Consider the following 57671-nt stretch of genomic DNA (forward strand, 5'->3'; position numbering starts at 1 on the left):
ATCCCTTGCCGAACTCAGTCGTGAAACCGTTCCGCGCCGATGGTAGTGTGGGGTCTCCCCATGCGAGAGTAGGTCATCGTCAGGCACCTATTCGAAAAAAAACGCCCCCACGGCCTTGCCGCGGGGGCGTTTTTTTTGTGCCCGGAAAAAATGCGCAATCAAGCCGCTGAGTTCAGCGGCTTGATAAGGCTTTAATTCAGTATGTAGCAGGGCACATAGTCTTGGCCGGCTAACTTCATTCTGCCTTGAATAACAAAAGAGCTCAGTAGAACGTCGAGTCGTTGCATCAGCTCTGGTTCGGCTGTTAATTTAAACGGCCCATATTTATCAATAGCCCGGATCCCTTGTTCTTTCACATTGCCTGCTACGATACCTGAGAAAGCACGCCTCAAATTGGCGGCTAGTTCATGGGTGGGTTGGTTTCGGTGGAGTGCTAAGGTCTCCATCGCCATATGTGTGGGTTCAAAAGGGGATTGAAAATCTCGTGCTATCGTCAAGCGCCAGTTGTAATAAAAAGCGTCCTGGTGAGTTCGTCGAAAATCTGTTACTCCATCGATTCCTTTGCGCATCAATCGGGCTACTTGGGTAGGATCGCCGATTATTATCGTATAATGTTTTCTTACCTTTTCCCCTAACGTATAAACGAGGAATTCATCGATTCTATGAAAATATTCCTCCGAGTTTTTAGGGCCGGTAAATATGAGAGGAAGTTGCATCTCATGATTGTCTGGGTGTAGCAGAATGCCTAAAAGATAAAGAATTTCTTCAGCGGTCCCTACGCCCCCCGGAAAGACAATAATGCCATGCCCTAAACGCACAAATGCCTCAAGTCTCTTTTCTATATCTGGCATTACGACAAGTTCGTTGACAATCGGGTTTGGGGCTTCAGCAGCGATGATGCCTGGCTCCGAGACGCCTAGATAACGACCATCACGGCGCCTTTGTTTTGCATGCGCTATGTTGGCCCCTTTCATGGGTCCTTTCATGGCGCCGGGTCCACAGCCTGTGCAAATATCTAGATCGCGTAATCCTAAGTGATAACCTACGTCTTTGGTGTACTCATACTCTTCCCGGGAAATAGAATGGCCACCCCAGCAAACGACTAGCCTTGGGTCGCGTCCTGGTTTTAAGGTTCCAGCTTTACGTAAAATATGAAAGACGGCGTTCGTGGTACCTTCCGCGGTCGAAAGGTCGAAACGTTTATGATGTTGTATTTCGTTATATACATAAACAATATCCCGAATGACTGCAGATAAATGTTCACGTATGCCGCGAATCATGCGCCCATCGACAAAGGCTTCAGCAGGTGCATTAGTAATTTTTAAGCGTATGCCTCGGTCTTGTTGCAATACTTCAATATCAAAATCTTTGTAAGTTTCAAGTATCGCCAGACTGTCATCGGTTGGGTTCCCACAATTAAGTACCGCCAGCGAACAGCGCCGCAATAGATCATGTAAGCCACTTTTGGAAGTGCGATGCAAGCGGTTTACTTCATGCTGAGAAAGAACTTCCAAGCTTCCTTCCGGGGAAATGATGCTGGAAATGGTGTCAACACCTTGAGAATTTAACATTAGGATGCTCGTAAATAGTGAGATTTTGACTTTCTGCCATGCTATCACGCTCTATGAGTCAGCGCAGCGCTGTGATGTTGGAAGCTAGCTGATAGAATGTTGGATAAGGCAAATTTAAGTGTAGATGAGTTGGCACAGCTTATGTTCAATGCGCAGTATTTTCGTACTTATATCACGCTAGTGGAAACAGGAAGCTTCACTCGCACGGCTCGTCGGTTGGACATGACGCAACCTGGCGTGAGCCAGCATATCCGCAAATTGGAAAGTTACTTGGGGAAAGTGCTGCTGGAGCGGCAAGGGAAAAGTTTTACCCTGACAGAACCCGGTCGAAGAGCTTACGATTATGCACTCAAGCTTTTTGCAGAGCATGAACAGTTTCGCCATGGTCTGGACGATGATTCCCTGGATAGCGGCGAATGTCGTATCGCCTCGCCAGGTAGTGTTGGGCTTATGTTTTACCCTTACATACTAGGGCAGCAACAAATGCATCCAAATCTGACGGTTAATTATAGCTTTGCATTTAACCATGAGATTGTTAACGACCTAGTGGAAGGACGCTATGATATAGGGATTGTCACCGAGCCTGTAAAGCACCCTGAATTGAAATGTAGCGTATGGCATCAAGAACCATTGTGCCTAGTGGTCCCGGCTGATTTTACAGGAAGTACGTTGAGTGACCTCATGGGGCTTGGTTTTATCAATTACTATGACGGCATTAATCAAGCCAGTAATTTCTTCAAAGAAAACTATCCGGGTGAGTTTCGCTCCATGACACATTTTAGGCATCAAGGGTTTACCAATGAGGTAAGCATGGTGTTGGATGCAGTGGCGCGAGGGCTGGGATTTACCGTGGTTTCACGGTTGGTTCTAGAAACATCACCGTGGCAGAGGCAAGTTAAGGAACTCACATTTAATAAAGCGATAAATGAAGTATTGCACGTATTGCAGCGTCGTGATTCGACCTTGCCTAAACGCTACGAAAAACTATTGAAGGGATTTAGGGAGCAAAGGATGCAGTAAAATGACCCACTTACTTTATTTTAAATAAGTGGGTCTTGTTAAGATTAGCTGCGATACTCTTCAATGCTTGGGCATGAGCATATAAGCTGTCTATCCCCGAAAACATTATCTACTCGGTTAACAGAAGGCCAGTATTTTCCCAATTTTACGGCTTCTGATGGGAAGGCTCCCAGCTCTCTTGAATAAGGGCGATTCCACTCTTCGACAAGATCAGCTTGAGTATGAGGAGCATTGACCAAAGGGTTATTGTCTACGGGCCATTGACCGTTTTCAACAGACTCAATTTCCTTCCGAATTGCAATCATGGCATCGCAGAAACGATCTATTTCATAGCGAGACTCTGACTCGGTTGGCTCGATCATCAGAGTGCCGGGTACAGGAAAGGACATTGTGGGAGCATGGAAACCATAATCCATCAAACGCTTGGCAATATCTTCTTCACTGATACCTGACGTGGCTTTAAGTGGACGAATGTCAATAATGCATTCATGTGCGACTGTGCCATTATCGCCTTTATAAAGCACCGGGTAATATTCTTCCAGTCGCTTAGCGATATAATTGGCATTCAAGATGGCAAGTTCAGTCGCTTCTCTGAGTCCCCGGGCGCCCATCATCTTGATATAAGCCCATGAGATAGGCAGTATCGAGGCGCTACCAAATGCAGCCGCTGAAACAGCGCCGCTATCGGGATTAACCCCTTCTATTGGGGTCACCACATGGTTGGATACGAATGGAGCCAGGTGTGCCTTGACACCGATAGGGCCCATGCCGGGGCCGCCGCCGCCATGCGGAATACAAAACGTCTTGTGCAAGTTGAGATGTGAGACATCGCCTCCAAAATCACCAGGGCGTGACAAGCCGACCTGAGCATTCATGTTGGCACCATCAATATACACTTGGCCTCCATGTCCATGCACGATACTACATGCTTCGCGTACGCTGCTTTCGAACACGCCATGAGTGGAAGGGTAAGTCAGCATGATGGCGGAAAGATGGTCGCTGTGCTTTTCCGCCTTGTTGCGCAAGTCATTCAGGTCGATATTACCGTCCTGATCGCACTCAACCACGACGACTTCCATCCGCACCATGGCAGCGGAAGCGGGATTGGTACCATGAGCTGAACTGGGAATCAGACACACATTGCGGTGTGCTTCTCCTTGAGCTGCCTGATAACGACGGATAGCCACCAAGCCTGCGTACTCGCCCTGGGCACCGGAATTGGGCTGCATGGAGATGTGATCATAACCAGTAATTTCAGTTAAGAAAGCTGCCAGCTCATCAATCATCTGTTGATAGCCGACCACCTGATCACGCGGAGCGAAAGGATGCAGCTGGGAAAACGCCGGCCACGAGATGGGAATCATCTCACTGGTAGCGTTGAGTTTCATCGTGCAAGAGCCCAGCGGAATCATTGCATGCGCCAGTGACAGATCCTTGTTTTCCAGGCGCTTCAAATAACGCAGCATTTCCGTTTCACTATGGTAGCGCTGGAAGGTCGGATGAGTCAGGAAATCACTTTGACGACGGCTGTTTTCGGGAATTCCGCTGGTTCCATGAGCCATGATGGCATCGTCAAGTACCGCGACCGACAGGGTATGTTCATCGCCGAGTACTACCTCGAACAGCTGGGTAACGTCATGTGCGGTAGTGGTTTCATCCAGGCTGATACCTACGTCGCCGTTATTGAAGTAACGCAAGTTGATCTCATGAGTCATGGCGCGTCCATGAATCTTGCCTGAATCCACATTGGTCAGACGCAATGTGTCAAACCAACTGTCATGAGCCAGTACAATACCGCTTTGCTTGAGGCCTTCCGCTAGAATCGTGGTGAGACGATGCGTACGATGAGCAATTTTCTTGAGCCCTTCAGCCCCATGGTAGGTGGCATAAAACCCGGCAATATTAGCCAGAAGGGCTTGGGCGGTGCAGATATTGGAAGTAGCCTTTTCGCGCCGAATATGTTGTTCGCGTGTTTGCATTGCCATGCGCAGTGCCGTCTTTCCGCGACTATCCTTGGAAACGCCGATTATGCGACCCGGGATTGAGCGTTTGAGCTTGTCGGAGGTGGCAAAGAAAGCTGCATGTGGGCCACCAAAGCCCATGGGAACGCCGAAACGCTGCGAGTTACCCACGACGATATCCGCCCCCAAGGCACCCGGCTCTTTCAATATCACTAGACTGAGAAGATCAGCGGCCACGCAGGTCATGATATGGTTATCGGTGGCCTTTTTCAGTAAAGGCGCCAGGTCGCCGATTTCCCCGGAATTGCCTGGGTATTGGAGTAGCGCGCCGAATACGTCATGATCGGCAAGTGCTTCTGCCGGGCCGACAATAATCGAGAAACCAAAGAACTCTGCGCGAGTCTTGACGACATCCAGGGTTTGGGGGAAAACATTTTCTGCCACGAAAAATGTCGATGAACGGCTTTTCTTGTTGGCTCTCTTGCATAGCGCCATCGCTTCTGCTGCTGCCGTGGCCTCATCCAACAACGATGCATTGGCCAGGTCCATGCCCGTCAAGTCCATGATGACTTGCTGGAAGTTGAGCAGGCCTTCAAGTCGCCCTTGAGAAATTTCCGGCTGGTAGGGCGTATAAGCTGTATACCAACCGGGATTTTCCAAGACATTGCGTTGAATGACGGCAGGCATGTGGGTGCCGTAGTAGCCTTGGCCTATGTGATTTTTCACAACTCGATTTTGCCGGGCAAGGCGTGCCAGATAGTCGAGCGCTTCGGCTTCGCTACGCGGGTCATCCAGTCGCAGTTCACGCTCCAGGCGTATGTCCGACGGGATTGTCTGTTCTATCAGACTGGCCATGCTCTTGATGCCTAACGTGTCGAGCATTGCAGCGGTATCGTCTGCGTTAGGCCCGTTATGGCGCTTGAGGAAGGCGTCGTGGTCGGCCAGGTCGGCCAAGCGGCGTTGATCAAAAGACATAAGACAATTCCAGGCGTGTAGGCACGACAGCACAATCGAGTTGAAAAACAAGAAGGCTCATTAATGAAAAGCGGGCTACGTATCAGTCTTCAGCGTTGATAGTCGCCTGATACGCTTGTGCATCCAGCAACCCCTCAATGGAGGAGGCTTCATCGAGACGTACCTTCATGATCCAGCCAGCCTCGTACGGTGCTTCGTTGATCGTTTCCGGGGAGTCTTCCAAAATCTCATTGACTTCGATGACTTCCCCTTGAACAGGGGAGTAAAGGTCGGACGCAGCTTTGACTGATTCAATCACGCCAAACTCATCGCCCCTGGCAAGCGCACGGCCGACGTCAGGTAGTTCCACAAAGACCACATCGCCCAACGCCTCTTGAGCATGATCGGTGATACCGACCGTGACGGTGCCGTCCTGATTGTCGAGAACCCATTCATGACTTTTTGCATACCGTAACTCGGCAGGAACGTTGCTCATTTTAATTTCCTTTATGAAATGATTTTTCACGCGGTGAATACTAGCGTTAACAGCACTGTTTGGCGACCCCTTGTCCAGGTTCGGCTACGGCTCTCTCCCAGTGAAATAACGGTTGGGAAGCGTCATACCGGCTTTGCTTGCGACAAGGGCAGCAAGCAACAACCTCGCGAGATATTGACGTATGGTAACGAGTTTCCTATCGGAAACAAGTTTCTAGGCAGCTCCATCGCGGTAAGATGAGGTGGAATGCATTACGTAACGGAAAAAAAACCATGAAATATCAAGTTAGACCATGAAATTATGGCACTTGCCCAACAAGACATGGAAGTATGCCAGCCAAATGGTGTAAAACATGCCAATCGTGCTGGGTGTTTTGCGAGGCCACGATAGGGCTGGCATAGCTGGACATCAGCCATAGCTGGGATTATTGAATCAATACAAATAAGACAATACCAAGGGGAATCAGGTGGATACATTAATTAGCTTTTTTGAAGCAATCAATGGTGTGGTATGGGGGCCGTTGATGCTGATATTGCTGCTGGGCGTTGGTCTCTACTTGCAATTGGGTTTGAAGCTAATCCCTATCAGAAAGCTTGGTATGGGTTTCAAGCTTATGTGGCAAGGCCGCACGCCAAAGACAGCCGCTGGCAAAAAGGCCGAGGCGGAAGGGGAAATTTCTCCATTCAACGCCTTGATGACGGCATTGTCCGCAACGATTGGTACCGGCAATATTGCCGGGGTGGCGACTGCCATCGCGTTGGGTGGCCCTGGTGCCGTGTTCTGGATGTGGATTACGGCTCTGGTGGGTATGGCTACCAAGTTTGCCGAAGCTGTACTGGCAGTGCGTTACCGGGAAACTGATAGCCTCGGCTTCCATATTGGCGGCCCGATGTTCTATATCAAGAACGGCCTTGGCAAAAAATGGCTATGGTTAGGGGGAGCATTTGCTTTCTTTGGCGCCGTAGCCGCTTTTGGTATTGGTAATACCGTTCAGTCCAACTCGGTGGCGGATGCCTTGGACTCCACTTTTGGTATTCCCCATTGGCTGACGGGCATCACCATCATGGTACTCGCCGGGGCGGTAATACTGGGAGGAATCAAGCGCATTGCCAAAGTAGCCGGTAAATTGGTTCCGATTATGGGTATTGCCTATATTGTGGCGGGGTTGGCGGTACTGGTAGTTAACGCCGACCAGATAGGCGAAGCCTTTGGTTTGATTTTCTACTATGCCTTCAATCCCATGGCTGCTGCAGGCGGCTTTGCAGGGGCTGCGGTTATGGCGGCGATTCGTTTTGGTGTGGCTCGTGGGATATTCTCCAATGAAGCCGGGCTTGGTAGCGCCCCGATTGCTCACGCAGCGGCCCAAACTAAAAACCCGGTACGCCAAGGGTTGATTGCGATGCTGGGTACGTTTATCGATACCATCGTCGTGTGCACCATCACCGCCCTGGTCATTCTCACTTCCACTGTATGGATTGGAGGAGAAGCGGGCGCGTCGTTGACGGCATTATCCTTCGACGCAGCGCTGCCTGGTTTTGGTAATCAAATTGTCTCGATAGCACTGGCAGTGTTCGCCTTTACCACTATCTTGGGTTGGTCGTTTTACGGTGAAAAATGTTGCCAGTTCCTGTTTGGAACACGCTCCATCATGGTCTATCGCGTGCTGTTCGTGCTTGCGATCCCGCTTGGCGCAATCGCCCAGTTGGGCTTTATCTGGCTGATGGCAGATACGTTCAATGCCCTGATGGCCATACCCAACCTGATTGCTCTGGCGCTGCTGTCGCCGGTGGTGTTCAAGTTGACCAAAGATTACTTTGATGGAAAAGATGTACTGCCGGGCGAGGAGTTGGAACACGATAAAGCATGAACCCAATGGTGGCATGCGTGATGCCCCGGTAGTATAGAGTGAGAAGGCCTTTGTTGGGCCTTCTCTCTTTTTATGTATCAATATCACTATGTAATAAATACCAATGGCAAGGTAGGAAGCAGATATGAACAATCTCAAGCGTACCCCGCTGCATGCACTACATGAGTCGTTGGGAGCTCGGATGGTGCCATTTGCAGGCTATGAAATGCCCGTGCAATACCCCATGGGAGTGAAGAAGGAGCACGAACATACACGCCAGGCTTGCGGCCTGTTCGATGTGTCGCACATGGGACAAATCAAGTTCTCTGGCAAAAATGCAGCGCAAGCGCTGGAAACGCTGATTCCTTCTGACCTGGTAGGTCTTGAAGTGGGCGCGCAGCGTTATGGGTTATTTACCAGTACTGAAGGAGGGATACTTGACGATCTGATGAGCGTCAACGCTGGCGATCATTTTTATCTGGTGGTCAATGCCGCTTGTAAAGATCAGGATGTGGCTCATTTGCGCACTAACCTGGGCGAAACCCATGAAATTGAAGTGCTTGATCGGGGACTGCTCGCGTTACAAGGCCCACAAGCCTCCGAGGTCATGCAGCGGTTATGTCCAGACGCTTGTGAACTGATCTTCATGCAGCATGGCCGTTTCGAGATTGATGGCAGCGAAGTATGGATCAGCCGCAGTGGTTACACGGGAGAGGATGGCTTTGAAATTTCCGTAGCCTCCGATGATTGCGAAGCCTTGGCCAAGAAGTTGTTGAATGAGCCTGAGGTGGAGGCGATTGGCTTGGGAGCCAGAGACTCGCTGCGCCTGGAGGCGGGATTATGTCTTTACGGGCATGACATGGACACAAATACCACTCCCGTTGAAGCTGGATTGATATGGGCGATTGGCAAGGTGCGTCGTCATGGTGGAGAGCGTGCCGGTGGATTTCCCGGGGCTGATCTAGTGCTACATCAGCTGTATGCCAAGGACCATACTCGAAAGCGTGTCGGCTTGATTGCCGATGGCCGGGCGCCAGTACGCGAAGGTGCGGAATTGTTTGATCAAGATGGCCAGGCTGTCGGCGTGGTCACCTCCGGTGGTTTCGGACCGACAGTAGGTAAACCGATTGCCATGGGGTATGTGAGTGTTGAATTAGCCGAAACCAGTACCCAGGTTTTTGCCAGCGTCAGAGGCAAGCTGTTACCGATGACAGTGACAAAAACTCCCTTCGTTGCACCGGGATATTATCGAGGCTGAGGCATTTGTAGCTTTCCCCTGTTGAGCGATTGCGCCAGGCAGGGAAAAGCAGGGTGATTATTTCAACACTCGGCGTGGATCGATCGGCTTTCCCGCCTGGCGCAAATCAAACAGGAGGTCATAGCGCTGAGACGTCACGCTCTGTCCCACTTCACACAGTGGATCACCACGCGATACCGGGGTGTTCTCCTTTACTAAAAGCTTGTCGCATAACGCATAGACGCTTTGCAAATTGTTGTCATGATGCACAATCACCACCTGTCCGAGTTGGCGCATGGTGCTGGCAAAGCGCACTTCGCCGGGTGCGACCGCAAGCGCCTTGGCCCCTGCCTCGGTGGCCAGCAACATGGGTTGCAGAGAGCCACGGCTGTCGGGGCCGAAACGTCGAACAATCCGATAGTCGTTTAATGGCCAAGACCATTGCCGTACCGAGGCAGGTAAGTCCAGATCGGTGGATGCTGCTGGGGCTTGGCTCGTCGTCGTGCGCCTGTTGGGAAGTGTGCGTGCAGCTGATGTGGTGACTGTCGATGTATCTCTCAAGGGTACGCTTATCACCTGGCCGATACGCAGCTGTGTCGGCGAGATGCCTGAGTTGGCTTGCTGAATGCGGGCTGGCGTGGTGGCGAAATGCCGTGCAATCGCTGAATAGGTATCGCCGGGGCGAACTTGATAGCGATAAGGGCCGCCCGAGGGCGCGCGTTCTTGTTGCGTAGGCATCAACAAACGTTGCCCGACAGCCAGTCGGTGTGAATCGACTCCGGGATTGAAACGCTGTAAGCGTTCAAGTGGCACATTGCCGCGGGAAGCCAGATTGCCCAGCGTATCGCCACGCTGAACCGCCACCCAATGTCCGGTAATGTTATTGCCGGAAAGCTTATTGGACGCTGAAACCGCCGCTCGTTGAGGTGTCTCAGAAGTGCTTGCGCAGCCAGAAAGTAGAGCGATAACAATAAGTACACCGATAAAAGGAGCGCTCATTCGTGACCGATCCGCCCATCCAGCATGGCATCTTTTTCTTGCCAGAGTGCATTGAGCCATGAATGAAAGCGTTCCTTATGCTGCGATTCCTGGTGATAGTCGGTTTCTTTCATCCACGAAGGCATCTCAAGCCGTCGTGCATGAAGGGTGATCGGAGCCTCTTGGCCACATAAGAATTTCCAGAAACTAGGTGAGGGGTTCCGGTAGCTAATCGTCACATCCAATATGCCATCCAAGGTGCCGCCAAGCAGATTAAGCACTTGGGCCACACCGCCTGCCTTGGGGCGCAGCAGGTGGCGATAAGGGCTCTGCTGAGCATCACGTTTGGCAGGAGTGAACCGTGTCCCCTCCACGAAGTTGAAAATCGCGATGGGCATCTCCTGAGCGCGGTTGCACATGCGGCGAGTCGCTTCACGGTCAATATCTGCCAAGTGTGGATTTTTTTGCAGATGTTCACGGCTATAACGCCGCATGAAAGGAAACTCCAGTGCCCAAAATGCCAATCCCACCACAGGAATCCAGATTAGCTGACGCTTTATAAAAAAGCGCGGCATGGGGATACGCCGATGAAGCACCATCAGCAGCATGAAAATATCGATCCAGCTACGATGGTTGGATAATACCAGCCACCATTGCCGGGAGCTCAAATCATCGGGAAACGTGGCTTTCAGGCTGGGCTTGAGCCAGCGACGCATCCACCAAAGATTAAACCCAATCCAGTTAAGTGCGACGCGATCGAGATTCACAAGGAGCCGACGTTTCATGGCACGGCCTGGGGCGATCACTTTCAACAATGTCAACACGATAAGAGGAACGCCCCAGAATAGCGTGTTGATTGTCAGCAATACTATGCTGACCAGCCCCTTGAGAATAGGCATGACGGTTCCCTTACTTTTTATCGTCACCAAGGCGTTTTCTCTCATCACTAACTGACTGCAATGCTAAAGGATATTGCCTATGCTTCCCAGTGACTGAGAGGTAATGACAAGAAATGAGGTATTAGGACAAAAGGGTCAGAGTGGGGGCCTGGACGGTTTCGCGTAATACTTCCCTCAATGCTTGAGCGGCGACGGAAAGTTCATCGTGCGTCAGAATCCCGACAATGCAGGCAATGCCCGGTGCGGTAAGCGGTATGCAGCGTGCCCCTAAATCATGCATTTGGCGAATGCACATGGACGGAACAGCGCTCACCCCCAATCCTTCCGCAACCATTCGGCCCACCGTAGAAAGCTGATGACTTTCAAATGCCACGGGAAGGCTGATCTGACGTTTTTCCAGCTGTTGTTCCAGTAGGCGTCGCAGCATCGAAGGGCGCTGCAGGGTAATGAAATCTTCTTCAAGTAACATTGACCACTCTAAGGCAGGATAGCTGGCCAAAGGGGAATCCAAAGGAACCACCGCAACAAACTGATCCTTGAACAGGGGGGTGAACGATAAGCTTCCCGCCCCTTCGGGAGAGAAGGCGATTCCCATTTCAACCTGGCGTGACCGCACCATTTCGGTGACTTCCTCGTTGATTACATCATGCACGGTGATGTTGATCTTGGGATAGCGTTGGCGGAAAGCGACCAGGGCGCTAGGCAATAGATTACACGCAAAAGCCGGCATGGCGGCTACGCTTAACCTGCCCAGTTGAAGTGTGAAACGCTGGCGCAGCAGGTCTTCTGCATCATCCCATTGTGCTAACAAGTGCTTGGCCAAGGGAAGCAGGGATTCTCCTTCAGGCGTCAGGCGGACACTACGTGTACTGCGCAAAAGCAGTTTGCCACCCAATGTTTCTTCGAGCCCTTTGATGGTAAGGCTAAGAGCAGGCTGCGAGAGGTGAAGGCGTTCGCAGGCCTGAGTGAAGCTCAAGGTCTGGGCGACAGCCAGAAAGGCACGAAGCTGTTTGACGGTCACTGAGCCTCCGAAAGACGGAAAATTAAAAATTTGAAAAATAAATAAATTGATAAGAAAAACAAACTTAACAAATATATTGCCAGACCCAACACTGGCAGTACAGTAGTAGGGTTCCTTGTTCCATCTGAAAACAACGTGAGGCATAACAATGGCCGGATTCGATAAGCGAGTATTTTCCTACGAACAGGCAATGGAAGGCATTGAAGACGGCATGACGATCATTGCCGGTGGTTTCGGCCTGTGCGGTATTCCCGAAAATCTGATTGCCGAAATCAAGCGTCGCCGTGTCAAGGATCTAACGGTGGTTTCCAACAATTGCGGGGTCGACGGTTTTGGTTTAGGCCTACTGCTGGAGGATCGTCAGATTCGCAAGATATTCGCCTCCTATGTCGGCGAAAACGCCTTGTTCGAGCAGCAGATGCTCAACGATGAAATCGAAGTGGTCCTGACGCCTCAGGGCACCCTGGCTGAAAAGATGCGTGCTGGCGGCGCGGGTATCCCCGCTTTTTATACCGCTACCGGTTACGGCACGCCTATCGGGGAAGGCAAGGAAGTCCGTGAATTCAATGGTCGCCCACATATTCTCGAAGAAGCCATGACGGGTGATTTTGCCATCGTCAAAGGCTGGAAAGCCGATCGTTACGGGAATGTGGTGTATCGCCACACGGCACAAAATTTCAATCCCATGGCCGCCACAGCAGGCAGGATTACCGTTGTCGAAGTCGAGGAAATCGTCGAGCCTGGCGAGCTGGAGCCCAGCCAGATCCATACGCCGGGTATCTATGTTGACCGGATTATCCAGGGGTCATTTGAAAAGCGCATCGAGAAGCGCACCGTGCGCAGCTGAGCTGCTCTGTTTACGCCTAGTGGCATTTCAAGTTTCTGTTAGAACAAGAGGTAATCATCATGGCTTTGACACGTGAACAAATGGCTCAGCGCGTCGCACGTGAACTGGAAGATGGGTTTTACGTCAACTTGGGCATAGGCATCCCCACGTTGGTAGCTAATTATATTCCCGATGGCATTGATGTCATGTTGCAGTCGGAAAACGGCTTGTTGGGCATGGGGCGTTTTCCAACGGAAGATGAGCTGGACCCGGATATGATCAATGCCGGCAAGCAAACGGTTACCGCACGTCCTGGGGCAGCGATTTTCTCGTCGGCTGAATCGTTTGCCATGATCCGAGGGGGCCACGTTGATTTGACGGTTTTAGGCGCCTTTGAAGTCGACCAGAACGGTAATATCGCCTCCTGGATGGTGCCTGGCAAACTCATCAAGGGCATGGGGGGCGCGATGGATCTTGTGGCGGGTGCGGAAAACATTATCTGCACCATGACGCATGCGTCCAAGCACGGTGAGTCCAAATTGCTGGAAAGCTGTAACCTGCCATTGACCGGTGCCGGTTGTATCAATCGCGTATTGACGGATCTCGCTTATCTGGAAATCAAGGATGGCGCTTTTATTCTAAAAGAGCGCGCCCCCGGGGTCAGTGTCGAGGAGATAGTTGAAAAAACCGCAGGTAAGCTCATTGTGCCTGCTCATGTGCCGGAAATGACCTTCGAGGAAAGTGCCTGAAAACGCCGGAAACACGCTTTTAAAACCGCCCCGAAGGGGCGGTTGCTAGGCTAGTTCACAACGAGTGTGATGCGGAAACAGGAGTTCTGCCACCTGGCCGTGGGCATTCTCTGTCTGCTTTTCAGCTAACACCAAACCCCCAAGCGATACGCGGTGCTCATCGCCGTCGGAAAAAGGCAAACGTTGGGCTGTGGTGGGGTAAAAACGATAATTCAGTAACGGTGAAATCGGAAAAATACCGTTATGCCGATCCGCATTACCCCGCAGTCCGACTTGTACCAGTTGCTGGTCAAGCTCCGTCAATGTCGCCCCCCACGTCTTGCAATCAAAGCCTGCATGGTGCAAGCGCGGCCCCATGATGGCCAGCCAGCCAGCCAGAGGGTGAGCTTGATAAAGCAATTGATAAGTTTCCCAGCTGGGCATTGGCCATGGGCGTCCACGAGAAAGTAGATTCTGGCCCCTGCAATCTTCCGGGTGGGCCTGGCTGATCAAGGCTTCCAGTTGGCGTCGGGGTTCTCGGGACAAAGTGCCGGTTTGTAATTCGGCAAGCACCAACCAGCTTCCTGAATCCGGAGGACAAAGCAGGTGGACTAACAAGCCGCGGTCAGCCATGGCATATTTGTTGACAGGCCGATAGCCCAGGTGAGCCAGGTTGGAGAGCAAGACACTGCTGGAAAAGAAACCATGGTTCAGGGTGAGCAGGGTGAAGTATTCAGCGGGCACCGGCAGTGAAAATAAGCTCAGCGAGCTGATGTCCGGGTGGGCATGAACATAATCCAGCCAAAGTTGCTGGACGAACTCGTCGCGCTGCATAGCGTTTTCCTCATCTCCAGACACGCGCATGTGCTCTGCTTGTCACAAGCCTCGATTAAGACGAGGTCAGTATAGGCAAGGAAGATGCAACGGCGTTCAACGGAGGAAAACACCAAGGAATCAGGCTGAAGGTAACAGACCTTGTTGGCGCACGTACTGGGCGAATTCAGTGAAACCCCCAATATGGGTCTGGTCGACGAAAATCTGTGGAACGGTGTGAACCGGCTTGCCGGCGGTTTTTTCAATATCCGCCTTGGTGACACCTTCTGTCGGCATATCTACATACCGGTAGCCCTGGATAGCTTCCTCACGTTCCAGGCGTTCGGCTAATTGTTTGGCACGTACACAAAAAGGGCAGGACATACGCCCAAAAATCACTACAAACATGGCATCTTCTCGCAAGAATCAGTGAATAAAAGATAAGTATTAAATACATTTACCCTATGATGCCATTTTGCCGGAGCCTTATGCTCCTGGCCAATAGTCATAAGCTACCCTAGCCATGAAAAAGCTATATCAAGCTGGATGAAAAGGATAGGAGAACGAGACAAGTGCTGACGCAGGATGATTATCGTCGCCTGGCGAAGCTGGCTACCGACTACCGGGATAAGCATTTCAAGCAACTCAAGCAGATGGCTTGTTTCAATCCTCGGCTGGGTGTGGATGCCCTATGTTTTCAAAAGCTGGATGAGGGATTACTGGCGGGAGCCTTGATTACCCCGACAGCGTTGTGGTTGGTTGCGCTACCTGTCGATGGGCAAGCACCCCAGTGTGAAAATAGTCTCACTATTACGCTGCCTTCGGGAGCGTATCGATTGCAACAGGAAGCGCTGGGGCCTCATCACTTTCTGTGGAAACGTTGTATTCTTGAGGATCTTGGCGCCTTGAAAAGTATGGAAGAAGCGGCGCGCCTGGCTCAGTCAATGATGAGCCGGCTGATGGAGCCACCTGCTTGATGCCAGTGTCATCAGAGATTACTTTACGAGTCGCTTTGCGAAATAGCGCAATGGTGCCAAGGTAAGGCACAAGGCGAATCACACATGATCGCTTACCACACAGTCTGATAAAGGGAAAATCGCATGACAAATACAGCCTCCTCGGCTATACCACGAGTGGCGCTGGTCACCGGTACCACCAGCGGTATCGGTGAAGCAGTGGTCAAGCATTTCTGTGAGCTGGGTTATCAGGTGCTCGCGGTTGATTTTAACCCGGCGGGAGAGACAGTGGCGCAAGCTGCTGGTGCTACTTTTTTCCAAGCCGACTTGACCGACCCTGAGGCCTGTCGTGCCGCTGTTGCCGAGGCCAATAAGCGCTTTGGTGGGGTAGATATCCTGGTCAATAATGCCGGCATTCAGCACGTGTCATCCATTGAAGAATTTCCAGAAGAAAAGTGGCGGCAAATCATCGATTTGATGCTGACGGCCCCTTTCCTGCTGACGCAGGCAGTATGGCCCAATATGCGTGAATGCGGCTGGGGTCGGGTCATCAATATTGCCTCGGTGCATGCACAAGTCGCATCGCCAGGCAAAGCTGCTTACGTTAGCGCCAAGCACGGCATTATCGGTTTGACCAAGACTGCCGCCCTGGAAGGCGGGGAGCAGGGCATTACCGTCAATGCCATCTGTCCGGCATACGTCAAGACACCGCTGGTGGATAACCAGATTGCCGATCAGGCAAAGCTCAATGGCATGGAAGAGCAAGAAGTCATCGAAAAGATCATGCTCAAGAATGCAGCGGTCAAGCGCTTGATCGAGCCCTCTGAAGTGGCAGGAATGGTGGCTTTCCTGGCGTCGGATGCCGCTGGAGCGGTGACTGGCTCGAGTTGGAACATCGATTTGGGCTGGACCGCCCAGTAAGTCGGCTACCGTCGCACAGGACGCTTCTGTAATTTGCGTTGCAGGGTGCGCCGGTGCATTCCCAACGCACGTGCAGTAGCGGAGATATTGCCATCGTGTTCCTGCAGTACTTTCTGGATATGTTCCCAGGTGATGCGATTGATCGATGGCGGATTTTCCGCTACTTCGGCGTTGGGATCCCCGCCTTCACGCTCGAAGGCAGCCAGCACATCCTCGGCATCAGCTGGTTTGCACAGGTAGTTCACTGCGCCGAGCTTGATGGCTTCCACGGCGGTGGCAATGCTGGAATAGCCGGTAAGTACCACAATCCGGCAGTGGGGGGCCACTTCGAGTAATTCCGGCAGTAATTTCAAGCCGGAGCTATGTTCCAGCTTGAGATCCAGGGTGGCCATTGTCGGGTTGTATTGGCTTGCCAAGGCAAGCGCCTGTTCCGCATCGTAGGCGATCAGGACTTGATAGCCACGACGGGTCAATGCACGGCTGAGTACATGGCAGAACATTTCATCGTCGTCGATGATTAACAGGCGTGGCTCTGGGGTGTGCATGGCATCCTCGTCAATGATGGCGCTTGAATACGTTCAGTTTTGGGATAGGCGTGGAAGAGTGACTTCCGTCAAGGTGCCGCCCTCAGGGTGGTTATACAAGCTGACCCCGCCCCCAAGACGATTGATAGTGGCATGGGTAAGAAATAACCCGATGCCCATGCCTTTGCTTTTCGTGGAAATGAAAGTTTCCCCGAGTTGATCGGCAATGGACATGGCCACGCCCGGCCCGTGGTCACGGATATCAATGACTACTTTACTCTCATTCCAGTCCAGGCGGATGAAGATACTGTCTGGATTGGCATCGGCGGCATTGTTGAGCAAGTTGGTCAATGCCTGGTCCAGGGTCGTGTCGACGGCTATCCAGGGGCGCCCTCGATGCTCAGCGATTTCGAAACGATGGCTGACATCCGGACGCAACACCAGCCAGCGTTGAACCACGGCGGCCAGCCAATATTCTGCATCCAGGACTTCCGGCTCCGCCATCTTGCGGCGATCGGCTTGGGCGACCAGATGTTGCAAGCGCGATTTACAAATATCCACTTGCTGGCGAAGCAATGAAATATCCTGGGCCAGTACAGAATCTTTCTCGGCATCATGCTGCATTTCATTGAGCAGTACCGCCATGGTGGAAAGCGGCGTGCCTAGCTCGTGAGCGGTACCTGCGGCTTGCGTGGCGACGGCAAGCACCTGTTCGTTACGCAAGGCGGCTTCACGCGTCCGTGAAAGCGCCTGGTCGCGGTTGCGCAAGGCATGGGCCATCTTGTAGATAAAAAAGGTCACCAACCCAGCGGAAAGGCCGAAATTGATCCACATGCCGAGTATATGCAGACTCAACGGTGTCTCGGTATTAAGCTGAGCCAGTTGCGGGATCGGCTGGTAGTGGAACATCAAGAACGTATAAGCGGCCATTGCCATGGCCGCGATGATCCAGGCATGGCGCCAGGGGAGCGTAGCCGCCGCAATGGTGATAGGCACCAGGTAATAAGTGATGAACGGGTTGGTCGAGCCACCTGTAAAGTAAAATACCAGGGATAGGCCGACGATGTCGGCCAGCAAGTGAGCCAGGTATTCTGCATGGGTGACTGCCTTGGGTCGGCCGAGGCGCCACCAGGTAAGCATATTGAGAAGCCCCATGGCGATCACCACGCTCACCACGGCGGTGACGTGCAACTCAAATGCCAGTAACTCGACGCCCACGATAATGGCAACAAGAAAACCGGTCCAGGTGATGCCGCGTACAATGGTAAGTCTGACCAGGTTTCGACTAGGCGTAGACAGGGGAAGAGGTAAAGCGGCAAGCATGATTGTCGTTACCTGCTGGTTGACTTCAATTCATTGATGATAAATTTAATAAACAATGTCATCACAAAAACAAGCCAGCCGGCGGTGGCCAATATATTGAACAGCAGGATTTTCGGCGGCACCCAGGTATTGCCGAGTAACGCTTCAAGCAGAACATGCAGAAACAAGGTTAAAAGCAAGGGAAGGGCGAGGATATGCATCCACATGTCAGTGCGTCGCTTGCGCACATGGTAGCGGCGCAACAATATTCGTAATGGACGATGTGCCCAGCAGACCAGAATAAGCGCACCCACTATCGACATGGCGGCAAGCGAAAATTCAGGGCTGCCCCGGGAAACCGAAAAGCTTATCGACCAGGCAAGACTAAGCCAGATCAACCCTTCAATACTTGCGGCCAGGTCGGCAAAACGGCGCACCTTGGGCATAGTTCTCATTTTCCTGTGATGACATTTGCAGCGGCATGATACGTCAATTGACACTCAGTTGTCGGCGGCTGTGCTCACTTGATTTATCCTGTGGGGAGATTGGTTATACTGGCAGTCTTATTTACCTTCAGCACAGGATCTCACGTGGACTCGATTACTTTGACGCGCCCGGACGATTGGCATTTACACCTTCGAGATGACGCGGCCTTGGCGTCGGTAGTGGGGCATACGGCTGCTCAGATGGGGCGGGCCATCATCATGCCCAATCTCAACCCTCCGGTCACCACCACCGAACAGGCGATGGCATATCGTCAGCGGATTGTAGATGCATTGCCTGCAGGGGCCGGATTTGAACCCTTGATGACGCTGTATCTCACCGATACCACCACCCCAGAAGAGATCGAACGCGCAGTGGCGAGCCCGCATGTGCATGCTGTCAAACTGTATCCGGCAGGCGCCACCACCAATTCAGCGTCGGGAGTGACGGACCTGCGCCATTGCGATGCAGCAATTGCAGCCATGGCGCGCCTGGGCTTGCCGTTGCTGGTGCATGGTGAGGTGACGGATGCCGATATTGATATCTTTGACCGAGAAGCCGCCTTTATCGAGCGCGTCATGAAGCCGCTGATGGAGCGTCACCCCACGCTCAAGGTGGTCTTCGAGCATATCACGACCCGTCAGGCGGCCGAGTTTGTGAGCGAGGCTCCTGCCAATGTCGCTGCCACCATTACCGCACATCATTTGTTATTCAACCGCAATCACATGCTGGTAGGCGGGATAAGGCCGCATTATTACTGCTTGCCCATTCTCAAGCGTGAGCAGCATCGTCAGGCGTTGTTGGCAGCGATTGCCTCCGGCAGCAGCAAGTTCTTTCTGGGAACCGATAGCGCGCCCCATGCGCAGGGTGACAAGGAAGCGAGTTGTGGTTGTGCGGGGGCCTATACAGCACCGGCAGCACTCGAGTTGTATGCCATGGCATTTGAACAAGTGAATGCGCTGGATAAACTCGAAGGATTCGCCAGCCATCACGGCCCGGATTTCTACGGCTTGCCACGCAATACAGGGCAGGTAGTCTTGAAGCGGGAAAGCTGGACGTTGCCTGAGAGCTATGCGTATGCCGAAGGTCAACGCATCGTGCCACTGCAGGCAGGCCAGGCATTGGCCTGGAGATTGCAGGCGCAATAAAGCAAAACTAGGTGCAGTCCGTCAAAAGGGGATGAGACATGGTCTCATCCCCTTTTTTCTAGATGCCATCTGAAGAACCGCTGATTATTGAGAGAAAACCTCAGGCTGAGAGACGCTGTAACATCACATCCACCATGCGAGAGGAATGATCGGCGGCAACGCTCAGGAACTGCTCGAAAGAAAGGTGGTTATCGCCGTCTCCCGGAATATCGGAAAGCGCTCGAATCACCACGAAAGGGCAGTCGAACATGAAGCAGGTTTGCGCGATGGCAGCAGCTTCCATTTCAACGGCGAGCATGTCGGGAAACTGGGCGCGCGTTGCCTCAACCCGAGCCGGGTCAGCCATGAAAGCATCGCCGGTGGCAATCAAACCTTCGCGCACCTGGACTTCGCCCAGGATATCGATGGCGCTTCTGGCCACGTTGATCAAGTTCGAATCCGCCGGGTAAGCGGCCGGCATGCCGGGTACCTGGCCGATTTCATAGCCGAAGACCACGGCATCCACATCATGGTGGCGCACTTCACTCGAGATGATGATATCGCCAATTTCAAGGTCGGTGGCGAATCCCCCGGCCGAGCCGGTGTTGATGATGGCATCAGGGCTGTGGCGTTCCAGAAGAAGCGCAGTGGCGACCGCGGCGTTAACTTTACCGATACCCGATTGCAGTACTACGATCTCCAGGCCATGGCGTGTGCCGACATGAAAAATCAGGCCGGCATGTTCATAGGTCTGCGAGTTTTCCAGCTGGCGGGCAAGCTGTTCCACTTCCTGCGCCATGGCGCCAATGATGCCAATGCGTTTCACCTTTCTCTCCCTTCCCAGGTAGTTGCCCTCAGGCAAAGACATTTTTCCATTCATTACGCCCGGCGAGAAACTCGCGAGCAATCGCTTTGGCGCCTTCCAGGCTGTGGCTTGCGGCCCAGCCACACTGCATTTCGTTACATGCCGGCACCTCTTCCGCCTCAAGGACATCGTTCAATGTCTTTTCCAGCAGATTGAGAGTGTCGTCATAATCGTCATGGTTGATCAATGAGACGTAGAAGCCGGTCTGACAGCCCATTGGGCTGATATCCACCACTTTATCGGTATGGTTGCGAGACAGCTCCGCAAGCAGATGCTCCAGGGAGTGCAGTGCTGGCATGTCCATGTGGGCCTTGTTGGGCTGACAGATACGCATGTCGTATTTGTAAATTTCGTCACCATGCTGACCGGCCTTGACGCCGGCAAGGCGCACATAGGGCGCCTTGACCTTGGTGTGATCCAGGTTGAAGCTTTCCACATTCATCTGTTTATCGGTCATCAGAATTCTCCGTCAGAGTGAGCGGCCGCCTTTGTGCAGACCACAAAGTCACAGCTTAGCCCTGTTGCATGGCGTCGTGGTCTTCTGCCGCATATAAGGTGTTTTCCAGCAGTGTCGCCACCGTCATGGGACCTACGCCTCCGGGGACCGGGGTAATGAACCCGGCACGCTGAGAGGCCTGCTCGAAATCCAGGTCCCCTTTGAGTGAGCCGTCTGCGCCGCGATTGATGCCCACATCGATGACGATAGCCCCCGGCTTGATCCATTCGCCTTTGACAATCCCGGGTTTGCCTACGGCCACCACGACTAGGTCCGCCCGAGCGACATGGGCTTCGAGGTTGCGCGTGAAACGATGACAGACAGTCGTGGTGCAGCCGGCTAGCATCAGCTCCAGTGCCATGGGGCGGCCGACAATATTTGAGGCACCGACTACCGTGGCATCCAGACCGCGCACAGCAATATCGCTTCTTTCAAGGAGGGTCATGATGCCCTTGGGGGTACAGGGGCGCAAGGCGGGCATCCGTTGAGCCAGGCGGCCCAGATTATACGGATGAAACCCATCGACATCCTTGTGGGGCAATATGCGCTCGAGGATCGAGCTTGCCTCGAGATGCGGCGGCAGAGGTAGTTGTACCAGAATGCCGTCTACGGCGGGGTCGGCATTGAGTTGATCAATCAGCGCTTCAAGCTCATGTTGCGTCGTAGTTTCAGGCAGGGCGTGTTGAAAGGAATGAATGCCGGCTTGTTCGCAGGCGCGATGCTTGGTGTTGACGTATACCTGAGAGGCAGGGTCACCGCCGACAAGTACCACTGCCAAACCAGGAGTTCTGGCACCTGCCATACGGCGCGAGCGTATCTTCTCGGCAACCTGTTGGCGGACTTGGGCGGCAATGGCTTTGCCATCGATAAGCTGGGCGGTCATTAAGTCTTTTCCCCGTGACAGGACATGGTGTCTTGAAGCCGAATGCTACGGGCAATTTTCGCATGCAACGGCCTTAACTCAAAGCATCTAGAAAATAGCCACGCCATTGGCGCTTGACTCTAGAGGAGAAATCCGTAATATATGCCTCGCCTGAGCCAAGCAGCGTAGCCGGCTCAGGCAAGAAGATGTCGGGATGTAGCGCAGCCTGGTAGCGCGCCTGCTTTGGGAGCAGGATGTCGGGGGTTCGAATCCCTCCATCCCGACCACTACTGACAGAAAATCTGATAGATAAATGTTTTCTGGAAGTTTCGGTTGTGGTCAGGTGCTCATCACCATCAAGTGCGCCCATAGCTCAACCGGATAGAGCAACGGCCTTCTAAGCCGTAGGTTGCAGGTTCGATTCCTGCTGGGCGCGCCATCAATATTTGCTCATTGATAGCTCATCGGTTTCAGACCGCAGCTCAGTAACGGGAATAACCTATAAAGCGCTCTTGTCGCTTGATAGGCGGATTAAAGAAAGATCGCCATAGATGTGAGAATCATTGCAATGGTGGGTGTAGCTCAGTGGTAGAGCCCCGGATTGTGACTCCGGTGGTCGTGGGTTCGAACCCCATCATCCACCCCATGTTGCAACCTTGTTTGCAAGCAATATTTTTTACAGCTACGCGATAAAGCTTCAGGTAATGGTGGGTGTAGCTCAGCGGTAGAGCCCCGGATTGTGACTCCGGTGGTCGTGGGTTCGAACCCCATCATCCACCCCATTTGCCTCGAATGCTGAATATTTATGTCATCTCCCTTCTTGTTCTTCCTCTCCGTTAGTCTATCTCCTGTATAATGCAGCGCTTGCTTGCGGCATTTTTACGCATGGCCTGTGCATTGCCTTTGTGATTTCTATATCCTGATCACACAAAGCAATAGTCTGGGTAATTGATACTGATCTTCCCTTGAAATAACCCATATTGCCCCCATCTTGCGAGCATGGCGCTTGCCAGCATGCGTCAAGATTCTTAAAATTGCTCTCTTGAGCTTATTCAATGCAATCAACATAACGCCAGCCGGTAGAGGACAATTCATGCAAGTTTCCGTCGAGACGACCTCCCAGATTGAACGCCGTATCACTGTCCAGGTTCCGGCAGCAGAAATCGATGAAGCCGTCAACACCCGCTTGAAAGACACTGCGAAAAACGTTCGCTTGAATGGTTTCCGCCAAGGTAGGGTGCCGATGGCAGTGGTGCGTCAGCGCTACGGTCATGACGTGCGCAATGAAGTCGTGGGCGAAGTAATGCGTGAGCGTTATGTGAGTGCCATTACCGACGAAGGGTTGAACCCCGCTGGCTATCCGCAAATCGAAGCAAATGTTAACGAAGCGGGTAAAGATCTTGAGTTCGTGGCGACGATGGAGGTCTACCCCGTCGTGGAACTGGCTTCGATCGAAGGTGTCGAAGTGGAACGCCCGGTAGTAGAAGTCACCGAGGCGGATGTCGATGAAATGATTGAAACGCTGCGCAAGCAGAATGCTTCCTGGGAAGAAGTGAATCAGGCCGCCCAGGAAGGTGATCAAGTCACCATCGATTTCCAGGGTTTCATCGGCGATGAGCCATTCGAGGGCGGTAGCGCCGAAAACCATGATTTGATACTGGGCTCGGGTAATTTCATTCCAGGCTTTGAAGAACAGTTGGTCGGCGCCAAGCCGGGTGATGAAAAAGAGATCACCGTGACGTTCCCTGAGGACTATCAGGCAGAGCAACTGGCAGGCAAAGAAGCCACCTTCAAGGTCAAGGTGCATAAAGTCAGCACCCAAGCCTTGCCGGAAATTGATCAGGAATTCATTCAGCGTTTTGGCGTGGATGACGGTGACAAGGAAAAATTCCGCGCTGAAATCAAGAAGAACATGACCCGTGAGGCCTCTCAAGCGGTGGATAACCGAGTCAAGCAGCAAGTGCTTGATGCATTGAAGAAAGCCAACGAAATCCCGGTCCCCAGTTCGCTGGTACAGCAAGAAGTCGACGGCATGAAGCGCCAAGCTGCCCAGCAGTTTGGTTTAGGCGAAGAATTCGACGTCACTCAGCTACCCAATGAGCTTTTTGAAGAGCAGGCCAAAGGGCGCGTTCAAGTAGGCTTGTTGCTGGCGGAAGTAATCAAGATCAACGAGCTTGATGCTGACGATGAAGCCATCAAGGCCAAGGTGAAAGAGCTTGCCGAGCAGTATCAGGATCCCGAGGAAGTGGTCAATTACTACATGAATAACGACCAGCTAAAAACGCAGGTCAAATCCGCTATTCTTGAAGAAAAGGCCGTGGATAAACTGCTTGAGCAAGCTAGCCTCAAGGATGTTGAAATGTCTTATCAGCAAGCCTTGGCAGCGGCTCAGCAACAAGCTGAGCAGGACGAAGAAGCTGTTGAGGACGACGAGCAAGCCAGCGCCTGATCCAGCTGTAACGAGATGGCGCACCTGGAGGTTAGATAAAGTCTCTGTGGGTGTGCCTTCCCCTTATCGGACGCAAGGAATCACTGAATGAGTGAGTTTGATATTCAAAATGCCGGTGGCCTAGTGCCCATGGTGGTCGAGCAGAGCGCCCGGGGTGAAAGAGCCTACGATATTTATTCACGTCTGCTCAAAGAGCGTGTCATCTTTCTCGTTGGGCCGGTCGAAGACTACATGGCCAACCTGATCGTGGCGCAGCTGCTCTTTCTGGAATCGGAAAACCCGGATAAGGACATCCACCTGTATATCAATTCGCCAGGTGGCGGCGTGACCGCAGGTATGGCCATTTACGATACCATGCAGTTCATCAAGCCCGACGTTTCTACGGTATGTATCGGCCAGGCGGCCAGCATGGGTGCATTGTTGCTGGCAGGGGGTGCCCCCGAGAAGCGCTTCTGCCTGACGAATTCACGCATGATGATTCATCAGCCTCTGGGCGGTTACCAAGGTCAGGCATCCGATATCGAAATTCATACCCGCGAAATTCTGGGTATTCGTGATCGCCTGAACCAGATCCTGGCTCACCATACCGGCCAGGACATCGAGACTGTGTCACGTGACACGGATCGCGACAATTTCATGAGCGCGGAACAAGCCAGAGAGTATGGCTTGATAGATGCGGTACTGGATAAGCGACCCACATCCTGATAGCGTGAGGAAACTCCGCTTTTCCAACCAGCTTTTTCGGTGGCGCAAGCCACCGCAGTGACAGAGGTACGCGAATGGCCGACGGCAAAGGCAAGGACGAAGGCGGCAAGCTGCTTTACTGCTCGTTCTGTGGCAAGAACCAGAACGAAGTGCGCAAGCTGATTGCAGGCCCGTCCGTGTATATCTGCGATGAGTGTGTCGACTTGTGTAATGACATCATTCGCGAGGAAGTTCTCGAAGCCGATGCCGAGAGCGATGAAGAGCGTCTGCCTACTCCTCGCGAGATACGCCATACACTAGACGACTACGTGATCGGTCAGGATCGCGCCAAGATGGTGCTGTCCGTGGCGGTCTACAATCACTACAAACGGCTACGCAGTGGTGTCAAGGAAACTGATGTCGAGCTGGGTAAATCCAATATTCTCTTGATCGGCCCCACGGGCAGCGGCAAGACGTTATTGGCGGAAACAATGGCGCGTCTATTGAATGTGCCGTTTACCATTGCCGATGCCACTACCCTGACGGAAGCTGGGTATGTCGGCGAAGACGTCGAAAATATCATTCAGAAGCTGTTGCAGAAGTGTGACTACGACGTCGAAAAAGCCGAGCGCGGTATCGTCTATATCGACGAAATCGACAAGATTTCACGCAAGTCGGACAACCCCTCCATTACGCGTGACGTATCCGGGGAAGGGGTGCAGCAAGCGCTTCTCAAGCTTATCGAAGGCACGACCGCCTCCGTTCCGCCGCAAGGCGGCCGCAAGCACCCGCAGCAGGAGTTTGTCCAGGTCCATACGGGTAAAATCCTGTTTATTGTCGGCGGTGCCTTTGCCGGACTGGAAAAAGTCATCCGTGATCGCGCTGAGAAAGGTGGAATCGGTTTCAATGCCAGTGTTAAGAGCAAGGAATCTTCGCGGGGCGTGGGAGAGCTGTTGGCCGATGTCGAGCCGGATGATTTGGTCAAGTTTGGCCTGATTCCCGAGTTTGTCGGACGTCTGCCGGTGATTGCGACCTTGACGGAGTTGACCGAAGACGCCCTGGTGCAAATTCTGACGGAGCCCAAGAACTCCCTGATCAAGCAGTATGCCAAGTTGTTTGAGATGGAAGATGTGACGCTTGAGTTTCGTGAAGATGCCTTGCGTGCCGTAGCCATCAAGGCCATGGAGCGCAAGACGGGAGCTCGTGGATTGCGCTCGATCCTCGAATCGGTATTGCTGGACACCATGTATGAAATTCCTTCACTGGAAGGTGTCAGCAAGGTAGTTATCGATGCCTCGGTCATTGCAGGGGAAAGTGAGCCGTTGTTGATGTATGCGCAGCAGGAAGAAGAGCGGGTTGACGGCACTGATGGCTGAAGCTGGTGTACTCAGTTCGGCCTAGCTTTAACCGCTTGTGCCATATCAAGGGGTCGCCTAGGCGACCCCTTGCTGTTAGCTAGCATTTTCAAGTACCCATCCGATTTGTTGAGGAACGTCTGCGATGCAGCAGAACGCCGAACAGACACAATGTCTGCCCCTTTTGCCGTTGCGGGATGTGGTTGTATACCCGCAAATGGTCATGCCGCTTTTTGTCGGTCGTGAAAAATCGATCCAGGCGCTGGAAGCTGCCATGGCAGCCGACAAGCGTGTCCTGCTCGTCGCTCAGCGCGAAGCAGCGCAAGATGAACCGGATAATGCGGACCTGTACGCCATGGGAACCGTTGCCGACATCATGCAGCTGCTGAAACTACCCGATGGCACTGTCAAGGTGTTGATTGAAGGTAGCTTCCGTGCCGATGTGCTGGATATCGAAGAAAATGCCGAGGGATATACCCAGGCTCACCTGATGGCACGCGACAGTCATCCGCTGACCAGCCGTGAGCAGGAAGCCCTGGTGCGCGTATTGCTCAACCAATTCGAGCAATACGTCAAATTATCCAAGAAAGTGCCCAATGAAGTGTTGAATTCATTGGCTGGCATCGAAGATCCAAGCCGCCTGGTGGATACCATCTGTGCCCACCTGTCGCTCAAGATCGGCGATAAGCAGGAACTGCTCGAGATGGATCGGGTGCGTGATCGTATCGAGCACTTGATGGCGCTTATCGAGTCGGAAATCGACCTGCTTCAAGTCGAAAAGCGCATCCGCTCGCGCGTGAAAGAGCAGATGGAAAAGACCCAGCGTGAGTACTATCTCAATGAGCAGATGAAGGCCATCCAGAAAGAAATGGGTGAGCTGGACAATGTGCCCAATGAGACTGAGAAGTACGAACAGGCTATCCAGGAAGCGGGGATGCCCAAGGACGCCGAGGAAAAGGCCACCCAGGAGCTCAACAAGCTCAAGATGATGGCGGCTAACTCTGCCGAGGCGACAGTGGTGCGTACCTATCTGGATTGGCTGGTAGCCGTGCCTTGGAAAAAACGCACGCGCGTCAAGCATGATCTGGTCAAGGCGCAAAAGATACTCGATGAAGACCACTATGGTCTGGATGAGGTCAAGGCCCGCATTCTTGAGTACCTGGCGGTACAAAAGCGTGTGCGTAAGCTCAAGGGGCCTGTGTTGTGTCTGGTGGGTCCGCCTGGGGTAGGCAAGACCTCCCTGGGGCAGTCCATCGCTCGCGCGACCAATCGCAAGTATGTCCGCCTGGCGTTGGGCGGCGTTCGCGATGAATCGGAAATCCGCGGGCATCGCCGCACTTACATCGGCTCGCTTCCGGGTAAACTGATGCAGCGCATGACCCGTGCCAGCGTGAAAAATCCGCTCTTCCTGTTGGATGAAGTGGATAAGCTGGGCATGGATCACCGTGGCGATCCCGCTTCGGCGCTGCTGGAAGTGCTCGATCCGGAGCAGAACGATAAATTTAGTGATCATTATCTCGAGCTTGATTACGACCTCTCGGAAACCTTGTTCATCTGTACCGCCAACTCGATGAATATACCGGGTCCGCTGCTGGATCGTATGGAGATCATTCGGCTGCCGGGCTATACCGAGGATGAAAAACTGGCGATTGCCAAGCGCTATCTGCTGCCCAAGCAGCTTGAAGCCAATGGCCTGAAAAAAGACGAATTAAGCCTGGAAGACAGCGCTCTGCTCGAGCTGATTCGATATTATTCGCGTGAAGCCGGGGTGCGCGAGCTGGAGCGCCAGATTGCCAAGGTTTGCCGTAAGGTGCTGCGTGAACGTCTCGAACGTGAGCGTGACAAGGGTGACCTGTCCCCTCAAGTGCTGGGCGCAGAGCAGATAGAAGCGTATGCCGGTGTGCGCCGCTACAGCTACGGCTTGGCGGATCAGGAGGATCAGGTAGGCCGCGTGACGGGGCTCGCCTGGACCTCTGTGGGGGGCGAGCTCCTGTATATCGAGTCGGTGGTGACGCCTGGCAAGGGGCGCCTCAACAAGACCGGTTCCTTGGGCGATGTGATGAAGGAGTCGGTCAGTGCTGCCCAGACAGTGATGCGTGCCAGAGCCTTGAGCTACGGGATTGATCCGGAGCGCTTCGAGCATGAAGACCTGCATATCCACGTGCCGGAAGGCGCGACACCCAAGGATGGACCGAGTGCCGGTGTGGCCATGGTGACGGCCATGGTGTCAGCCTACACCAACCGTCCGGTGCGCTGTGACGTGGCCATGACCGGTGAAGTCAATCTGAGAGGGGAAGTGTTACCGATCGGTGGACTCAAGGAGAAATTGCTGGCGGCGCGTCGCGGTGGTATAAAGACGGTCTTGATTCCAGAGGAAAACCGTCGCGATCTCAAGGAAATACCCGAGAATATCAAGGAAGCATTGGATATTCGTCCGGTACGCTGGGTCGACGATGTTCTGGCGGTTGCGTTAGTTGAAAAAAACATGGACAACCATGCAGCTTCCAGTACTGAGGAAGTGTTTTCTTCTAAAGCAGTTGCGAGCACTCATTAGCGCTTTTTTCAAGAGCTCTTTAGTGCTTTTTTCAAGAGTTCTTTAGTTAAAGTTCTTCGTGTGAATGATCGAGATATAAGTGCCCAAAGCCTTGTGTGGCGGGCATTCCACGGCATGTTTTCTTGACAGAGGTTTCACCGCATTGCTATAAAATGCAGCTATGCTGTGATCGCCAAGTCGTCCGATTGTCATGCCGTTCAGAGCCATTTTTTGAAACAGTCAAGGGGTGAAGTGTGAACAAGTCCGAGCTGATTGAAGCCATTGCTGCATCTGCCGATATACCCAAAGCAGCAGCAACCCGCGCATTGGATGCCATGGTGGAGTCCGTCACCGATAGCCTCAAGAAAGGCGATAGTGTTTCCCTGGTAGGCTTTGGTACTTTCACCATCAAGGAGCGGGCAGCACGTACCGGCCGCAATCCGCAAACCGGACAGCCGATTGAAATCAGCGCGGCCAAGGTGCCAAGCTTCAAGGCCGGCAAGGCGTTGAAAGACGCCGTCAACTAATTGCGTACCTGTCGTCATGACTTTCATGGGCGCATCGCTTTTTAGCGATGCGCCCATGTCATTTATTGGCCTGAGGTTATCAGGTTTGTCACGTTTGGCTGTGTTTGCCCGAGGCTAGTATGCTGCAAAGTATTCGAGACCGCTCCAGAAGCTGGGGTGCCAAGATCATTATCGGTGTCGTGGTGGCTGCCATGGCACTTTTCGGCGTTGAATCCCTGTTTGGCTTGTTTGGCAGTGACCCTGAAGAGGTTGCCAGTGTGAACGGCCAGCCGATCATGCGTCAGCAGGTGGAACTGGAAGTGCAGCGAGCCCTGCGTTCGGGGCAGGTACCGCCGGAGCAGGAACGCGAACTGCGCAATCAGGTGTTGAATCAGCTGATTACCGAACGTTTGCTCAGGCAATATGCTGAAGAAGGCGGCTTATACGTATCAGACGAGCAGCTGGATCAGCTGATCGTCAGCCTGCCCGAATTTCAGGATCAAAGCGGTCGCTTTTCCGAGGAGCTGTTTCGTAATCGACTGTCGAGCGCTGGCTATACACCGCTATCGTTTCGCGATGAATTACGGGTCGACATCAAGCGTCAGCAACTCCAGCAAGGGTTGGCATTCAGTGAGTTCAGCTTGCCCAGCGAGCAGGAGCGGCTTGCTGAATTGCAACGTCAGCAGCGTAGTTTCCGCTATGTGACGCTGACCCCCGAGCAGCTCGAAGAAACGCCCTCTGTCAGTCAAGCGGAGCTTCAGGCGTATTATCAGGAGCATGCGCAACGCTTTCAGCGCCCGGAACAAGTCCGCCTGGAATATGTGCTGATTGATCGCGAAGCGATGGCAGAGGATGTCGAGATCAGCGAGGAACAGTTGCGTCAAGCCTGGCGTGAACAGACGGCTGACGCCGACCGTCGCGTCTCGCACGTCATGGTCACGTTCAATGGTGAGCGCAACCGTGAACAAGCGCGTGAAAAGATTGAAACAGCGCTTGAGGAGCTGGAAGAAGGCGAGTCGTTCAGCGATGTGGTGGCCAGGTATTCAGACGATACGGCCACTGTCGAAAGGGGCGGTGACCTCGGGGTTATCAGCCGCGGCTTCTTCGGCGATGCCTTCGATGAAGCTGCGTTTGACCTGGAGGTGGGAGAAGTCTCCGATGTGGTGGAGATGGATGGCGCCTTTCACTTGCTCAAGGTGACGGAGCTTGAGCGGCCAGCGTTTGAGGATATGCGTGAGACGTTGCATCGTGAGCTTGCCTTGCGCCAGGTGCGCGATGAGTTCAACCAGAAAGTTCAGCGGCTTATCGATGAAAGCTTTGCCGCCGATGATCTGGCAAGCGTTGCCGATGACCTTGGACTGACCTTGCACGAAAGCGACTGGTTGGCGCGCAATGAAGGGCAAGGCGTGCTGTCTGAACCCGGCGTCATGGAAGAAGCGTTCAGTAAAGACGTGCTGGAAGAGGGCTATAACAGTGAAGTCATCGAATTAGATGAAGATCGGCGCCTGGTGTTACGTGTGGCCGAACACCGTGATGCCACCCAGTTGCCCTTGGAAGAGGTTCGCTCGGAGGTGCAGGAGGCTGTCAGCGCTGAAAAACAGCAGCAGGCCCTGCATGAACAAGCTGAAGAGTACATCGAGGCGTTGCGTCAGGGGGAATCCTTGTCGCTGGATTGGCAGCAAGCTGAAAATGTCGGTCGCCAGACCGATAGCCAAGTGCCTCAGGCGGTGATTCAGGCGGCATTTCGTATGGCGCGTCCTGAGCAGGGCGAGTCTCGCTATGCACAGGTCGAGACACCTGACGGCGTCGCCGTGATTGCCCTGGAAAGCGTAAGCAGCGGTGACGTGGACCCGCAGATGGAAGCCTTTGTCGCGCGAATGGCCGAGCAGCTGCGCGCCCAGGGGGTGATTCAGGGCTTGCTCGAGGAGTTGCGTCAGGAAGCCGACATCGAACGGCGCTGAGCGGAAAAGAGCCCCGGAAAAGAGCACCGGAAAAAAGCAACGGCGTTGGGGATGAATTCCTCAACGCCGTTGCTTGTAGTGCGTTCTTCTTATTAAGGGGGTTCCTGCAACGGGAACTGCCTCAATTGCGGTTCGGGATGCGTGTCTTCAGAATCATCGATCACAATATCCCAACCGTATTCACGGCTCCAATCCCCCAGCACATAGCGTTTTGCCGGCATGCCCTCCACATGCAAGGCATGCACTTGAGGGCGGTGAGTATGGCCATGGATCATGCAGGCCACGCCGTAATGCGCCATGCTATCCACCACTTCTTGATGGGTGACATCCATGATGGCCTCGCTCTTGTCGGCGTTGGCTTCACCCGATTGCAAGCGCAGGCTCTTGGCAAGCGCCAGACGCTGGTCAAGCGGCAAGGCCAGTATCTGAGCCTGCCAGGCGGGATTGCGCGCCTGCTCACGAAATGCCATATAGGCTTCATCCCGGGTACATAAGCTGTCCCCGTGACGCAGCAGCAGGGGGGTGCCCTGTAGCTCCATATAGGCCGGATCCTGAAGCAAGGTAGCGCCACAGGCCTGGATGAAACGATCGCCCAGCAAGAAATCACGGTTCCCGTGCATCAGGAAAACCCGAGTGCCGTTATCGGTAAGCTCACGCAACCCCTGGATCACTTCATGAGCGATGTCGGCCAATGGCATGCCGGCCTGGTCAAGAAGGTCATCGCCGATCCAGGCGTCGAATAGATCTCCCAGGATGAACAGGGATTTTGCACCGCAGGCGGTCTGTTGCAAGTAACGCAGCAACCCCCGAGTGACCTCGGGAGCATCGGTGTTAAGGTGCAGGTCGGAGATGAACAGGGTGCGCATAAACTCTCCGGTGTTATTCGGCTTTTCCGGCACCGTTGTCATCATCTTCCTTCACATAAGCGCGCTCGATAACGACATCCTCGGCGGGAACGTCCGCATGCATGCCGCGCCGGGTCGTCTTGACCGAGCGAATCTTGTCAACCACATCCATGCCGTCGACAACTTCGCCGAACACCGTGTAGCCCCAGCCCTGTAGACTCTTGCCACTGTGATCCAGGAAGCTGTTATCGTTGATGTTGATAAAGAACTGGGCGGTGGCGGAGTGAGGATCCTGAGTGCGTGCCATGGCAACCGTTCCCAGGGTATTCTTGAGGCCACTGTCGGCTTCGTTTTCGATAGGGTCGCGTGTCGGCTTCTGGTTGAAGTCCTTGTCGAACCCGCCGCCCTGAATCATGAAGCCGTCGATGACACGATGAAACAGCGTATTGTCGTAGAAGCCATCGCGCACATATTGCTCAAAGTTGGCGGCCGTCACGGGGGCTTTTTCATGATTGAGGGCGATGGTGATATCACCATAATTAGTCTGTAGTACGATCATCGATAAATTCCTGTTCAATAAAGGCATTCGCCTTGGCGCTGTGTAGGGGCGTCACGTTATAATAGCGGTTTTGCCTTGAACCGCGAAGTCCGCCATTGTCGAACACTCCTGACATATCGTCCAGCCGGACAACTGGCACGCCATTCACTACGAGCCATGAGGTTTTTGACATAACCATGACCACCGAAACCACCGCTGCGCCGAATTTCATTCGCAACCAGATACGTGAAGAGATCGAGGCCGGTAAGCTCACCAAGATCGTCACGCGTTTTCCGCCGGAGCCCAACGGCTTCTTGCATATCGGCCATGCCAAGTCGATTTGCCTGAATTTCGGCCTGGCCGAGCAGTTTGGTGGTGACTGTCATTTGCGTTTTGATGATACCAACCCGGCCAAGGAAGAACAGGCCTACATCGATGCGATCAAGGAAGACGTAAGATGGCTAGGCTTTCAATGGGCCGGCGACGTGCGCTTTGCCTCCGATTATTTCGATCAGTTATACGCCTGGGCGCAACACCTGATCCGTGAAGGCAAGGCCTATGTGGACGATCTTTCCCCCGATGAAATTCGTGAATATCGCGGCACCCTGACCGAACCGGGCAAGCCGAGCCCTTATCGTGAGCGCAGTGCCGAGGAAAACCTCGATTTGCTCGAGCGTATGCGCCTGGGAGAATTTGCCGAAGGTGGGAAAGTGTTGCGCGCCAAGATCGATATGGCCGCGCCCAACATCAATTTGCGCGACCCCATCCTTTATCGCGTGCGTCATGCGCACCACCACCAGACCGGTGATGCCTGGAAAATTTATCCCTCCTATGATTTCACGCATGGTCAATCCGATGCGCTGGAGGGCGTCACGCATTCGGTATGTACGCTGGAATTTGAAGACCATCGCCCATTGTACGAATGGTTTCTGGATAACCTGCCGGTACCGGCCCGGCCACGCCAGATCGAATTTGCCAGGCTCAACCTGAATTACACCCTGACCTCCAAGCGCAAGCTCAAGCTGCTGGTGGATGAAGACATCGTGGATGGCTGGGATGACCCGCGCCTGCCGACGATCTCGGGCATGCGTCGCCGAGGCTACACCCCCGCCTCGATTCGCAAGTTCTGCGACATGATCGGCGTGACCCGTGCCGATGGCGGCCTGGTGGATATCGCCATGCTGACTCATGCGATTCGCTCGGACCTTGAAGATAACGCCCAGCGCGCCATGTGCGTGCTCAAGCCCTTGAAGGTGGTCTTGACCAACGTCGCGGAAGACCACGAAGACGTCTATGAAGTGCCGGGGCATCCCGCTCGCGAAGACATGGCGGTACGACAAGTGCCGTTCAATCGGGAACTCTGGATCGACGCTGATGATTTCATGGAAGAGCCGCCCAAGAAATTCTTCCGCCTGGCGCCTGGCAAGGAAGTCCGTCTGCGTAACAGCTATGTGATTCGCTGCGATGAGGTAATCAAGGACGACGCCGGCGAGATCCAGGAACTGCATTGCTCGGTGGATTTCGACACCCTGGGCAAGAACCCGGAAGGGCGCAAGGTCAAAGGGGTGATTCATTGGGTCAGCGCCAAGCATGGTGTGCCCCTGGAAGTGCGCCTGTACGACAACCTGTTCATGGTGGAACAGCCCGATCGTGACAAGGACGCGGATTTTCTGGAGCACCTCAACCCGGACTCCCTGAGGGTCTGTCAGGCCATCGGTGAGCCGAGCTTGGCCGAGGCGTTGCCCGAAGCGCGTTTCCAGTTCGAGCGGGTAGGCTACTTTTGCGCCGATCGCCACGACTGCGTCAATGGCAAGTTAGTGTTCAACCGGACGGTGGGTCTCAAGGATAGCTGGGCCAAGATCAAGAAGAAGGGCTGAGAGGGGTAACGCAGTATGCAGATTTACAATACGTTGACGCGCCGCAAGGAACCCTTCACGCCCATCGAACCGGGTAAGGTGCGCATGTATGTGTGCGGCATGACCGTTTACGACTACTGTCACCTGGGCCATGCCCGGGTCATGGTGGCGTTCGATGTCATCTCGCGTTACTTGCGTGAACGTGGCTTTGAAGTGACCTATGTGCGCAATATCACCGATATCGACGACAAGATTCTCAAGCGGGCAAGCGATAACCAGGAAAGTATCACGGCGCTGACCGAGCGCATGATCGAGGCGATGCATGAAGATGAAGCCCGCCTGAAGGTGCTGCCCCCGGACATAGAGCCACGCGCCACCGGCTATATCGATGACATCATCGCCATGATTGAAACCTTGATCGCCAAGGGTTTTGCCTATGCGGCGGATAACGGTGATGTCTATTATCGGGTTCGCAAGTTCGAAGGTTACGGCAAGCTCAATAACCGCGATCTGGATGCCATGCGTTCGGGGGCCCGTGTCGACGTGGACGTCCACAAGGAAGATCCCCTGGATTTTGTGTTGTGGAAAGCGGCCAAGCCGAGTGAAGCCAGCTGGTCCTCGCCCTGGGGAGACGGGCGTCCCGGCTGGCATATTGAATGCTCGGCGATGTCCACCTGCTGCCTGGGCGATACCTTCGATATTCACGGAGGCGGCCCGGACCTGACATTTCCGCATCATGAAAACGAGATAGCGCAGAGCGAAGCCGCCACCGGTAAGCCCTACGTGCACACCTGGATGCACGCCGGCGCGGTGCGGATCAATCACGAGAAAATGTCTAAATCGCTGGGTAATTTTTTTACCATCCGCGAGGTGCTGGCGCATCACGACCCGGAAGTGGTGCGCTACCTGCTGGTGGCCAGCCACTACCGCAGCCCGATCAACTACACCCCGGAATCGCTGTCGGACGCGCGCAAGTCCCTGGAACGTTTCTACAACGCCCTTGAAGGCGTGGTCCTGGAAGATACCCAGGTCGAAGAGCAAGACTTGCCACCGCGCTTTTTCGAGCGCTTCGTTGCCTCCATGGACGACGACTTCAATACGCCGGAAGCGCTTTCCGTGATGTTCGATCTGGCCCGCGAACTGAACCGTGCCAAAAAGGAAGACCCGCAAAACGTCCCAGTGCTAGCGTTCGAGCTCAAGCGCTTGGGAGGAATACTGGGATTGCTGCAACAGGTGCCGGAAGACTTTCTCAAAGGCCAATCGGCAGCACTTTCTCTGCCCGAGAAAGAAATCGAAGCCAGGATCGTCGCACGTGCCGAGGCCAAGAAAGCCAAGGATTTTGCCAAGGCAGATGCAATCCGCGATGAGCTCGCAGCCCTGGGCATCGTGCTCAAGGATTCTCGCGAAGGCACCACCTGGGTGGTGGAAGCACCTGATACAGAAGCACCTGATACAAGCGCCTGATACAAGGGCCTGATACAAGCAACCACAACTACTTGACGGAATTGCTTGCTACAGGAAGTCTGACATCAACGCATTCGGCTCTTATACTCGAATGACATCTCACAGCCTAAGGTGGTACTTGCCATGTTGTTTTTCGCCAAGCCATTGACCTCACTCCTTGCCATCACGGCGTTGAGTGTGGGATCCGCCCATGCCGAGGAACCCGTCTCGGTATCTTCCAAGATCGATACCGAAGGCGCCGTCCTGGGACAATTGGTTCTGCAGACCCTGGAGCGAGGCGGTATACCCACGCAAAATCGGCTGCAGCTGGGGAGCACCAGCGTGGTAAGGGGAGCGCTGATGGCGGGAGAAATAGATATCTATCCGGAGTACACCGGCAACGGGGCTTTTTTCTTCGACATGACCGGCAGCGATATCTGGCACGATGCCGACCAAGCCTATGAAACCGTGCGTGAGAAAGACGCGGAAAATGACCTGGTCTGGTTGACACCCGCCGACGCCAATAACACCTGGGCGATAAGCGTACGTGGCGAGCTGGCGCGGGAACATGACTTGCAAACGCTTGAGGATCTGGCGACCTATCTGGAAGAGGACGGTGACTTCAAGCTGGCCGCCAGTGCCGAATTCGTCGAGTCGGAGCAGGCGCTGCCGGCATTCCAGCAGGCCTATGGGTTTGAATTGGGACCGGATCAGCTCCTGGTGCTTTCCGGAGGCAATACGGCAGCCACCATGCGTGCGGCGGCCCAACAGACCAGTGGGGTCAATGCTGCGATGACCTATGGCACCGACGGGGGCCTCAAGGCGCTGGATCTGGTGGTGCTGGAAGACTCGCTTGGCGTCCAGCCGGTTTACCAGCCGGCACCGGTGGTCCGCGAAAGCACCCTGGAGCGTTATCCTGAGATCGAAACCCTCCTGGAAGAAGTGTTTGTAACGCTCGACCTTGAAACCTTGCAGTCATTGAATGCCGACGTGGCAGTCAATGGCCTGCCTCCCGCCCAGGTAGCAACCGAGTATCTCGATACCCTGAGTCGCTAATGTCGTTGAAAGACCCCCTGCCGGTCGCTAAGGGCCGGCTTTGCTGGTTTTCGCCTAACTGGGTGCTCCTGCTATTGAGCACGCTCGCCCTGGGGGCCTTTCTGGGCCTGGAAATCGTCAGTGTGGCGCCCAACCGAATCGTTTCCGGTACAGGATACCCTGTGTTTAGCGCCCTGGGTTGGCCGGGCACCTTGCTCGGGGCGGGGCTGATCCTGGCGCTGATTGGCCTGAGTTGCATGGCTGATCAACGCCATTACCGGGGCGCCTACAGGGCGATGCTGGCAATTGTCATGGCGCTGCTCGGCTTGATGCCCTTCGCCTTGATGGTCGCCATTCACCGCCTGGTGGATAGCGACTTGCCCCAGGCGCGCCTCGGCATTGGCGCGGGTTTCTGGGTGACGCTTTTCGTCCTGCTGCTGGCACTGGTCGAGCTTCGCACACGCTTGGCATTGGCGCGCATCTGGAGCTGGAGCCTGCTGATACCCATCGGCCTGTTATGGTGGCTATGCCTGAGTCTGTGGCTTGAACCCCTGGCATTGATGCGCGAATACCACAGCCGCAGCGAGCAGTTTTTCACGGCCTTTCGTCAACACCTTGAACTGGTAGGCACGGCGGTAGGCATCAGCCTGATGCTAGGCATGGGGCTGGCCCTGCTCATGCGCCGCTACCCCGGGGGCCAAAAAGCGGCCTTCGCTGTGCTCAATTTCCTGCAGACCATTCCCAGCCTGGCGCTGTTCGGGCTGCTGCTTGCCCCTCTCGCCTGGCTTGCTGCCAATGTGCCGCTAGCCGCCTCCCTGGGCATCAGTGGGATTGGCTGGGCCCCCGCCCTGGTGGCCCTGGTGGCTTATAGCCTGTTGCCCATGGTGCGCAATACCTTTATTGCCCTTGAGGAGGTCAGCCCGGCGGTGATCGATGCCGCTCACGGTATGGGCATGAGCACGCGGCAGGTATTTTTGCAGGTGCGCTTGCCGCTGGCGTTGCCGGTCATGCTTGAAGGGGTGCGTATCACCACCGTACAGGCTATCGGGCTGACCACGGTGGCGGCGCTGATCGGTGCCGGTGGCTTTGGCACCTTCGTATTTCAAGGGCTGGGACAGGCAGCCATGGACATGGTCCTGCTAGGTGCGTTACCCATCTTGTTGATGGCTTCTGTGGCAGATGCCTTGCTGGGCGCTGTCAGTGATTTCCTGCGCCCGGGAGGGGCGAAATGATTGAACTTTTCCATGTCACCAAGCGCTTTGGCGATGAGCTGGCCGTGGATGATGTTTCGCTGAAAATCGCCAAAGGCGATTTCTGCGCCTTGGTCGGTACCTCGGGCTGTGGCAAGTCCACCACCTTGCGCATGATCAACCGGTTGCTTGAACACACTGAAGGCAGAATTTCGCTGGATGGACAGGCAATCCGCGACTTCGATGCCGTCCAGCTGCGCAGGCGTATCGGCTACGTCATTCAAAGTACCGGCTTGTTCCCGCACTGGACGGTAGCCCGCAACATTGGATTGGTACCCCGATTATTGAAATGGCCGAGTGCAAAGGTGCATGCCCGTGTCGAGGAGCTCATGGACCTGCTGGGGTTACCGGAGGAAGAGTTTGCGCATAAGTTCCCGCATCAACTCTCGGGAGGGCAAGCGCAGCGCGTCGGAGTGGCCCGCGCCCTGGCAGCGGACCCCGATATTCTGCTGATGGATGAGCCGTTCGGGGCGCTTGACCCCATCACCCGGGAAAAACTCCAGGAAGAGCTGCGCGCCCTGCAAGCGCGCCTGCATAAAACCATCGTGTTCGTCACCCATGACATCGATGAAGCCCTGCAGCTGGCCAATCATCTGGTGGTCATGCGTGCCGGACGGGTGGTGCAACAAGGAACGCCGCTGGAGTTATTGCACAAGCCGGCGGACAAGTTCGTCGAATCCATGCTGGGGGGGGTCGAGCGAGGCTTGAAGCAGGCAGGGCTGGCCCGGGTGGCGGATCATATGCTGCCGCTCGGTTCGACCTTGCCCGCCGAGTCCCGCGTTCCCGGCAGCATGACATTGCGCCAGGCGTTATCCGTCATGCTGCGGGATCATACCGAACGCCTGACGGTGGTCGACCCTCATGAGAGGCCGGTGGGAGAGCTTTCGATGCGCAAGCTGATCCGTGAGTCCAAGGCGGATCAAGGGCATCAACGTGAGCACTAAGTCCGCCACCCACAACGCCCGCTCGCCGTGGCAACTGGGCATCCCTCTGGTATGGCTGTCGCTGCTAGGGCTTGCGGTGACGGGCATGGCTCAGCTGGAAGGCGTTTTCCGCTTGTTCGAGCCGGATGTTCGCAGTGTGATTTATAGCCGCGTCGATTTCAGCCTGCTGCTGGGGCGTCATCTGTTCGTGGTGGCCATTGCCGCCCTGGTGACCATTACGGTCGGCTTGGCCGCAGGCATTGCCGTGACCCGCAACAAGGGCCGGGATTTTCTGCCGTTGGTGTCCCAGTTAGCCTCGATAGGCCAGACGTTTCCGCCGGTTGCCGTGCTGGCGCTGGCGGTGCCGGTGCTGGGCTTTGGCACCTTGCCGATCATTGTCGCCTTGATGCTGTATGGGTTATTGCCGATCGTGCGCAATACGCTGACCGGTCTGCAGGAAGTGGATGCCGGGATCAAGGAAGCCGCCCAGGCGATGGGAATGACCAGCGGGCAGATCTTGCGCCAGGTAGAGTTGCCCATGGCAGCCCCGGTGATACTGGCAGGTATTCGTACGTCCGTGACCATCAATATCGCAACGGCGGCGCTGGGGGCAACGGTGGGGGCGAGTAACCTGGGCGACCCCATTATTGCCGGTATCGTCAATGGCAATACCGCCTATGTGGTGCAGGGCGCGCTCTTGATCGGCTTGTTGGCCCTGAGTGTGGACAGTACCTTCGAGCAGGTGCAACGCCGCTTGAAGGCTTATTGAATGCAAGGTTTGTTTCATGACAAAAATAAAATCTGATGACAAAAATAATGTTGCTGCGTTAGTGTTTAGTCTGTTGCGTTGACCTATGTTGGGGTAATCCTCTGGCATAATAGTAAATGACAGTCAACAATGCCCTCAAAAGGGGCAAAAGGATAACAACCATGACAACCCAGTATACCCATGAACCGGCATTCTTGACCGGTGACGAGTATTCCATTCCCACGTTCAGCCTGCTGGGGCCCGATGGGCAGCTTTATCCCGGCGCCCAGGCACCCGAGCTTGAGCGTGACCAGGCGCGGCGTATTTACCGTTCCATGTTGGCCACTCGCATCCTTGACGAGCGCATGCTTGCCGCTCAGCGCCAAGGGCGGCTGAGTTTCTATATGCAATGTACCGGCGAGGAAGCCGCGGTGATCGGGGCGGCCGCGGCCCTGGATGATGCCGACATGATCATGGCGCAATACCGTGAACAAGGTGCCCTGGTATATCGCGGTTTCAGCTTCGATGAATTCATGAACCAGCTGTTCGGTAATGAACTCGACTATGGCAAGGGTCGCCAGATGCCGGTGCATTACGGCTCTCGCAAACTGCATTACATGACCATCTCCTCACCGCTTGCCACCCAGATCCCCCAGGCCACCGGTTATGCCTATGGACAGAAGCTGGCAGGTGACGGTCAATGCACCTTGACCTTCTTTGGCGAAGGGGCCGCCTCGGAAGGCGATTTTCATGCCGCGCTCAACATGGCCGCCGTGCATGAAGTGCCGGTCATCTTCTTCTGTCGCAATAATGGCTATGCCATTTCCACGCCGGCGGTCGAGCAGTTTGCCGCCGACGGTATCGCGCCGCGTGCCTTCGGTTATCGCATGCACGTGATTCGTGTCGACGGCAACGATATCCTGGCGGTGTACCAGGCCACCCAGAAAGCCCGCCGCATTGCCGTGGAAAACAACAAGCCGGTGCTGATCGAAGCCATGACCTACCGCTCGGCAGCGCATTCGTCTTCCGATGACCCCTCCGGCTATCGCCTGAAGAAAGAAGAAGAGGAGTGGCGTGAAAAAGACCCGGTGCTGCGCATGAAGAACTGGATGCTGAATCAATCGTGGTGGAGCGAAGAAGAAGAGAAACAACTCCAGGAAAGCCTGCGCCAGGAAGTGCTTGAAACCATGAAGCGTGCCCAGAAACGTCCGGCGCCCGCCCTGGATACCCTGGTGAGTGATGTGTATGCCGAAATCACCCCGGCCTTGCAGCGCCAGTTCGACCAGCTAAAGACGCACATTCGCAAGTATCCCGATGCTTATCCCCGCGGGGCGCAGTCCCTGGATCCGGATGTCAGTGTCTCCACCATCGACCAGGGAGAATCATGACATGCCGACGATGAACCTCTTGCAAGCGATCAACAATGCCCTGGATATTGCCATGGCCGAAGACGAGAAAGTCATCTGCTTCGGTGAAGATGTCGGCATATTCGGTGGCGTTTTCCGGGCCACCAGCAACCTTCAGGGCAAGTACGGCAGGGCGCGCTGCTTCAATACGCCACTGGTGGAGCAGGGCATCATCGGCTTTGCCAACGGCCTCGCCGCCCAGGGCTCGGTGCCCGTGGCGGAAATTCAGTTTGCCGATTACATCTTTCCGGCGTTCGACCAGATCGTCAACGAAGCCGCCAAGTTCCGCTACCGTTCGGGCGATCTGTTCAACGTCGGTGGCCTGACGATTCGTACCCCCTACGGCGGTGGTATCCATGGGGGGCTTTACCACTCCCAGTCACCCGAGGCCTATTTTGCGCATACCCCGGGGGTAAAGATTGTCGTTCCGCGCAACCCTTACCAGGCCAAGGGGCTGCTGCTCGCGGCGATTCGCGATGCCGACCCGGTGATCTTCTTCGAGCCCAAGCGACTCTATCGCGCCTCGGTGGGCGAGGTGCCCGAAGAGGATTACCAGCTGCCTATCGGTGAAGCCGAGGTCCTCAAGGAAGGCACGGATATCACGCTGGTGGGTTGGGGTGCGCAGATGGAAGTGATCGACAAGGCGGTCGCTTTGGCTGAAGAGGCGGGTTTTTCCTGTGAAGTGATCGATTTGCGCAGCATCTCGCCTTGGGATACGGAAACGGTCGTGGAGTCCGTGCTCAAGACCGGTCGTTTGCTGATTACCCATGAAGCACCGCTTACCGGTGGCTTTGCCGGTGAAATTGCGGCGACGATACAAGAACGTTGTTTCCTGTACCTGGAATCGCCCATTGCTCGTGTGACAGGGCTGGATACGCCTTTTCCATTGTCGTTGGAAAAAGAGTACATGCCCGACCACTTGAAAATTTTTGAAGCGATTCGCCAAAGCGTTGAATTTTGACGCACACAGGAGAGAAACAATGAGCGATTTCATGCTGCCCGATATCGGCGAAGGTATTGTGGAATGTGAAGTGGTCGAGTGGCATGTCGCCGAAGGCGATGTGATCGAAGAAGACCAGCCCGTGGTCGAAATCATGACCGATAAGGCCCTGGTAGAAATAACCGCCCCGGAAGCCGGGCGCATCACAAGGCTTTATGTGCCCAAGGGTGAGATCGCCAAGGTTCATGCCCCCTTGTTCGGTTATCAGGCGGATGACGAAAGCAGCCAGGGCAAGGAAGAGGCGCAGGCAACCCCCACGCCGGCCGCTCCCCAGCAGCAGGAGCAGAAAACCCCGGCGGCGTCGGGCACCTCAATGCCTGAGCGCACGCCGGCGCCATCCTCTGAGCCACCGCAAGAGGCTTCTCAGCTCAGGCGCGGCGCCTTCGGCCGTGTGCCGGCAAGCCCGGCGGTACGCCGCCTGGTGCGTGAACACAATCTGGATCTTGAAGCGATTCCCGGCTCGGGCAAGGATGGCCGGGTATTGAAAGAAGACGTGCTGAATTTTGTCGAGCAGGGGCAGCCTGGCCAGGAAGCGGCGACTGCGGCGAGTGCGTCCCCCGTGGCAACCTCCGAAGAGGTGCGCGTGGAGCCATTGCGGGGCATTCGCGCCGTGATGGCCAAGCGGATGGTCGAATCAGCCACCACCATTCCGCACTTTCAGTACGGTGAAGAATTCGATATCACCGACTTGCTGGCGCTCAGGGCACGCCTCAAGCCCAGGATGGAAGCGCTGGGTGAACGCTTGACCCTGATGCCGTTCTTCATGAAAGCGATAGCCTTGGCGGCGGCGGAACACCCGATTGTCAATGCCCGCCTGAATGCGACCGCCGATGAAATCCATTACTACAGTGCCTGTAATGTGGGCATGGCGGTGGACAGCAAGGTGGGGTTGCTGGTGCCTAACATCAAGCAGGTCGAGACGTTGTCCGTGCTGGACATCGCCCGTGAAGTGGCACGCCTGACCAGCGCTGCGCGCGAAGGGCGCGTGGAGCAACGCGACCTGAAGGGCGGCACCATCAGCATTTCCAATATCGGCGCGCTGGGAGGCACCTATGCGTCACCGATCATCAATGCCCCGGAATCGGCGATCGTGGCGATCGGCAAGACCCAATGGCTGCCGCGCTTTGATGAAAAGGGTGAGGTGCAGCGTCGCGCCATCATGACCGCAACCTGGGCAGGCGATCATCGCCTGATCGACGGCGGTACCATCGCGCGCTTCTGTAATGCCTGGAAGGGCTACCTGGAAGCGCCGGAAACCATGTTGCTGCAATTGCGGTAAAAGAAAATGACTCAGGCGTCCTTGCAGCAGTTTTATATTCCCGAAGAACAATCGGTTTATCTGCTCAGCCATCATGACGCGCGCAAACTCAAGGATTGGGTGGCGTTATGCCAGACGCAGCTGGCTCAATTGGGCTATCGGGACATCCAGCTGATCGGCAAGGGCGCCTACGGCTTTGTCTTTGCAGGCACCACCCCCACCGGGGATGAATACGTCTTCAAATTCACCCGGGTCACCTTGCCGGCTCATCTTCAGGAACGCCTGGAAGAAGAAGCCTTCATGCTGGAACAGGTGGAGCACCCGCGGGTGCCGGCGCTGGTGGCCTATCAGCGGGTGCGGGGCCAGTCGATTCTGGTCATGCAGCGGGCGCCGGGGTTGAATCTCGAAGAGTTTTCCTTGCGTGAGGGGCGCCTGTCCCCACGCCTGGTGATGCGCATTGCCGTGCAGCTGGCGGATATTCTGAGCGCATTACGCCGGGAAGCCGGCTCGAATCCGCAGCCGATCGTGCATGGCGATATCAAACCTTCCAACCTGGTCTTCGACCCCGAGCGCGAGGACATTGCCCTGATCGACTGGGGCTCCTCGGTGTTTGCGCAGCTCGATGCCAATCAACAGTTCGTCACCGCCAGTGTCATGGAACTGATGTCGGATAACCTTCAGCAGACCAATGCGCGCCTGGGCGATGTGTATTACATCGGCGAGGAACAACTCAACGGTGCGCTTTCTTCCCCCCGCTTCGATGAACAGGGTGCTGCAGGAACGCTTTACGCCCTGGCCTCGGCGCAGTCCTGTCGCTTCGGCCATCGTGCCATCCCGGCCTCCTCGCTGGGGCTGCCGATGGAATTGGCGCGTACCCTGGATGGCATGCTCGACCCCGACCCCGCAGTGCGTTTGCGTGCCGGCGACCATTTTATCCAGGCCATGCCGCGCTTGGCTCGGCTGGTGATGGTGGAATTGCCGGAACCGCCTTCGACACCGCTGGTACCCATCTGGAGCCATGCCGCCGAGCGTGAAATCGATACCGTGGTGTACAGTTCACGCAAGGCCTTTCTGCGCGAAGCCGGGGGGCAAGAGCTGCTCAACGATGTCAACGACGTCCAGCTAGACCGCTATTACAAGAACTTCATGCAGGGCATGGGCGAGACCGAAAAGGCCTTTCTGGCCGCGGTGAGCCGCCTGGGAAAATATCCCGTCGTGGGCGGGCTTGCCGTGCGCTGGGAGCGCGACGGGGTATATATCGATACGTCCCTGAACCTGCACGATGCCGAGCTTAAGCCGGCCTTCGTGGCCGCGGTCAATAATATCGTGCATCTGGCGCGCGCCATTCACCGGCGCGGGATCTTCAAGAGCTGTCTGTTCAATGCGCGTGATACGCTCCACCTGGAACGTACCCACCCAGCCGAGCCGTTTTACGTGCTCGAGGATATGCGGATTCGCTATGAAATGAGTGCCGTGCCGGAGCTTGAAGACCGCACGCGCCAGCACAGCTATTTCGAGGATGGCCCCGACCCGGAAGAGCTTTTGACATTGCCCGAGGCGATCATGACGGCGCTCAAGGCGCTCAACGAGATTCACCACACCGGCATGATCATCTTCGAGGCGTTACCCCACCATCTCAAGATTCACAGTTATTACCGCTTGCTTGATCCCAGCCGCGAACAGGCATTTGCCCGGCATCTGACCAGTATTCTGGAGGCCGTCGATCAGATCGAAGGGCTGGGGGTGTCAGGCTTCATGAAGATGCCCTACAAGGACACGCGCTACTTCACGCACCTGGAGCGCCAGCCGGAACGCTTTTACCCGCGCGACCCGCGGGCAGTGGCAACTGACAGCAAGCTTGCGACTAAAAGCGGTTGAGTAATGCCAGGTAGGTCTCGCATGCTTGGGTGGCGCTGACCGGTTGCAGGTGAATTTCGCTGCCGGGCAGGCACTGGGCAAGGGTGGCGCAGGCGATCGGGGTCAAGGCGCCCAGGCGCGGGTAGCCGCCGATGGTCTGACGGTCGTTGAGCAATACGATGGGCTGGCCGTCGGCGGGCACCTGAACGGCACCCAGTGGAATACCTTCCGAAATCATCCCCGATAATCTGCAGTTCAACGGCGGACCCAGCAGGCGTACGCCCATGCGGTCGGCGCGGTTATCCACCTGCCAGGCACTGTTGAACGCCTGGTATAGGCTACGACCGGTGAAATGCCCGGCCTGTGCCCCCAGAACCAGGGGCAGCCGACAACCGCTCTTGGGCATGCAGGGCGCAAGGGCTTCGGGCAGCCGGCGCTCGCCGGGCGCCTTGCCTTGCCAGGTCAGGCGGTCACCGGCCTTGAGCGGCTGGCCGTCATCGTGCAGGCCACCCAGGCGCTCGCGTGTGGTGCAGGCACGGCTGCCGAGCACTTCGGGCGCATCGAGGCCGCCGGGGAAGGCCAGATAGGCACGCAGCCCGGCGCGCGGCTGGCGAAATGCCAGGCGTTGCCCCGGCGAGACGGTGAAGCTTGTGCCCGGGGCAAGCGGGGCATCATCAAGGGTGGCATCCAGGTCAGCCCCCACCAGAGCCAGGCGGGTCGGGCACTCCACCGCAAGGGTCAAGCCGCCCCCCACCACGATTTCCAGGGCGGCGCTCTCCAGGGGGTTGCCGAGTAACCAGTTGGCCCAGCGGTGCGAGATCCAGTCGGCAGCACCGCCCTGGGTCACGCCTAGATGGCGCACCCCGAAGCGTCCCCCATCCTGAATCAATGCCAGCGGCCCCGCCTTGACGACGCTAATTCCCTTGGGTGTGGTGCTGTTCACTAGCGCTCCTCCAGCGGGGTAATGTCACCGCCCTGGGCTTCGAAGTCGCTACGCGAGATCGACTTGAAGCGTACCTTGTCGCCCGGGCGCAGCAGCGGCTCGCCGCGGCGCGCATAGTCGTAAAGCGGCACGGCGGTTCTGCCCAGAATGTTCCAGCCACCGGGTGAAAGCAGCGGATAGATCGCCGTCTGGCGCTCGGCGATGCCCACGCTACCCGCAGCCACCTTACGCCGCGGGGTATCCAGGCGCGGCGTGGCCAGCGCTTGCTCGACCAGGCCCATGAAGCCGTAACCGGGCGCAAAGCCCAGCGCGAACACGCAGTAGGCATGGTTGCAGTGGCGTCTGATCACTTCCTCGATAGGCACGCCGGCGCGGCTGGCAACGCGCGGCAGGTCGGGGCCGACGCTCGGGTCATACCACACCGGGATTTCGTGCAACTGCCCGGCCTGAGTATCGGCGGGGGTCAAGTGCTCAAGGGCTTCCAGGATACGAGCGCGAGCCTGGGAGTGGTTCAACCGCCGACAGTCGTAATGCACCAGCAAGGTGGTGTAGGAGGGCACCAGGTCGATCAGGCTTTCAGCGAAGGCCTCGCGCAGCGCCTGGTCGGCGGCCATGATCCAGGCCATGTTCTGCTCGTCGATGCTGTCGAAAAGTCGGGCCATGAGGCTGTCCATGGCCACGGTTTCCAGGCGCACAGTTTCCATGGACAGTTGCGGCTGGACTTTCACGCAGACTCCAGGGCTTGGAACGCTTCGCGAATGGCGCGTACCGCCGCTATCGATTCCGGGTTATCGCCATGCACGCAGAGCGTATCGGTGGGCAAGTGAAGGGGGGTGCCATCGAGTGCCATCAAGGGCTCGCCCTTGGCCAGCGTAATGGCCTGGGCGACGATGGTGGCCTGGTCGTTGTGCACCGCATTGGGCAGGCGTCTCGAGGCCAGGTGGCCCTGGCCGTCGTAGGCGCGATCGGCAAACGTCTCGAACCATATCGTCATGCCCATTTCGGCGGCTAACTGGCGGTTGGGTTCCGGGTCGGCGGTCGCCATCATCACCAGCGGCAGGTCGGGGTCAAAGGCCCGCACCGCGCGCATCACCCCCTTGAGTAACTCGGGGTCGCGAGCCATGTCGTTGTACAGGGCGCCATGCGGCTTGACGTAATGCAGGCGAGTGCCCTCGGCCTGGCAGATGCCGGCCAGGGCGCCTATCTGGTAGAGCACGATGTCTTCGGCTTCCTCAGGGCTATGGCTTATCGAGCGACGGCCGAAGCCCATCAAGTCGGCATAGGCCGGGTGAGCGCCGATCCTGACCCCGTACTTATTGGCCAGCAGCACGGTAAGGCGCATCACATGCGGGTCGGAGGCATGAAAACCGCAGGCGATATTGGCACAGTCGACGTAAGGCATGACATCGGCATCCATGCCCAGCGTCCAGTTGCCGAAGCTTTCGCCCATATCGCAATTGAGCAAGGGGAGGGTCATGGGGACTCCTGTTGTGGGTTCGGTCAGCAATTGGTTTCGTTATAAAACCCAATATATGGATTCGACCTGGCTAGTGCCAATTTCTCAAGTAACTATCGTTTTTGGCAATAGCATACATCGATGCCGCTGGCCATGTTTTCAGCGTTGGGAAAAATGTTTGACGCTATTGTTCAAGGGGCATAACACTTGGAAGGATGCGAAAGCCGCGAACCGGTTCGCAAAAGGCTTGATCTGTTTCTGGCTATCTGTTTCTGACTATTTTTTTCTAACAGTAAGAGGATACATCATGATGCATAAGAACATCGCTTCGCCCCTGACGTTGGCCTTGGCCTGTGCGCTTGCCGCAGGCACCGCCCAGGCCGCCGAATGGAACATGGCAACGCCCTATGGCGATGCCAGCTTTCATACCCAAAACAACAAGCAATTCGCCGAAGACGTGGCCGAAGCCACCGATGGCGACCTGAGCATCAATGTGCACAGTGGCGGCTCGCTGGTCTCCCACGAGGAAATCAAGCCCTCGGTACGCCGCGGCACCGTCCAGGCCGGTGAGATATTTCTGTCTATCCTCTCCAACGAACATCCCATCTTCGAGGTCGATACGCTGCCCGGGGTTGCCGGTAGCTACGACCAGGCTTACGAGCTGTGGGAAGCCACCCGGCCGATGATCGCCGAGCTGTTCGCCGAAGAAGGCCTGATGCCGCTGTATGCGGTGGCCTGGCCCGCGCAAGGGATATATACCGATTTCGAGCTGACCGACGAAGAACAGTTCGAGGGGCTCAGAGTACGGGCGCCCAACATCAATACCCAGCGCTTCGTGCAGAACCTGGGGGGCATTCCTACCGAGACCGAAGAGTCGGATATCCCCACGGCCTTCAGCACCGGCCGGGTGGATGCCATGATCACCTCGAGCTCCACGGGTAATGCGATGACCGCCTGGGATTATGTCTCGCACTATACCGAGGCCAATCTCTGGCTGCCCAAGAACATGGTTTTCATCAATCAGCGCGCTTTCGATCGTCTGGACGAGGCAACCCAGGAGGCGCTGCTGGAGGCTGCCGAGCGAGCCGAAAAGCGTGGCTGGGAAATGAGCAAGGAAAACAACCAGGAAAGCCTTGAGGCATTGCAGGAAAACGGCATGACGGTCTCCGAGCCCAACGAAGACGTGGCTGCAGCGCTTCAGGAAGCCGGGGATACGTTGTTTGAAAGCTGGCAGGAGCGTGCCGACGAGGCCACTCTGGAAGTGCTTGAAGACTACCGTGAACAGCGTGATGCCAACTAAGCAATAGCCACTGACAAGATGCCGGTGCGGTGGAGGTATCCGCCGCACCTCGTTTCAGCGTTTCGCGAGACAATTTCATGACGTTCAAATTCAACAAGCTCTATCAGTGGGGAGCATGGGGCGCCGCTGCCTGCATGATCATGATCTGCGCGCTGATAGCGATCCAGGTCATCTTCCGGGTAGTCGACGCGCTACTGACCATGGTGGGCATGGATCGTCTGGGGATGAGCATTACCGGTGTCTCTGAAATCGCCGGCTATCTGCTGGTGGGCGCTACCTTCCTGGCGCTTGCCTATACCTTCGTGCATCAGGCACATATTCGCATGACCCTGGTCATCACGCGCTTGCCCTCGGCAGTGCGGGCATGGTTCGAGGTGCTTTGCCTGGTGATTGCCCTGGCTCTCTGTGTGTTGCTGACCTACGGGCTGATCGATCTTACCCGGGTAAGCCTGGTTTACGGCGATGTCTCCTCGGGCTTTCTATCGATTCCGCTATGGATTCCTCAAACGGTACTCGTCGTCGGAGTGGCATTGCTGGCCCTGGCACTGCTTGAAGCACTCCTCATGACGCTACGCATCGCCTTGACCGATCCTTCGAGCTATCGCGACCCCACAGAAGCGGATGATTCTGAGCGTGACTGAGTTCCAACCCGTTCTAGCGGAGAGACTTTTGTGCTGATATTGAGTGTGGCTATTATTTTAACCTTGGCATTTTTGCTGGGAAGCGGGGTGTGGATCGCCTTCGCCCTGATCGGCACTGCCTGGGTTGCACTGACCTTTTTTACCCCCTTTGCGGCGGGCCCGATACTGGCGTCGGACTTCTGGGGGGCAAGCTATGGCTGGGATCTCACCGCCTTGCCGATGTTCATCTGGATGGGCGAGATACTGTTTCGTTCGGGGCTGGCCGACAACATGTTCCGGGGGCTTTCGCCCTGGCTCAATCGGCTGCCGGGGCGGCTGTTGCATACCAACATCATCGGCAGCGGCATGTTCGCCGCGGTGTGCGGCTCTTCGGCGGCAACGTGCGCCACCGTGGGCAAGATGACCCTGCCGGAGCTTGAACGGCGTGGCTACGACAGCAACATGGCGATTGGCACCCTGGCCAGCGCCTCGACGCTAGGGCTGCTGATTCCCCCTTCGATCATGCTGATCGTTTACGGCGTGGTCACCGAGCAGTCGATCTCGCGGCTGTTCATGGCGGGTATCGGCCCGGCGTTGTTGATCCTTACCTTGTTCATCGGCTATCTGGTGCTCTGGGCGCTACTCAAGGGTAACCGCGAAGGGCTCACCGGCCACGACGAATCCTCCATGCCACTGGGCGAAAAGCTGCGCAATACCTGGGCACTGGTGCCGATACTGGTACTCATCGGCGGCATCATCGGCTCGATCTATGGGGGGCTTGCATCACCGACCGAAGCGGCGGCCATCGGGGTCGTGCTGTCGATCGTGATCGCGCGATTCAATGGCAGTTTCAACCGACGTATCTTCAGTGACTCTCTATTCGCCGCGATACGCACCGCCTGCATGATCGCCTTCATCATCGCCGGGGCGTCGTTTCTCACCTCAGCCATGGGCTTCACCCAGATACCCATGCAGCTGGCGCGTGCCATTGGTGAGATGGGGCTTTCACCGACCATGCTGCTGGTGACGCTGACCTTGTTGCTGCTGGTGATGGGGTGCTTTCTGGATGGTATCTCGCTGATCCTGCTGGTGACCGCGATCATCATGCCGTTGATCGACGCCGCTGGGTTCGACCTGATCTGGTTCGGTATCTATCTGGTGGTGGTGGTGGAGATGTCGCAGATCACTCCCCCGGTAGGTTTCAACCTGTTCGTGATCCAGGGGCTGACCGGCAAGGACATCCTGACGATTACCCGCGCCACGCTGCCATTCTTCCTGCTGATGCTGCTCTCCATCGCCCTGATGCACTGGTTTCCGCAAATTGCCTTGTACCTGCCCCAGGCGATGAACCGCTAAGTGAGTACTTAAGGCTGGTTAGCTAGTTCGCCATGCAGCCAGCTAATCAATTTCCGGCTCAGTTCATCGCCGGCTTCACCGAACGCTGCCACCACCTGGGGTATCTCCACGCTCTCGGCCCTGGCGCTGGCGCTTAGTGAGCGGCTGGCGACAGCTTGCCGCTTGGCGTCGAGCAGTTTGACGTCAAGTTGCAGCCGGGCTTCAGGGTGGCCCTGGATATACTCGCTCTGAAAACTGCGCAGCTCGCTCAGCAAGGTGTAATCGGTGGGCAGTTTGCCGCTGCTGACACTGGCGAAGAGACCGCTTTCCTGAAGTGCTTCAATCAAGCGTTGCTGAACGAGCACCGGGGCATCGTCGTGCCAGTGCGCGCCTTCGTAGACGCTGACCACCAGAGGTTCAGGAAACACCACGATACGCTCGCTACCCAAGAGGCGGCCGGCTTCCGGTGTCTCTACGCCTAGCGTGACGGCACCCAGCGAGGAAGGTGCTTCACCGATGCTGCTGGCGGGTAGGCGATAAAGCGTCAATGACTCCTGTTCAGGTAGCACGGTACAGCCTGAAACAGCCAGCACCGTGATACAGGCCAGTAGCGGCCTCGGTATACGCTGTAAGAAGCTTGATTTATTCAAGGGCTGAACTCCTCTACGCGATCGCGCCCGAGTAGAAAATCAGTGGGATTTTCATTCAAACGCCGCGTAAGTCGGTTGAGGTTGGTAAGGGTCTCGCGCAATTGATCCAGGGCGGGAGCAATGTCCTGGCTGCCTTGCAATCCGATTTCAATGGCTTGGGCGTTATTTTCGACCAAGAGCTCGATGCGCTGTGCGGCTTGTGCCACGTTGTTGCTGGCATAGGTGGCACTTTGAAGCATTTGTTGTCCCTCGCCCTCGAGTAACTGGGTCGTTGCCTGGCTTAGCTTGCTGATATCGGCCAGGGTCTGGGTGGCTTCTCGCGTCAGGTCCCCAAACAGCGCCATATTGGTATCCAGCGCTTCTCGCTGGGAAGCGATGATTTGCGTTATCTGAGCCACGTTAGCCACTATTTCCTCGGCGCGTTGGGCATTATCGTCGGTAAACAGTTGATTGACGTTGCTCAAGATCGCATTGATGTTGCTCAGCGCTTCCCCGCCTTCATCGAAGAGCGCCGCGATAGGCGAGGGGTCGGCGCGAATCACCGGCGGATGAGTGTCGGCTTCACGGCGCAACAAGGGGCTCTCCGGGCGGCCACCATACAGCTGGATGCGCATATTGCCGGCCACACTGGCCAACGCCAAGCGTGCCCGGGTATCTACCTTGATAGGGGTGTCCTGGTAGACGCGAATATCGGCCAATACCTGACGTGGGTCGTCGGGGTTGAGCTTCAATTGCGTGACGTTACCCACTTCGATGCCATTGTATTGGACCTGGCTGTCGGTAGATAAGCCGCCCACGCTTTGCTCGAACAAGACCCGGTACTCATGGTATTGCTGTTGCCTGCCGGCCTGGTTGATCCAGAGCGCAAACAACAAGGCGCCACCCGCCAGTGCCAGGGTAAAGAATCCGATCAATACATGATGCGCACGGGTTTCCATGGGCTGGCTACTCCTGAAGGTGGTGAGTGCTGGCGGCTTGCTGGGCGGCCCGACCCCGAGGGCCATGAAAATACGCCTGAACCCAGTCGTCCTGGGTGGCGGCTACCTCATCCAGGGTGCCGGCTGCCAGCACGCGCTTTTGCGAAATCACCGCCACCCGGTCGCAGCTTGAATAGAGTGTATCCAGGTCGTGGGTGACCAGAAATACACTGAAGCGCAGGGCGTCGCGCAGGGTCACCAATAGCTCATCGAAGGCCGCCGCACTGATAGGATCCAGCCCGGCAGTCGGTTCATCGAGAAACAGCACATCCGGGTCGAGTGCCAGCGCTCGCGCCAAGGCGGCCCGCTTGACCATGCCCCCCGAAAGCGACTCGGGAGACTGCAGGGCGGCGCTGGCCGGCAACCCCACCAGGGAAAGCTTGACGCGGGCCAGGTACTCGGCATCCGAGCGGGAAAGTCGCGCATGCTCGATCAAGGGCAGGGCAATATTTTCCTGCAAGTTCAATGAACTGAATAAAGCGCCGCGCTGAAAGAGCACGCCGAAGCGCCGCTCCATCTGGCTGCGTTGCTGGCTATCCAGTGAATCCAGTGCCTGGCCAAACACTTCCACGCAACCTTCATCGGGGCGCTTGAGCCCCACGATGCTGCGCAACAACACGGACTTGCCCGAGCCGGAGCCGCCGACGATGCCCAGGATCTCTCCCGGAAGCACATCCAGGTCGAGGTTGTCGTGAACCACATTGTCGCCGAAGCGATTGACCAGCCCCCTGACACTTATCACCGGCTCTTGATCCGCTGTTTTATGCTTCGTTTGCCTGTCGCTCATTACCATCCCATTTCCATGAAAAATAACGCGGCAAGCGCATCCAGAAGAATCACCATGAAAATCGACTGCACGACACTTGAGGTGGTGTGTTCTCCCACGGACTGAGCGCTACCCTTGACCTTGAACCCTTCCAGACAACCGATCAACGCAATCACAAAGGCAAACACCGGCGCCTTGCTGAGTCCAAGCAAAAAATGCGTGACCGCAATATCGCGCTCCAGGGTGCCGATAAACTGGGATAACGCAATATCCAGGGATAAGGAAGCCACCATCGCACCGCCCGCCAGGCCGCTGAGCATCCCCACAAAAGTCAACAAGGGCAAGGTGATCAGCATCGCCATGACGCGAGGCAGTACCAGAAGCTCAATGGGGTCGAGGCCCTGGGTCCGCAAGGCATCGATTTCTTCATTGGCTTTCATCGACCCGAGTTGCGCGGTGAAAGCACTGGCGGTACGCCCGGCGAGCAAGATCGCCGCCAAGAGGACGCCGAATTCACGCAGAAAGGAAAATGCCACCAGGTCAATGGTGTAAATAGTCGCACCGAAATTGCGAAGCACTGTCGCGCCGAGAAAGGCCACCACGGCGCCCACCATGAACGTCAACAGCGCCACGATGGGCACGGCGTTGAAGCCGCTTTGCTGAATATGCGCAACGATGGCGGTAAGGCGCCAGCGGCGAGGATGCCACAAGATCCGCGCGAAGGTGGCGACTACCAGGCCGGTAAAGCCCATCAATTGAAGCTGCTGGTGCCACAAGGCGTCGACTTGCTGGCCGAGCAGCGCCAGCATGGCGTGCCACCAGGGCTCGGACACTGGTTTGGGCGCAAGGGAAGAACTCATGGCCTGGGCTATCCGGGCCAGCAAGGCCTGGCGCTCTGCCGGAAGCGAGGGTGCCCATGCATGAATCTCCCCGACCCGTTCAACCCCCAGCAGCTCGACCAGCAAGGCGGCGCCGGCGGTATCGATGGCCTGCAGATTTTCCAGGCTGATCTCCCGCGCCTGCCCAGCCTGGGCCGGCAGGTGCGCAATAGCGGCTTTCAACTGGGGGAAATGGGCAAGCGTCCATTCGCCTTCAATGGCGAGCTCGTCTTCCTGATAAACCACCCATTGGGCTGACATCGACGGTTCCTTAACTAGAAAGAGGGTGCGGTTCTCTGTCGTCATGTTCCCCAAGCTCTCTCCAGGCGGCGTAAGTGCTCAGAAATACCCGCCCGGTCAGCTCATCCAGAAAGTCGCTGCGTTTGAGCTGATCCATGACCGGGCCCTTGATTTCCGCCAGATGCAGGGTAACGCTGGAATCCTTGAGGCGTGCATTGATCGCATCGAGGCTTTCCAGGGCGGAGGCATCGATCAGGTTGACCGCAGAACATATCAGCACTACATGCTCGAGTTCCGGGCGCGTGGCGATCAGATTGTACAGGGTGTCTTCAAGGTAGCGGGCATTGGCGAAATACAGACTTTCGTCGATCCGCAAAAGCGCTAGATGAGAGGCGGTTTCCACCTCATGGCGCACCACATTACGAAAATGCTCGGTATCGGGCACGCGGCCCACCAGGGCGCTATGCGGGCGGCTGGTGCGATAAAGAAACAGCCCGATCGAAAGAATGACCCCGGCAATGATGCCCATCTCCACGCCTTCCACCAGGGTAAAACCGATGGTCACCGCCATGGAGGAAAAGTCGGTACGCGAATAGCGCCACGTCTGGCGCAGCATGGGAATATCCACCAGCGTCAGAATGGCAACGGTAATGGTGGCGGCCAGGGTGGCAATCGGCAGGTGATACAGCAGTGGGGTCATCGACAGCGTCACGACCGCGATGCCCAGTGCGGCAAAGGCGCCGGCGGCGGGGGTCTTGGCACCGGCATCGTAGTTGATCACGGTACGCGAGAGGCCCCCGGTCACCGGCATGCCGCTGGAAATGCCCGCCGCCAGATTGGCCGTGCCCAGGCCGACCAATTCCTGGTTGGGCGAAATCCGCTGGCGATGCTTGGCGGCCAGCATCTGTCCCATGGATACCGACTCCACGAACCCGACCAGGCTGATCAGCAGCGCAGGAATCAACAGGGCGCGCCATAGCGAGGTCTCGGCATCCCAGGGCAGGCTAAGGGCGGGAAGCCCCTGAGGAATGCTGCCGACCACCGCAACGCCCTGCTCGGCGAGCCCCAAATGCCAGGTCAGCAGGGTGGTGATAACCACGGCAAATACCGGCCCGGCCTTGGCCACCAGGTCGGCGAACATGCTGGGAAACCCCAGCCGCATCAGGGCTTTCTTGCCCTGGCGGCGCATGATCACCAGAAACGCCAGCGTGCCCAAGCCAATCGCCAGCGTCGGCCAGTGCAGGGTGGCAAGGTTGGGCACCAGGCTGATCAGGCGATCAACCAGCGTGAAACCGCTGCTCTCGATACCCAGCAGATTGCCCAGCTGGCTGGCGGCAATCAGAATGCCGGAGGCGGTGAGAAACCCCGAGATCACCGGATGACTCAGGAAATTGCTGAAAAACCCCAGGCGCATCGCGCCCATGGCGATCAGCATGACGCCGGAAAGCAGCGACAGGATCAATGCCGCCTGCAGGTAGTCCGGGGTTCCCGGCGTGGTGACGCCGGAAAGCGCCGCGCCGGTCATCAAGGCGATGATAGCCACCGGGCCCACGGCCAGGGTGCGGCTGGTGCCGAACACGCAGTACAGCAATTGCGGCAGGATACTGGCGTAAAGCCCCACCACGGCGGGCAACCCCGCCAAGAGGGCATAGGCCAATGATTGCGGAATCACCATGATGGTGACTATCACGCCCGCCAGCAGGTCGGCACCCAGCAAACGACCCTGATAGTGCGGCAACCAACTGAGTATGGGAAAGTAGCGTTTGAACATGAGCCTCTAATGGCGCCAGGAAGAATGAACGATAAAAAGAATGAACGATAAAGTAATCATCAGACTAAACGATATTAGCTTCCAGGGTGAGCCTTGGTTAGCATCGGGTGAAATCCGATACATGAAAACCCGTCTGTGCTCTCAACCCCTCACATCGCTATCAAGGATACATGATGAAACCCGAAACCATTGCGCTGCATCATGGTTATGCCCCGGACAATCAACATGCCGTGGCAGTGCCTATTCACCAGACCACCTCCTTTGCGTTTGATAGCGCCCAGCATGCCGCGGATCTTTTCGATCTCAAGGTCGAAGGCAATATCTATTCGCGGATCATGAACCCCACCTGTGCGGTGCTCGAACAGCGGGTTGCCGCCCTGGAAGGGGGCATCGCCGGCCTGGCGGTCGCCTCGGGCATGGCGGCGATCACCTACGCCATCCAGACCATTGCCGAAGCCGGCGACAACATCGTCTCGATCAGCGAGCTGTATGGCGGCACCTACAATCTGTTCGCGCATACCCTGCCGCGCCAAGGCATTCAGGTGCGCTTCGCCGACAAAGACGACTTCGCCGGTATCGAAGCGCTGATCGACGAGCGCACCAAGGCGGTGTATTGCGAAAGCGTGGGCAACCCTTCGGGGGGCATCGTCGATATCGAGCGTCTGGCCGAAGTGGCCCATCGCCATGGGGTGCCGGTGATCGTGGATAACACCACCGCCACGCCCTTTCTGTGGCGGCCCATCGAGCAGGGGGCGGATATCGTGGTGCACTCCGCCACCAAGTACATTGGCGGCCATGGCACCACCGTAGGTGGCGTCATCGTGGATTCCGGCAAGTTCCCCTGGGCGGAACACGCCACCCGCTTTCCGCTGCTCACCGAGCCGGATGTGTCCTATCACGGGGTAAGCTATACCCGCGATGTCGGCGAGGCAGCGTTCATTACCCGGGCGCGGGTCGTGCCACTGCGCAACATGGGCGCGTCACTTTCCGCCCAGGCGGCGTGGAATCTTCTCCAAGGCCTGGAAACACTGGCGCTACGCATCGAGCGCATCTGTGAAAACACCCATGCAGTCGCCAGCTTTCTGGAGCTGCATCCTCAAGTGCGCTGGGTGCAATATGCGGGTCTCGAAAACCATAAGGATTACGCCCTGGCGCAGAAATACATGGATGGCCATGCCTCGGGGATTCTGAGTTTCGGCATT

General features: G+C 55.9%; 52 protein-coding genes, 4 tRNA genes and 1 rRNA gene (1 of these 57 running past the window's edge). 33 read left to right on the forward strand and 24 right to left on the reverse strand.

Going from position 1 to position 57671, the window contains the following annotated elements; translation table 11 throughout:
* Positions 1–85: ribosomal RNA gene (gene rrf / locus GPM19_RS15735) — 5S ribosomal RNA — on the forward strand; the annotation flags it as partial.
* A 106-nt stretch (positions 86–191) separates the two neighbouring features.
* Here rrf and ppnN read toward each other — a convergent pair.
* Positions 192–1571 (reverse strand): nucleotide 5'-monophosphate nucleosidase PpnN, encoded by a 1380-nt coding sequence (gene ppnN, locus GPM19_RS09365; RefSeq protein WP_160418790.1) that lies wholly within the window; start codon positions 1569–1571, stop codon positions 192–194.
* Between the two features lie 141 nt (positions 1572–1712).
* Between ppnN and GPM19_RS09370 the strand changes: the two genes are divergently transcribed.
* Positions 1713–2591 (forward strand): LysR family transcriptional regulator, encoded by an 879-nt coding sequence (locus tag GPM19_RS09370; protein ID WP_160418973.1) that lies wholly within the window; start codon positions 1713–1715, stop codon positions 2589–2591.
* Between the two features lie 44 nt (positions 2592–2635).
* Here GPM19_RS09370 and gcvP read toward each other — a convergent pair whose 3' ends face one another.
* On the reverse strand, positions 2636–5527 hold the full coding sequence (gcvP, locus tag GPM19_RS09375) for an aminomethyl-transferring glycine dehydrogenase (RefSeq protein ID WP_160418791.1): 2892 nt from the start codon (positions 5525–5527) through the stop codon (positions 2636–2638).
* 82 nt (positions 5528–5609) lie between these two features.
* Complete coding sequence (gene gcvH, locus GPM19_RS09380; protein WP_160418792.1) at positions 5610–6002, reverse strand: glycine cleavage system protein GcvH; 393 nt, start codon at positions 6000–6002, stop codon at positions 5610–5612.
* A gap of 466 nt (positions 6003–6468) precedes the next feature.
* On the opposite strand from gcvH, the gene GPM19_RS09385 reads away from it, so the two are divergent.
* Together GPM19_RS09385 and gcvT are read left to right on the forward strand one after the other, a co-directional pair.
* The gene (locus tag GPM19_RS09385; RefSeq protein ID WP_160418793.1) at positions 6469–7869 is read left to right on the forward strand and encodes an alanine/glycine:cation symporter family protein; all 1401 of its coding nucleotides are present in this window, start codon (positions 6469–6471) and stop codon (positions 7867–7869) included.
* Positions 7870–7993: 124 nt separating this feature from the next.
* Entirely contained in the window at positions 7994–9106 is a 1113-nt protein-coding gene (gcvT, locus tag GPM19_RS09390) for a glycine cleavage system aminomethyltransferase GcvT (RefSeq protein ID WP_160418794.1), read from the forward strand.
* Between the two features lie 57 nt (positions 9107–9163).
* Here gcvT and GPM19_RS09395 read toward each other — a convergent pair whose 3' ends face one another.
* The 3 genes from GPM19_RS09395 to GPM19_RS09405 all read right to left on the reverse strand — a co-directional run bounded on the left by GPM19_RS09395 (position 9164) and on the right by GPM19_RS09405 (position 11983).
* Entirely contained in the window at positions 9164–10084 is a 921-nt protein-coding gene (locus tag GPM19_RS09395; protein ID WP_227842332.1) for a LysM peptidoglycan-binding domain-containing protein, read from the reverse strand.
* Positions 10081–10962, reverse strand: coding sequence for a 1-acylglycerol-3-phosphate O-acyltransferase, YihG family (gene yihG, locus GPM19_RS09400; RefSeq protein WP_160418796.1), 882 nt, complete (start codon positions 10960–10962; stop codon positions 10081–10083). The genes GPM19_RS09395 and yihG overlap by 4 nt, the downstream gene beginning before the upstream one ends.
* Before the next feature lie 121 nt (positions 10963–11083).
* Positions 11084–11983, reverse strand: coding sequence for a LysR family transcriptional regulator (locus GPM19_RS09405; RefSeq protein WP_160418797.1), 900 nt, complete (start codon positions 11981–11983; stop codon positions 11084–11086).
* 148 nt (positions 11984–12131) lie between these two features.
* Here GPM19_RS09405 and GPM19_RS09410 point away from each other — a divergent pair, with 148 nt between their 5' ends.
* Both GPM19_RS09410 and GPM19_RS09415 read left to right on the forward strand, forming a co-directional pair.
* On the forward strand, positions 12132–12830 hold the full coding sequence (locus GPM19_RS09410; RefSeq protein WP_160418798.1) for a CoA transferase subunit A: 699 nt from the start codon (positions 12132–12134) through the stop codon (positions 12828–12830).
* 59 nt (positions 12831–12889) lie between these two features.
* On the forward strand, positions 12890–13558 hold the full coding sequence (locus GPM19_RS09415) for a CoA transferase subunit B (RefSeq protein ID WP_160418799.1): 669 nt from the start codon (positions 12890–12892) through the stop codon (positions 13556–13558).
* 45 nt (positions 13559–13603) lie between these two features.
* Here the strand turns inward: GPM19_RS09415 and GPM19_RS09420 are convergent, their stop codons facing one another.
* Positions 13604–14371, reverse strand: a complete 768-nt coding sequence (locus tag GPM19_RS09420) for a VOC family protein (RefSeq protein WP_160418974.1) — start codon at positions 14369–14371, stop codon at positions 13604–13606.
* Between the two features lie 120 nt (positions 14372–14491).
* Positions 14492–14758 carry a GrxA family glutaredoxin gene (locus GPM19_RS09425; protein WP_160418800.1) on the reverse strand — a complete coding sequence of 89 codons (267 nt, stop codon included), beginning with the start codon at positions 14756–14758 and terminating at the stop codon, positions 14492–14494.
* A gap of 164 nt (positions 14759–14922) precedes the next feature.
* On the opposite strand from GPM19_RS09425, the gene hybE reads away from it, so the two are divergent.
* Positions 14923–15327: a [NiFe]-hydrogenase assembly chaperone HybE gene (hybE, locus tag GPM19_RS09430; protein ID WP_319928111.1), complete on the forward strand. Its 405-nt coding sequence runs from the start codon at positions 14923–14925 to the stop codon at positions 15325–15327.
* 123 nt (positions 15328–15450) lie between these two features.
* A complete protein-coding gene (locus GPM19_RS09435; RefSeq protein WP_160418801.1) occupies positions 15451–16227 on the forward strand; it encodes a 3-hydroxybutyrate dehydrogenase in 777 nt (258 codons plus the stop codon).
* 5 nt (positions 16228–16232) lie between these two features.
* Here GPM19_RS09435 and GPM19_RS09440 read toward each other — a convergent pair whose 3' ends face one another.
* From GPM19_RS09440 to GPM19_RS09450, 3 genes are read right to left on the reverse strand one after another with little or no spacing between them, the layout of a single operon-like run.
* Positions 16233–16772 carry a response regulator transcription factor gene (locus GPM19_RS09440; protein ID WP_160418802.1) on the reverse strand — a complete coding sequence of 180 codons (540 nt, stop codon included), beginning with the start codon at positions 16770–16772 and terminating at the stop codon, positions 16233–16235.
* 33 nt (positions 16773–16805) lie between these two features.
* A complete protein-coding gene (locus GPM19_RS09445; RefSeq protein ID WP_160418803.1) occupies positions 16806–18074 on the reverse strand; it encodes an ATP-binding protein in 1269 nt (422 codons plus the stop codon).
* A gap of 8 nt (positions 18075–18082) precedes the next feature.
* The gene (locus GPM19_RS09450; protein WP_160418804.1) at positions 18083–18499 is read right to left on the reverse strand and encodes a hypothetical protein; all 417 of its coding nucleotides are present in this window, start codon (positions 18497–18499) and stop codon (positions 18083–18085) included.
* Positions 18500–18643: 144 nt separating this feature from the next.
* Here GPM19_RS09450 and pyrC point away from each other — a divergent pair, with 144 nt between their 5' ends.
* Positions 18644–19684 carry a dihydroorotase gene (gene pyrC / locus GPM19_RS09455; RefSeq protein WP_160418805.1) on the forward strand — a complete coding sequence of 347 codons (1041 nt, stop codon included), beginning with the start codon at positions 18644–18646 and terminating at the stop codon, positions 19682–19684.
* A 100-nt stretch (positions 19685–19784) separates the two neighbouring features.
* Here the strand turns inward: pyrC and mtnN are convergent, their stop codons facing one another.
* From mtnN to folD, 3 genes are read right to left on the reverse strand one after another with little or no spacing between them, the layout of a single operon-like run.
* Complete coding sequence (gene mtnN, locus GPM19_RS09460; RefSeq protein WP_160418806.1) at positions 19785–20489, reverse strand: 5'-methylthioadenosine/S-adenosylhomocysteine nucleosidase; 705 nt, start codon at positions 20487–20489, stop codon at positions 19785–19787.
* A gap of 28 nt (positions 20490–20517) precedes the next feature.
* Positions 20518–20985: an S-ribosylhomocysteine lyase gene (locus GPM19_RS09465; RefSeq protein WP_160418807.1), complete on the reverse strand. Its 468-nt coding sequence runs from the start codon at positions 20983–20985 to the stop codon at positions 20518–20520.
* Positions 20986–21040: 55 nt separating this feature from the next.
* On the reverse strand, positions 21041–21907 hold the full coding sequence (folD, locus tag GPM19_RS09470) for a bifunctional methylenetetrahydrofolate dehydrogenase/methenyltetrahydrofolate cyclohydrolase FolD (RefSeq protein ID WP_160418808.1): 867 nt from the start codon (positions 21905–21907) through the stop codon (positions 21041–21043).
* Between the two features lie 189 nt (positions 21908–22096).
* Here folD and GPM19_RS09475 point away from each other — a divergent pair.
* The 10 genes from GPM19_RS09475 to GPM19_RS09520 all read left to right on the forward strand — a co-directional run bounded on the left by GPM19_RS09475 (position 22097) and on the right by GPM19_RS09520 (position 31374).
* Positions 22097–22173: transfer RNA gene (locus tag GPM19_RS09475), tRNA-Pro, on the forward strand.
* A gap of 75 nt (positions 22174–22248) precedes the next feature.
* Positions 22249–22325, forward strand: a tRNA-Arg gene (locus GPM19_RS09480).
* A gap of 132 nt (positions 22326–22457) precedes the next feature.
* Positions 22458–22532, forward strand: a tRNA-His gene (locus GPM19_RS09485).
* 61 nt (positions 22533–22593) lie between these two features.
* Positions 22594–22668, forward strand: a tRNA-His gene (locus GPM19_RS09490).
* A 311-nt stretch (positions 22669–22979) separates the two neighbouring features.
* The gene (gene tig / locus GPM19_RS09495; RefSeq protein WP_160418809.1) at positions 22980–24335 is read left to right on the forward strand and encodes a trigger factor; all 1356 of its coding nucleotides are present in this window, start codon (positions 22980–22982) and stop codon (positions 24333–24335) included.
* Positions 24336–24422: 87 nt separating this feature from the next.
* Positions 24423–25040 carry an ATP-dependent Clp endopeptidase proteolytic subunit ClpP gene (clpP, locus tag GPM19_RS09500; protein ID WP_160418810.1) on the forward strand — a complete coding sequence of 206 codons (618 nt, stop codon included), beginning with the start codon at positions 24423–24425 and terminating at the stop codon, positions 25038–25040.
* 74 nt (positions 25041–25114) lie between these two features.
* A complete protein-coding gene (clpX, locus tag GPM19_RS09505; RefSeq protein ID WP_160418811.1) occupies positions 25115–26395 on the forward strand; it encodes an ATP-dependent Clp protease ATP-binding subunit ClpX in 1281 nt (426 codons plus the stop codon).
* 124 nt (positions 26396–26519) lie between these two features.
* Positions 26520–28928, forward strand: a complete 2409-nt coding sequence (gene lon, locus GPM19_RS09510; protein ID WP_160418812.1) for an endopeptidase La — start codon at positions 26520–26522, stop codon at positions 28926–28928.
* 233 nt (positions 28929–29161) lie between these two features.
* Positions 29162–29434: a non-specific DNA-binding protein Hbs gene (hbs, locus tag GPM19_RS09515; protein ID WP_114485522.1), complete on the forward strand. Its 273-nt coding sequence runs from the start codon at positions 29162–29164 to the stop codon at positions 29432–29434.
* 119 nt (positions 29435–29553) lie between these two features.
* On the forward strand, positions 29554–31374 hold the full coding sequence (locus GPM19_RS09520) for a SurA N-terminal domain-containing protein (protein ID WP_160418813.1): 1821 nt from the start codon (positions 29554–29556) through the stop codon (positions 31372–31374).
* A 92-nt stretch (positions 31375–31466) separates the two neighbouring features.
* Here the strand turns inward: GPM19_RS09520 and GPM19_RS09525 are convergent, their stop codons facing one another.
* Both GPM19_RS09525 and GPM19_RS09530 read right to left on the reverse strand, forming a co-directional pair.
* Positions 31467–32240: a UDP-2,3-diacylglucosamine diphosphatase gene (locus tag GPM19_RS09525; RefSeq protein ID WP_160418814.1), complete on the reverse strand. Its 774-nt coding sequence runs from the start codon at positions 32238–32240 to the stop codon at positions 31467–31469.
* 13 nt (positions 32241–32253) lie between these two features.
* A complete protein-coding gene (locus GPM19_RS09530) occupies positions 32254–32778 on the reverse strand; it encodes a peptidylprolyl isomerase (protein WP_160418815.1) in 525 nt (174 codons plus the stop codon).
* A gap of 176 nt (positions 32779–32954) precedes the next feature.
* Here GPM19_RS09530 and GPM19_RS09535 point away from each other — a divergent pair, with 176 nt between their 5' ends.
* The 10 genes from GPM19_RS09535 (at position 32955) to GPM19_RS09580 (ending at position 45554) form a co-directional block, all read left to right on the forward strand.
* Positions 32955–34634: a glutamine--tRNA ligase/YqeY domain fusion protein gene (locus GPM19_RS09535; RefSeq protein ID WP_160418816.1), complete on the forward strand. Its 1680-nt coding sequence runs from the start codon at positions 32955–32957 to the stop codon at positions 34632–34634.
* 15 nt (positions 34635–34649) lie between these two features.
* On the forward strand, positions 34650–36077 hold the full coding sequence (gene cysS / locus GPM19_RS09540; RefSeq protein ID WP_160418817.1) for a cysteine--tRNA ligase: 1428 nt from the start codon (positions 34650–34652) through the stop codon (positions 36075–36077).
* 123 nt (positions 36078–36200) lie between these two features.
* The gene (osmF, locus tag GPM19_RS09545; RefSeq protein WP_160418818.1) at positions 36201–37112 is read left to right on the forward strand and encodes a glycine betaine ABC transporter substrate-binding protein OsmF; all 912 of its coding nucleotides are present in this window, start codon (positions 36201–36203) and stop codon (positions 37110–37112) included.
* The gene (locus GPM19_RS09550) at positions 37112–38323 is read left to right on the forward strand and encodes an ABC transporter permease (RefSeq protein WP_160418819.1); all 1212 of its coding nucleotides are present in this window, start codon (positions 37112–37114) and stop codon (positions 38321–38323) included. The genes osmF and GPM19_RS09550 overlap by 1 nt, the downstream gene beginning before the upstream one ends.
* Positions 38320–39285 (forward strand): ABC transporter ATP-binding protein, encoded by a 966-nt coding sequence (locus GPM19_RS09555; RefSeq protein WP_160418820.1) that lies wholly within the window; start codon positions 38320–38322, stop codon positions 39283–39285. Before GPM19_RS09550 ends, GPM19_RS09555 begins: the two co-directional genes overlap by 4 nt.
* On the forward strand, positions 39275–40033 hold the full coding sequence (locus GPM19_RS09560; RefSeq protein WP_319928112.1) for an ABC transporter permease: 759 nt from the start codon (positions 39275–39277) through the stop codon (positions 40031–40033). The genes GPM19_RS09555 and GPM19_RS09560 overlap by 11 nt, the downstream gene beginning before the upstream one ends.
* 161 nt (positions 40034–40194) lie before the next feature.
* Positions 40195–41400 carry a thiamine pyrophosphate-dependent dehydrogenase E1 component subunit alpha gene (locus tag GPM19_RS09565; RefSeq protein ID WP_202114777.1) on the forward strand — a complete coding sequence of 402 codons (1206 nt, stop codon included), beginning with the start codon at positions 40195–40197 and terminating at the stop codon, positions 41398–41400.
* A 1-nt stretch (position 41401) separates the two neighbouring features.
* Complete coding sequence (locus GPM19_RS09570) at positions 41402–42379, forward strand: alpha-ketoacid dehydrogenase subunit beta (RefSeq protein WP_160418821.1); 978 nt, start codon at positions 41402–41404, stop codon at positions 42377–42379.
* A gap of 19 nt (positions 42380–42398) precedes the next feature.
* Positions 42399–43697 (forward strand): 2-oxo acid dehydrogenase subunit E2, encoded by a 1299-nt coding sequence (locus GPM19_RS09575; protein ID WP_160418822.1) that lies wholly within the window; start codon positions 42399–42401, stop codon positions 43695–43697.
* 6 nt (positions 43698–43703) lie between these two features.
* Positions 43704–45554, forward strand: a complete 1851-nt coding sequence (locus GPM19_RS09580) for a protein kinase domain-containing protein (protein WP_160418823.1) — start codon at positions 43704–43706, stop codon at positions 45552–45554.
* Here the strand turns inward: GPM19_RS09580 and GPM19_RS09585 are convergent.
* Genes GPM19_RS09585 through GPM19_RS09595 form a run of 3 tightly spaced genes read right to left on the reverse strand, consistent with a single transcriptional unit; the run spans position 45541 to position 47953 of the window.
* Positions 45541–46476: a 5-oxoprolinase subunit C family protein gene (locus tag GPM19_RS09585; RefSeq protein ID WP_160418824.1), complete on the reverse strand. Its 936-nt coding sequence runs from the start codon at positions 46474–46476 to the stop codon at positions 45541–45543. The genes GPM19_RS09580 and GPM19_RS09585 overlap by 14 nt on opposite strands.
* The gene (pxpB, locus tag GPM19_RS09590; RefSeq protein WP_160418978.1) at positions 46476–47180 is read right to left on the reverse strand and encodes a 5-oxoprolinase subunit PxpB; all 705 of its coding nucleotides are present in this window, start codon (positions 47178–47180) and stop codon (positions 46476–46478) included. Before pxpB ends, GPM19_RS09585 begins: the two co-directional genes overlap by 1 nt.
* Before the next feature lie 20 nt (positions 47181–47200).
* Complete coding sequence (locus GPM19_RS09595; RefSeq protein ID WP_160418825.1) at positions 47201–47953, reverse strand: 5-oxoprolinase subunit PxpA; 753 nt, start codon at positions 47951–47953, stop codon at positions 47201–47203.
* Positions 47954–48242: 289 nt separating this feature from the next.
* Here GPM19_RS09595 and GPM19_RS09600 point away from each other — a divergent pair, with 289 nt between their 5' ends.
* The 3 genes from GPM19_RS09600 (at position 48243) to GPM19_RS09610 (ending at position 51208) form a co-directional block, all read left to right on the forward strand.
* Complete coding sequence (locus GPM19_RS09600; protein WP_160418979.1) at positions 48243–49232, forward strand: TRAP transporter substrate-binding protein; 990 nt, start codon at positions 48243–48245, stop codon at positions 49230–49232.
* Between the two features lie 77 nt (positions 49233–49309).
* Complete coding sequence (locus GPM19_RS09605; RefSeq protein WP_160418826.1) at positions 49310–49873, forward strand: TRAP transporter small permease; 564 nt, start codon at positions 49310–49312, stop codon at positions 49871–49873.
* A 30-nt stretch (positions 49874–49903) separates the two neighbouring features.
* A complete protein-coding gene (locus tag GPM19_RS09610) occupies positions 49904–51208 on the forward strand; it encodes a TRAP transporter large permease (RefSeq protein WP_160418827.1) in 1305 nt (434 codons plus the stop codon).
* A gap of 8 nt (positions 51209–51216) precedes the next feature.
* On the opposite strand, the gene GPM19_RS09615 is transcribed toward GPM19_RS09610, so the two are convergent.
* The 5 genes from GPM19_RS09615 to GPM19_RS09635 are packed head-to-tail and all read right to left on the reverse strand — an operon-like array spanning position 51217 to position 56469.
* Entirely contained in the window at positions 51217–51837 is a 621-nt protein-coding gene (locus GPM19_RS09615) for an ABC-type transport auxiliary lipoprotein family protein (protein WP_227842334.1), read from the reverse strand.
* The gene (locus GPM19_RS09620) at positions 51834–52775 is read right to left on the reverse strand and encodes an MlaD family protein (RefSeq protein ID WP_160418828.1); all 942 of its coding nucleotides are present in this window, start codon (positions 52773–52775) and stop codon (positions 51834–51836) included. The genes GPM19_RS09615 and GPM19_RS09620 overlap by 4 nt, the downstream gene beginning before the upstream one ends.
* Before the next feature lie 7 nt (positions 52776–52782).
* A complete protein-coding gene (locus tag GPM19_RS09625) occupies positions 52783–53601 on the reverse strand; it encodes an ABC transporter ATP-binding protein (protein WP_371829358.1) in 819 nt (272 codons plus the stop codon).
* Positions 53601–54719 (reverse strand): ABC transporter permease, encoded by a 1119-nt coding sequence (locus tag GPM19_RS09630; protein WP_160418830.1) that lies wholly within the window; start codon positions 54717–54719, stop codon positions 53601–53603. The genes GPM19_RS09625 and GPM19_RS09630 overlap by 1 nt, the downstream gene beginning before the upstream one ends.
* 10 nt (positions 54720–54729) lie before the next feature.
* Positions 54730–56469 carry a SulP family inorganic anion transporter gene (locus GPM19_RS09635; RefSeq protein ID WP_160418831.1) on the reverse strand — a complete coding sequence of 580 codons (1740 nt, stop codon included), beginning with the start codon at positions 56467–56469 and terminating at the stop codon, positions 54730–54732.
* Positions 56470–56642: 173 nt separating this feature from the next.
* On the opposite strand from GPM19_RS09635, the gene GPM19_RS09640 reads away from it, so the two are divergent.
* Positions 56643–57671, forward strand: the 5' portion of a protein-coding gene (locus tag GPM19_RS09640; RefSeq protein WP_160418832.1) for an O-acetylhomoserine aminocarboxypropyltransferase/cysteine synthase family protein. 249 nt of this gene lie beyond the right edge of the window; only the first 1029 of its 1278 coding nucleotides appear in the window; its start codon is at positions 56643–56645; the stop codon falls past the right edge of the window.

The sequence above is a fragment of the Vreelandella zhuhanensis genome, from assembly GCF_009793355.1.
Lineage (GTDB): Bacteria > Pseudomonadota > Gammaproteobacteria > Pseudomonadales > Halomonadaceae > Vreelandella > Vreelandella zhuhanensis.

Bases quoted from the DNA above. Each gene is read 5' to 3' on its own strand.
- lon (WP_160418812.1), top strand. From the start codon at position 26,520: ATGCAGCAGAACGCCGAACAGACACAATGTCTGCCCCTTTTGCCGTTG.
- GPM19_RS09415 (WP_160418799.1), top strand. From the start codon at position 12,890: ATGGCTTTGACACGTGAACAAATGGCTCAGCGCGTCGCACGTGAACTG.
- GPM19_RS09395 (WP_227842332.1), bottom strand. From the start codon at position 10,084: ATGAGCGCTCCTTTTATCGGTGTACTTATTGTTATCGCTCTACTTTCT.
- tig (WP_160418809.1), top strand. From the start codon at position 22,980: ATGCAAGTTTCCGTCGAGACGACCTCCCAGATTGAACGCCGTATCACT.
- ppnN (WP_160418790.1), bottom strand. From the start codon at position 1,571: ATGTTAAATTCTCAAGGTGTTGACACCATTTCCAGCATCATTTCCCCG.
- GPM19_RS09410 (WP_160418798.1), top strand. From the start codon at position 12,132: ATGGCCGGATTCGATAAGCGAGTATTTTCCTACGAACAGGCAATGGAA.
- GPM19_RS09370 (WP_160418973.1), top strand. From the start codon at position 1,713: ATGTTCAATGCGCAGTATTTTCGTACTTATATCACGCTAGTGGAAACA.
- GPM19_RS09555 (WP_160418820.1), top strand. From the start codon at position 38,320: ATGATTGAACTTTTCCATGTCACCAAGCGCTTTGGCGATGAGCTGGCC.
- GPM19_RS09525 (WP_160418814.1), bottom strand. From the start codon at position 32,240: ATGCGCACCCTGTTCATCTCCGACCTGCACCTTAACACCGATGCTCCC.
- clpP (WP_160418810.1), top strand. From the start codon at position 24,423: ATGAGTGAGTTTGATATTCAAAATGCCGGTGGCCTAGTGCCCATGGTG.
- cysS (WP_160418817.1), top strand. From the start codon at position 34,650: ATGCAGATTTACAATACGTTGACGCGCCGCAAGGAACCCTTCACGCCC.
- GPM19_RS09435 (WP_160418801.1), top strand. From the start codon at position 15,451: ATGACAAATACAGCCTCCTCGGCTATACCACGAGTGGCGCTGGTCACC.
- GPM19_RS09570 (WP_160418821.1), top strand. From the start codon at position 41,402: ATGCCGACGATGAACCTCTTGCAAGCGATCAACAATGCCCTGGATATT.
- gcvH (WP_160418792.1), bottom strand. From the start codon at position 6,002: ATGAGCAACGTTCCTGCCGAGTTACGGTATGCAAAAAGTCATGAATGG.
- GPM19_RS09445 (WP_160418803.1), bottom strand. From the start codon at position 18,074: ATGCTTGCCGCTTTACCTCTTCCCCTGTCTACGCCTAGTCGAAACCTG.
- GPM19_RS09520 (WP_160418813.1), top strand. From the start codon at position 29,554: ATGCTGCAAAGTATTCGAGACCGCTCCAGAAGCTGGGGTGCCAAGATC.
- GPM19_RS09580 (WP_160418823.1), top strand. From the start codon at position 43,704: ATGACTCAGGCGTCCTTGCAGCAGTTTTATATTCCCGAAGAACAATCG.
- GPM19_RS09635 (WP_160418831.1), bottom strand. From the start codon at position 56,469: ATGTTCAAACGCTACTTTCCCATACTCAGTTGGTTGCCGCACTATCAG.
- GPM19_RS09420 (WP_160418974.1), bottom strand. From the start codon at position 14,371: ATGCAGCGCGACGAGTTCGTCCAGCAACTTTGGCTGGATTATGTTCAT.
- GPM19_RS09620 (WP_160418828.1), bottom strand. From the start codon at position 52,775: ATGGAAACCCGTGCGCATCATGTATTGATCGGATTCTTTACCCTGGCA.
- GPM19_RS09450 (WP_160418804.1), bottom strand. From the start codon at position 18,499: ATGCCCAAGGTGCGCCGTTTTGCCGACCTGGCCGCAAGTATTGAAGGG.
- GPM19_RS09630 (WP_160418830.1), bottom strand. From the start codon at position 54,719: ATGTCAGCCCAATGGGTGGTTTATCAGGAAGACGAGCTCGCCATTGAA.
- GPM19_RS09425 (WP_160418800.1), bottom strand. From the start codon at position 14,758: ATGTTTGTAGTGATTTTTGGGCGTATGTCCTGCCCTTTTTGTGTACGT.
- GPM19_RS09565 (WP_202114777.1), top strand. From the start codon at position 40,195: ATGACAACCCAGTATACCCATGAACCGGCATTCTTGACCGGTGACGAG.
- GPM19_RS09530 (WP_160418815.1), bottom strand. From the start codon at position 32,778: ATGATCGTACTACAGACTAATTATGGTGATATCACCATCGCCCTCAAT.
- GPM19_RS09605 (WP_160418826.1), top strand. From the start codon at position 49,310: ATGACGTTCAAATTCAACAAGCTCTATCAGTGGGGAGCATGGGGCGCC.
- pxpB (WP_160418978.1), bottom strand. From the start codon at position 47,180: ATGGAAACTGTGCGCCTGGAAACCGTGGCCATGGACAGCCTCATGGCC.
- GPM19_RS09595 (WP_160418825.1), bottom strand. From the start codon at position 47,953: ATGACCCTCCCCTTGCTCAATTGCGATATGGGCGAAAGCTTCGGCAAC.
- GPM19_RS09440 (WP_160418802.1), bottom strand. From the start codon at position 16,772: ATGCACACCCCAGAGCCACGCCTGTTAATCATCGACGACGATGAAATG.
- GPM19_RS09600 (WP_160418979.1), top strand. From the start codon at position 48,243: ATGCATAAGAACATCGCTTCGCCCCTGACGTTGGCCTTGGCCTGTGCG.
- GPM19_RS09575 (WP_160418822.1), top strand. From the start codon at position 42,399: ATGAGCGATTTCATGCTGCCCGATATCGGCGAAGGTATTGTGGAATGT.
- osmF (WP_160418818.1), top strand. From the start codon at position 36,201: ATGTTGTTTTTCGCCAAGCCATTGACCTCACTCCTTGCCATCACGGCG.
- gcvT (WP_160418794.1), top strand. From the start codon at position 7,994: ATGAACAATCTCAAGCGTACCCCGCTGCATGCACTACATGAGTCGTTG.
- gcvP (WP_160418791.1), bottom strand. From the start codon at position 5,527: ATGTCTTTTGATCAACGCCGCTTGGCCGACCTGGCCGACCACGACGCC.
- yihG (WP_160418796.1), bottom strand. From the start codon at position 10,962: ATGCCTATTCTCAAGGGGCTGGTCAGCATAGTATTGCTGACAATCAAC.
- GPM19_RS09535 (WP_160418816.1), top strand. From the start codon at position 32,955: ATGACCACCGAAACCACCGCTGCGCCGAATTTCATTCGCAACCAGATA.
- GPM19_RS09625 (WP_371829358.1), bottom strand. From the start codon at position 53,601: ATGAGCGACAGGCAAACGAAGCATAAAACAGCGGATCAAGAGCCGGTG.
- clpX (WP_160418811.1), top strand. From the start codon at position 25,115: ATGGCCGACGGCAAAGGCAAGGACGAAGGCGGCAAGCTGCTTTACTGC.
- GPM19_RS09550 (WP_160418819.1), top strand. From the start codon at position 37,112: ATGTCGTTGAAAGACCCCCTGCCGGTCGCTAAGGGCCGGCTTTGCTGG.
- folD (WP_160418808.1), bottom strand. From the start codon at position 21,907: ATGACCGCCCAGCTTATCGATGGCAAAGCCATTGCCGCCCAAGTCCGC.
- GPM19_RS09465 (WP_160418807.1), bottom strand. From the start codon at position 20,985: ATGACCGATAAACAGATGAATGTGGAAAGCTTCAACCTGGATCACACC.